General features: G+C 64.7%; 56 protein-coding genes and 1 pseudogene (2 of these 57 running past the window's edge). 32 read left to right on the forward strand and 25 right to left on the reverse strand.

Going from position 1 to position 55,287, the window contains the following annotated elements:
- From uvrB to PD284_RS09855, 3 genes are all read left to right on the forward strand, one after another.
- A protein-coding gene (gene uvrB / locus PD284_RS09845; RefSeq protein ID WP_274628023.1) for an excinuclease ABC subunit UvrB crosses the window boundary here: on the forward strand, positions 1 to 3,155 show its 3' portion. Its footprint begins 19 nt before the window's first position; the window shows 3,155 of its 3,174 coding nt (coding positions 20-3,174); its start codon lies off the left edge, out of view; it ends in the stop codon at positions 3,153 to 3,155.
- Between the two features lie 82 nt (positions 3,156 to 3,237).
- The gene (locus PD284_RS09850; RefSeq protein ID WP_274628024.1) at positions 3,238 to 3,846 is read left to right on the forward strand and encodes a DUF922 domain-containing Zn-dependent protease; all 609 of its coding nucleotides are present in this window, start codon (positions 3,238 to 3,240) and stop codon (positions 3,844 to 3,846) included.
- A 166-nt stretch (positions 3,847 to 4,012) separates the two neighbouring features.
- Positions 4,013 to 4,639: a class I SAM-dependent methyltransferase gene (locus PD284_RS09855; protein WP_274628025.1), complete on the forward strand. Its 627-nt coding sequence runs from the start codon at positions 4,013 to 4,015 to the stop codon at positions 4,637 to 4,639.
- A 66-nt stretch (positions 4,640 to 4,705) separates the two neighbouring features.
- On the opposite strand, the gene clpS is transcribed toward PD284_RS09855, so the two are convergent.
- On the reverse strand, positions 4,706 to 5,011 hold the full coding sequence (gene clpS, locus PD284_RS09860) for an ATP-dependent Clp protease adapter ClpS (RefSeq protein WP_274628026.1): 306 nt from the start codon (positions 5,009 to 5,011) through the stop codon (positions 4,706 to 4,708).
- 141 nt (positions 5,012 to 5,152) lie between these two features.
- Here clpS and PD284_RS09865 point away from each other — a divergent pair, with 141 nt between their 5' ends.
- From PD284_RS09865 to PD284_RS09875, 3 genes are all read left to right on the forward strand, one after another.
- The gene (locus PD284_RS09865; RefSeq protein WP_274628027.1) at positions 5,153 to 6,130 is read left to right on the forward strand and encodes a hypothetical protein; all 978 of its coding nucleotides are present in this window, start codon (positions 5,153 to 5,155) and stop codon (positions 6,128 to 6,130) included.
- Positions 6,131 to 6,511: 381 nt separating this feature from the next.
- A complete protein-coding gene (locus PD284_RS09870; RefSeq protein ID WP_274628028.1) occupies positions 6,512 to 6,754 on the forward strand; it encodes a DUF1344 domain-containing protein in 243 nt (80 codons plus the stop codon).
- A gap of 133 nt (positions 6,755 to 6,887) precedes the next feature.
- Positions 6,888 to 8,108 carry an NAD-dependent epimerase/dehydratase family protein gene (locus tag PD284_RS09875; RefSeq protein ID WP_274628029.1) on the forward strand — a complete coding sequence of 407 codons (1,221 nt, stop codon included), beginning with the start codon at positions 6,888 to 6,890 and terminating at the stop codon, positions 8,106 to 8,108.
- A gap of 34 nt (positions 8,109 to 8,142) precedes the next feature.
- Here PD284_RS09875 and PD284_RS09880 read toward each other — a convergent pair whose 3' ends face one another.
- Positions 8,143 to 8,340, reverse strand: a complete 198-nt coding sequence (locus tag PD284_RS09880; RefSeq protein WP_274628030.1) for a type II toxin-antitoxin system HicA family toxin — start codon at positions 8,338 to 8,340, stop codon at positions 8,143 to 8,145.
- Positions 8,341 to 8,577, reverse strand: a complete 237-nt coding sequence (locus PD284_RS09885; RefSeq protein WP_274628031.1) for a DUF1902 domain-containing protein — start codon at positions 8,575 to 8,577, stop codon at positions 8,341 to 8,343.
- 110 nt (positions 8,578 to 8,687) lie between these two features.
- Here PD284_RS09885 and PD284_RS09890 point away from each other — a divergent pair, with 110 nt between their 5' ends.
- The 4 genes from PD284_RS09890 (at position 8,688) to PD284_RS09905 (ending at position 12,042) form a co-directional block, all read left to right on the forward strand.
- Positions 8,688 to 9,497, forward strand: coding sequence for a glycosyltransferase (locus tag PD284_RS09890; RefSeq protein WP_274628032.1), 810 nt, complete (start codon positions 8,688 to 8,690; stop codon positions 9,495 to 9,497).
- Positions 9,494 to 10,408, forward strand: coding sequence for an NAD-dependent epimerase/dehydratase family protein (locus PD284_RS09895; RefSeq protein ID WP_274628033.1), 915 nt, complete (start codon positions 9,494 to 9,496; stop codon positions 10,406 to 10,408). The genes PD284_RS09890 and PD284_RS09895 overlap by 4 nt, the downstream gene beginning before the upstream one ends.
- 87 nt (positions 10,409 to 10,495) lie before the next feature.
- The gene (locus tag PD284_RS09900; RefSeq protein WP_274628034.1) at positions 10,496 to 11,434 is read left to right on the forward strand and encodes a diacylglycerol/lipid kinase family protein; all 939 of its coding nucleotides are present in this window, start codon (positions 10,496 to 10,498) and stop codon (positions 11,432 to 11,434) included.
- A gap of 101 nt (positions 11,435 to 11,535) precedes the next feature.
- Entirely contained in the window at positions 11,536 to 12,042 is a 507-nt protein-coding gene (locus PD284_RS09905) for a GNAT family N-acetyltransferase (RefSeq protein ID WP_274628035.1), read from the forward strand.
- A gap of 9 nt (positions 12,043 to 12,051) precedes the next feature.
- Here PD284_RS09905 and PD284_RS09910 read toward each other — a convergent pair whose 3' ends face one another.
- A complete protein-coding gene (locus PD284_RS09910; protein ID WP_274628036.1) occupies positions 12,052 to 13,263 on the reverse strand; it encodes a mandelate racemase/muconate lactonizing enzyme family protein in 1,212 nt (403 codons plus the stop codon).
- A gap of 54 nt (positions 13,264 to 13,317) precedes the next feature.
- Positions 13,318 to 14,934, reverse strand: a complete 1,617-nt coding sequence (locus PD284_RS09915; RefSeq protein ID WP_274628037.1) for a GMC family oxidoreductase — start codon at positions 14,932 to 14,934, stop codon at positions 13,318 to 13,320.
- A gap of 186 nt (positions 14,935 to 15,120) precedes the next feature.
- Here PD284_RS09915 and PD284_RS09920 point away from each other — a divergent pair, with 186 nt between their 5' ends.
- Positions 15,121 to 15,519: an acyl-CoA thioesterase gene (locus PD284_RS09920; protein ID WP_274628038.1), complete on the forward strand. Its 399-nt coding sequence runs from the start codon at positions 15,121 to 15,123 to the stop codon at positions 15,517 to 15,519.
- A gap of 124 nt (positions 15,520 to 15,643) precedes the next feature.
- Positions 15,644 to 16,396: a YbaY family lipoprotein gene (locus PD284_RS09925; protein WP_274630595.1), complete on the forward strand. Its 753-nt coding sequence runs from the start codon at positions 15,644 to 15,646 to the stop codon at positions 16,394 to 16,396.
- 7 nt (positions 16,397 to 16,403) lie between these two features.
- Here PD284_RS09925 and PD284_RS09930 read toward each other — a convergent pair whose 3' ends face one another.
- Entirely contained in the window at positions 16,404 to 16,808 is a 405-nt protein-coding gene (locus PD284_RS09930) for a winged helix-turn-helix transcriptional regulator (RefSeq protein ID WP_274628039.1), read from the reverse strand.
- Positions 16,809 to 16,898: 90 nt separating this feature from the next.
- On the opposite strand from PD284_RS09930, the gene PD284_RS09935 reads away from it, so the two are divergent.
- Positions 16,899 to 17,498, forward strand: a complete 600-nt coding sequence (locus tag PD284_RS09935) for an NADPH-dependent FMN reductase (protein ID WP_274628040.1) — start codon at positions 16,899 to 16,901, stop codon at positions 17,496 to 17,498.
- 54 nt (positions 17,499 to 17,552) lie between these two features.
- On the opposite strand, the gene PD284_RS09940 is transcribed toward PD284_RS09935, so the two are convergent.
- The 5 genes from PD284_RS09940 to PD284_RS09960 all read right to left on the reverse strand — a co-directional run bounded on the left by PD284_RS09940 (position 17,553) and on the right by PD284_RS09960 (position 22,055).
- Positions 17,553 to 18,863: a hemolysin family protein gene (locus PD284_RS09940; RefSeq protein ID WP_274628041.1), complete on the reverse strand. Its 1,311-nt coding sequence runs from the start codon at positions 18,861 to 18,863 to the stop codon at positions 17,553 to 17,555.
- Positions 18,864 to 18,940: 77 nt separating this feature from the next.
- The gene (locus tag PD284_RS09945; protein ID WP_411956191.1) at positions 18,941 to 19,666 is read right to left on the reverse strand and encodes an LssY C-terminal domain-containing protein; all 726 of its coding nucleotides are present in this window, start codon (positions 19,664 to 19,666) and stop codon (positions 18,941 to 18,943) included.
- 14 nt (positions 19,667 to 19,680) lie between these two features.
- Entirely contained in the window at positions 19,681 to 20,574 is an 894-nt protein-coding gene (locus PD284_RS09950; protein ID WP_274628042.1) for an extensin-like domain-containing protein, read from the reverse strand.
- A 93-nt stretch (positions 20,575 to 20,667) separates the two neighbouring features.
- Positions 20,668 to 21,567, reverse strand: a complete 900-nt coding sequence (locus PD284_RS09955) for an extensin-like domain-containing protein (RefSeq protein WP_274628043.1) — start codon at positions 21,565 to 21,567, stop codon at positions 20,668 to 20,670.
- A gap of 62 nt (positions 21,568 to 21,629) precedes the next feature.
- Positions 21,630 to 22,055, reverse strand: a complete 426-nt coding sequence (locus PD284_RS09960; RefSeq protein ID WP_274630597.1) for a DUF3775 domain-containing protein — start codon at positions 22,053 to 22,055, stop codon at positions 21,630 to 21,632.
- 166 nt (positions 22,056 to 22,221) lie between these two features.
- On the opposite strand from PD284_RS09960, the gene PD284_RS09965 reads away from it, so the two are divergent.
- The 3 genes from PD284_RS09965 (at position 22,222) to PD284_RS09975 (ending at position 23,939) form a co-directional block, all read left to right on the forward strand.
- Positions 22,222 to 22,572, forward strand: a complete 351-nt coding sequence (locus tag PD284_RS09965; protein ID WP_274628044.1) for a DMT family protein — start codon at positions 22,222 to 22,224, stop codon at positions 22,570 to 22,572.
- Between the two features lie 106 nt (positions 22,573 to 22,678).
- Entirely contained in the window at positions 22,679 to 23,284 is a 606-nt protein-coding gene (locus PD284_RS09970) for a hypothetical protein (RefSeq protein ID WP_274628045.1), read from the forward strand.
- A 112-nt stretch (positions 23,285 to 23,396) separates the two neighbouring features.
- Positions 23,397 to 23,939: a tetratricopeptide repeat protein gene (locus tag PD284_RS09975; protein ID WP_274628046.1), complete on the forward strand. Its 543-nt coding sequence runs from the start codon at positions 23,397 to 23,399 to the stop codon at positions 23,937 to 23,939.
- 12 nt (positions 23,940 to 23,951) lie between these two features.
- Here the strand turns inward: PD284_RS09975 and PD284_RS09980 are convergent, their stop codons facing one another.
- Entirely contained in the window at positions 23,952 to 24,995 is a 1,044-nt protein-coding gene (locus tag PD284_RS09980; RefSeq protein WP_338036645.1) for a PQQ-dependent sugar dehydrogenase, read from the reverse strand.
- Positions 24,996 to 25,361: 366 nt separating this feature from the next.
- Here PD284_RS09980 and greA point away from each other — a divergent pair, with 366 nt between their 5' ends.
- Positions 25,362 to 25,835: a transcription elongation factor GreA gene (gene greA / locus PD284_RS09985; protein ID WP_274628048.1), complete on the forward strand. Its 474-nt coding sequence runs from the start codon at positions 25,362 to 25,364 to the stop codon at positions 25,833 to 25,835.
- A 68-nt stretch (positions 25,836 to 25,903) separates the two neighbouring features.
- Complete coding sequence (locus tag PD284_RS09990) at positions 25,904 to 26,944, forward strand: glycosyltransferase family 4 protein (RefSeq protein ID WP_411956262.1); 1,041 nt, start codon at positions 25,904 to 25,906, stop codon at positions 26,942 to 26,944.
- A gap of 34 nt (positions 26,945 to 26,978) precedes the next feature.
- Here the strand turns inward: PD284_RS09990 and PD284_RS09995 are convergent, their stop codons facing one another.
- On the reverse strand, positions 26,979 to 27,782 hold the full coding sequence (locus tag PD284_RS09995) for a glycosyltransferase family 2 protein (RefSeq protein WP_274628050.1): 804 nt from the start codon (positions 27,780 to 27,782) through the stop codon (positions 26,979 to 26,981).
- 110 nt (positions 27,783 to 27,892) lie between these two features.
- A complete protein-coding gene (locus PD284_RS10000) occupies positions 27,893 to 28,363 on the reverse strand; it encodes an Lrp/AsnC family transcriptional regulator (protein WP_274628051.1) in 471 nt (156 codons plus the stop codon).
- A 209-nt stretch (positions 28,364 to 28,572) separates the two neighbouring features.
- On the opposite strand from PD284_RS10000, the gene trxB reads away from it, so the two are divergent.
- Together trxB and PD284_RS10010 are read left to right on the forward strand one after the other, a co-directional pair.
- Positions 28,573 to 29,547 carry a thioredoxin-disulfide reductase gene (gene trxB, locus PD284_RS10005; protein WP_274628052.1) on the forward strand — a complete coding sequence of 325 codons (975 nt, stop codon included), beginning with the start codon at positions 28,573 to 28,575 and terminating at the stop codon, positions 29,545 to 29,547.
- 35 nt (positions 29,548 to 29,582) lie between these two features.
- The gene (locus PD284_RS10010) at positions 29,583 to 30,479 is read left to right on the forward strand and encodes a LysR family transcriptional regulator (protein WP_274628053.1); all 897 of its coding nucleotides are present in this window, start codon (positions 29,583 to 29,585) and stop codon (positions 30,477 to 30,479) included.
- Between the two features lie 319 nt (positions 30,480 to 30,798).
- Here the strand turns inward: PD284_RS10010 and msrP are convergent, their stop codons facing one another.
- The 3 genes from msrP to PD284_RS10025 all read right to left on the reverse strand — a co-directional run bounded on the left by msrP (position 30,799) and on the right by PD284_RS10025 (position 35,434).
- Entirely contained in the window at positions 30,799 to 31,764 is a 966-nt protein-coding gene (msrP, locus tag PD284_RS10015; protein ID WP_274628054.1) for a protein-methionine-sulfoxide reductase catalytic subunit MsrP, read from the reverse strand.
- Positions 31,765 to 31,983: 219 nt separating this feature from the next.
- Positions 31,984 to 34,032, reverse strand: coding sequence for an elongation factor G (locus PD284_RS10020; protein WP_274628055.1), 2,049 nt, complete (start codon positions 34,030 to 34,032; stop codon positions 31,984 to 31,986).
- 199 nt (positions 34,033 to 34,231) lie between these two features.
- Positions 34,232 to 35,434: a pyridoxal phosphate-dependent aminotransferase gene (locus PD284_RS10025; RefSeq protein ID WP_274628056.1), complete on the reverse strand. Its 1,203-nt coding sequence runs from the start codon at positions 35,432 to 35,434 to the stop codon at positions 34,232 to 34,234.
- A 202-nt stretch (positions 35,435 to 35,636) separates the two neighbouring features.
- Here PD284_RS10025 and PD284_RS10030 point away from each other — a divergent pair, with 202 nt between their 5' ends.
- Positions 35,637 to 36,533: an EAL domain-containing protein gene (locus tag PD284_RS10030; protein ID WP_274628057.1), complete on the forward strand. Its 897-nt coding sequence runs from the start codon at positions 35,637 to 35,639 to the stop codon at positions 36,531 to 36,533.
- A 38-nt stretch (positions 36,534 to 36,571) separates the two neighbouring features.
- On the forward strand, positions 36,572 to 37,411 hold the full coding sequence (locus PD284_RS10035) for an EAL domain-containing protein (RefSeq protein WP_274628058.1): 840 nt from the start codon (positions 36,572 to 36,574) through the stop codon (positions 37,409 to 37,411).
- A 152-nt stretch (positions 37,412 to 37,563) separates the two neighbouring features.
- Here the strand turns inward: PD284_RS10035 and PD284_RS10040 are convergent, their stop codons facing one another.
- Positions 37,564 to 38,580 (reverse strand): NAD(P)-dependent oxidoreductase, encoded by a 1,017-nt coding sequence (locus tag PD284_RS10040; protein WP_274628059.1) that lies wholly within the window; start codon positions 38,578 to 38,580, stop codon positions 37,564 to 37,566.
- Positions 38,581 to 38,699: 119 nt separating this feature from the next.
- Here PD284_RS10040 and PD284_RS10045 point away from each other — a divergent pair, with 119 nt between their 5' ends.
- Both PD284_RS10045 and PD284_RS10050 read left to right on the forward strand, forming a co-directional pair.
- Positions 38,700 to 39,008 carry a hypothetical protein gene (locus tag PD284_RS10045; protein ID WP_274628060.1) on the forward strand — a complete coding sequence of 103 codons (309 nt, stop codon included), beginning with the start codon at positions 38,700 to 38,702 and terminating at the stop codon, positions 39,006 to 39,008.
- Between the two features lie 141 nt (positions 39,009 to 39,149).
- Positions 39,150 to 39,476: a hypothetical protein gene (locus tag PD284_RS10050; protein ID WP_274628061.1), complete on the forward strand. Its 327-nt coding sequence runs from the start codon at positions 39,150 to 39,152 to the stop codon at positions 39,474 to 39,476.
- 27 nt (positions 39,477 to 39,503) lie between these two features.
- On the opposite strand, the gene PD284_RS10055 is transcribed toward PD284_RS10050, so the two are convergent.
- Positions 39,504 to 40,049, reverse strand: coding sequence for a methylated-DNA--[protein]-cysteine S-methyltransferase (locus PD284_RS10055; protein WP_274628062.1), 546 nt, complete (start codon positions 40,047 to 40,049; stop codon positions 39,504 to 39,506).
- 240 nt (positions 40,050 to 40,289) lie between these two features.
- Between PD284_RS10055 and PD284_RS10060 the strand changes: the two genes are divergently transcribed.
- Positions 40,290 to 41,204, forward strand: a complete 915-nt coding sequence (locus tag PD284_RS10060; protein ID WP_274628063.1) for a lytic transglycosylase domain-containing protein — start codon at positions 40,290 to 40,292, stop codon at positions 41,202 to 41,204.
- A 43-nt stretch (positions 41,205 to 41,247) separates the two neighbouring features.
- Here the strand turns inward: PD284_RS10060 and PD284_RS10065 are convergent, their stop codons facing one another.
- A complete protein-coding gene (locus PD284_RS10065) occupies positions 41,248 to 41,577 on the reverse strand; it encodes a hypothetical protein (protein ID WP_274628064.1) in 330 nt (109 codons plus the stop codon).
- 128 nt (positions 41,578 to 41,705) lie between these two features.
- On the opposite strand from PD284_RS10065, the gene PD284_RS10070 reads away from it, so the two are divergent.
- The 3 genes from PD284_RS10070 (at position 41,706) to PD284_RS10080 (ending at position 43,300) form a co-directional block, all read left to right on the forward strand.
- Positions 41,706 to 42,200 (forward strand): hypothetical protein, encoded by a 495-nt coding sequence (locus PD284_RS10070; RefSeq protein ID WP_274628065.1) that lies wholly within the window; start codon positions 41,706 to 41,708, stop codon positions 42,198 to 42,200.
- A gap of 108 nt (positions 42,201 to 42,308) precedes the next feature.
- A complete protein-coding gene (locus tag PD284_RS10075) occupies positions 42,309 to 42,746 on the forward strand; it encodes a PPC domain-containing DNA-binding protein (RefSeq protein WP_274628066.1) in 438 nt (145 codons plus the stop codon).
- 77 nt (positions 42,747 to 42,823) lie between these two features.
- A complete protein-coding gene (locus PD284_RS10080; RefSeq protein ID WP_274628067.1) occupies positions 42,824 to 43,300 on the forward strand; it encodes a GFA family protein in 477 nt (158 codons plus the stop codon).
- A gap of 128 nt (positions 43,301 to 43,428) precedes the next feature.
- Here PD284_RS10080 and PD284_RS10085 read toward each other — a convergent pair whose 3' ends face one another.
- A complete protein-coding gene (locus tag PD284_RS10085; protein ID WP_274628068.1) occupies positions 43,429 to 44,091 on the reverse strand; it encodes a hypothetical protein in 663 nt (220 codons plus the stop codon).
- A 516-nt stretch (positions 44,092 to 44,607) separates the two neighbouring features.
- Here PD284_RS10085 and PD284_RS10090 point away from each other — a divergent pair.
- Positions 44,608 to 45,753 (forward strand): annotated as a pseudogene (locus tag PD284_RS10090) (ABC transporter ATP-binding protein/permease); the annotation flags it as partial.
- Positions 45,754 to 45,950: 197 nt separating this feature from the next.
- Here the strand turns inward: PD284_RS10090 and PD284_RS10095 are convergent.
- A complete protein-coding gene (locus PD284_RS10095) occupies positions 45,951 to 47,078 on the reverse strand; it encodes a DUF262 domain-containing protein (RefSeq protein ID WP_274628069.1) in 1,128 nt (375 codons plus the stop codon).
- A complete protein-coding gene (locus PD284_RS26940) occupies positions 47,078 to 47,836 on the reverse strand; it encodes an FRG domain-containing protein (protein WP_411956263.1) in 759 nt (252 codons plus the stop codon). Before PD284_RS26940 ends, PD284_RS10095 begins: the two co-directional genes overlap by 1 nt.
- Before the next feature lie 358 nt (positions 47,837 to 48,194).
- Here PD284_RS26940 and PD284_RS10100 point away from each other — a divergent pair, with 358 nt between their 5' ends.
- The gene (locus PD284_RS10100; RefSeq protein WP_274628070.1) at positions 48,195 to 48,623 is read left to right on the forward strand and encodes a CAP domain-containing protein; all 429 of its coding nucleotides are present in this window, start codon (positions 48,195 to 48,197) and stop codon (positions 48,621 to 48,623) included.
- 292 nt (positions 48,624 to 48,915) lie between these two features.
- Here PD284_RS10100 and carB read toward each other — a convergent pair whose 3' ends face one another.
- A complete protein-coding gene (carB, locus tag PD284_RS10105) occupies positions 48,916 to 52,401 on the reverse strand; it encodes a carbamoyl-phosphate synthase large subunit (RefSeq protein WP_274628071.1) in 3,486 nt (1,161 codons plus the stop codon).
- Positions 52,402 to 52,696: 295 nt separating this feature from the next.
- Positions 52,697 to 53,875, reverse strand: coding sequence for an alginate O-acetyltransferase AlgX-related protein (locus PD284_RS10110; protein WP_274628072.1), 1,179 nt, complete (start codon positions 53,873 to 53,875; stop codon positions 52,697 to 52,699).
- A 414-nt stretch (positions 53,876 to 54,289) separates the two neighbouring features.
- On the opposite strand from PD284_RS10110, the gene PD284_RS10115 reads away from it, so the two are divergent.
- Together PD284_RS10115 and PD284_RS10120 are read left to right on the forward strand one after the other, a co-directional pair.
- Positions 54,290 to 55,204 (forward strand): ABC transporter substrate-binding protein, encoded by a 915-nt coding sequence (locus PD284_RS10115; RefSeq protein ID WP_274630598.1) that lies wholly within the window; start codon positions 54,290 to 54,292, stop codon positions 55,202 to 55,204.
- A 65-nt stretch (positions 55,205 to 55,269) separates the two neighbouring features.
- A protein-coding gene (locus PD284_RS10120; RefSeq protein WP_274630599.1) for a L,D-transpeptidase crosses the window boundary here: on the forward strand, positions 55,270 to 55,287 show its beginning. Its footprint extends 636 nt past the window's final position; only the first 18 of its 654 coding nucleotides appear in the window; the start codon lies at positions 55,270 to 55,272; its stop codon lies off the right edge, out of view.

The raw sequence follows: 55,287 nt of genomic DNA on the forward strand, positions 1-55,287 counted from the left end.
AACCTGCGCCGTCGAAGACGACGCGCGACGAACGCCCGCGGCGCAGCCGCGGCAGTCCTGTGACGGATTACCTCGATGCGTCCGAGCCGCTGCATCGGCCCGGCCTCGGCGAAGCGCCGCAGGCCGAACTCTCCGGTACGCCGCTGACCGGCTCGATCTCCGACTGGGCCGAGCAGATTTCGCGCGAGGCGGAGCGGGAAGGGCGCCAGGCAATCTCCCCCCTCGAGGGGGAGGTGTCGCCGAAGGCGACAGAGGGGGTAACCTCAGAAGATAACGGCAAGAAGCGCGCGGCCGCGGGGACCCCATCCAAGTCTTCGAAGCGCATCCCCGAGCGCTCATCCGCCCCGACCAAGACCGCTCGCGGCACCTCGATGGGCGGCGCAGCGACGGCGCGCGAACGCGCGGCGGCCGGCCTCAATCCGGTCGCCGGCCTCGACATCGACCTGGAAGACGCCGAGACGCTGACCAATTCCGGCGTGACGGCGACCGTTGCGGCGCTGTCGGCCCTGATCGAATCCGGCAATCCGCTGCACAAGAACGGCAAGCTGTGGACGCCGCACCGTCCGGAGCGCCCGGAGAAGTCGGAAGGCGGCATCGCCATCCAGATGGTGTCCGAATTCGAGCCGGCGGGCGACCAGCCGACGGCGATCAAGGACCTCGTGGAAGGCGTCAACAATGCCGACCGCACGCAGGTCCTGCTCGGCGTCACCGGCTCCGGCAAGACCTTCACCATGGCCAAGGTGATCGAGCAGACGCAGCGTCCGGCGTTGATCCTGGCGCCGAACAAGACGCTGGCCGCCCAGCTCTACGGGGAGTTCAAGAACTTCTTCCCGGACAACGCGGTCGAGTACTTCGTCAGCTACTACGACTATTATCAGCCCGAGGCGTACGTCCCGCGCACCGACACCTTCATCGAAAAGGAATCGTCGATCAACGAGCAGATCGACCGGATGCGCCACTCGGCGACGCGCTCGCTGCTCGAACGCGACGACGTCATCATCGTCGCCTCCGTCTCCTGCATCTACGGTATCGGGTCGGTCGAGACCTATACGGCGATGACGTTCCAGATGCAGATCGGCGACCGGCTGGACCAGCGCCAGCTGCTCGCCGACCTCGTCGCCCAGCAGTACAAGCGCCAGGACGCGAACTTCGTGCGCGGCTCGTTCCGCGTGCGCGGCGACACCATTGAGATCTTCCCGGCCCACCTGGAGGACCGCGCCTGGCGCATCACGCTGTTCGGCGACGAGATCGAGGCGATCACCGAGTTCGACCCGCTGACCGGGAGCAAGACCGGCGAGCTGAAGAGCGTCAAGATCTACGCGAACTCGCACTATGTCACGCCGCGCCCGACACTGACGCAGGCCGTCAAGTCGATCAAGGAAGAGCTCAAGGGCCGCCTCGCGGAACTGGAGAAGGCCGGCCGGCTGCTGGAGGCCCAGCGGCTTGAGCAGCGCACCCGTTTCGACATCGAGATGCTCGAGGCGACCGGCTCCTGCGCCGGCATCGAGAACTATTCGCGCTACCTGACCGGGCGTCAGCCGGGCGACCCGCCGCCGACCCTGTTCGAGTACATTCCCGACAACGCGCTAGTCTTCGTCGATGAAAGCCACGTCACCATTCCGCAGATCGGCGGCATGTACCGGGGCGACTTCAGGCGCAAGGCGACGCTGGCCGAGTATGGGTTCCGGCTGCCGTCCTGCATGGACAACCGGCCGCTGCGCTTCGAGGAGTGGGACGCCATGCGGCCGCTGTCTGTTGCGGTGTCGGCGACGCCGGGCGCCTGGGAGATGGAGCAGTCCGGGGGCGTGTTCGCCGAGCAGGTCATCCGCCCGACCGGGCTGATCGATCCCCCCGTCGAGGTGCGGCCGGCCAAGACCCAGGTCGACGACGTGGTCGGCGAGATCAACGAGACGACGCGCAAAGGCTATCGCACGCTCGTCACGGTGCTGACCAAGCGGATGGCCGAGGACCTGACCGAGTACCTGCACGAGCGGGGCGTACGCGTGCGCTACATGCACTCCGACATCGACACGCTGGAGCGCATCGAGATTCTTCGCGATCTGCGACTCGGCGCGTTCGACGTGCTGGTCGGCATCAACCTCCTGCGCGAGGGTCTCGACATTCCGGAGTGCGGCTTCGTCGCCATCCTCGACGCCGACAAGGAAGGTTTTTTGCGCTCCGAGACTTCGCTCATCCAGACCATCGGCCGCGCGGCGCGAAACGTCGACGGCAAGGTGGTGCTCTACGCCGACAACATCACCGGCTCGATGGAGCGGGCGATGGCGGAGACCAACCGCCGCCGTGAGAAGCAACTCGAATACAACGCCGCCCATGGCATCACGCCGGAAAGCGTGAAGAGCCGCATCGCCGACATCCTGGACTCGGTCTACGAGAAGGACCACGTGCGCGCCGACATCACCGGCTTCGCCGAGGATCAGGGCGCGATGATGGGCAACAATCTGAAAGCCCACCTCGAGGCCCTCACGAAGCAGATGCGCGATGCCGCCGCCGACCTCGACTTCGAGAAGGCGGCGCGGTTGCGCGACGAGATCAAGCGCCTGCGCGAGATGGAACTCGCCATCTCCGACGATCCGATGGCGCGGGAGGTGGAGGGGCAGAGCCCGGCCAGCGGTCGCGAAAAGGGCAAGCACAACAAGGGCGTCGCGAAGCATCGCACGGCCGAGGAGCAAGAGCGCTTCCGCAAGATGGACGAGGCGCGGACGGCCGAAGAGGCAGCCAAGGTGGCCCGGCCGAACATGTTCCGAAAGCCGGAACTGGACGAGATGGGCCGCGCCGGCGACTACGCTGCGCCTGCGGGTCGCGGCGGCAAATCGCTCTTCGAGAAACCGTCCCTGGACGACATGGGACCGGGCACCGACGCTGTGGCGCCGGCCGGCGCCGTCTCGCGCTCCCTCTTCAAGAAGCAGTCGGCCAAGGAGGCGCATGGCGCCGACTACGGCATGACGGGTTCATCGGACAAAACCCTGTTCCGCAAGAACTCGCTGGACGAGATGACGGTACGGCGCACCGAGCAGCCGGTCGAAGGCGTCAAGCCCATCAAGCGCGCGCAGATCGGCATTGGATCGTACGAGGATCCGGCTGACCAGAAACGCAAGGGGCGCACCAAGGGGAAGACCGGACGCCCGGGACATTGACCGTTGCAGGCAACGTCGGGTTGCTCCGCTGTCCGGCATTCGCTAGTGCTCGAACCGGACCATCCGCAATTCGAGGACAGGCGTGAGGAATCGTCAACGGCTCGGGCTCCTGAGTATCGCGCTTGGGTGCCTGTCTTCCCCGGCCGCTGCCGCCGAGTGGCAGGCAACCGAGGTCGTCAAGACCTACTCCATCGCGGGTGCGACGGGCCAAGAGCTCTATGCCTCGATCGGCGAGCGCGGGCCGACCGTCGGCAAGTCGGGTGGCCGGACGATCGCGCACACCACCTTCGATCTGAAATGGTCGCGCAAATATGTCCCGCAGGCCGACGGCAGTTGCCGGCTCGTCTCGGCAAAGCCGTGGATGACGATCACCTACACGCTGCCAAAGCCCTCGGCCAAGCTGCCCGCCGGGACGCGCGAGAGGTGGGCAACCTTCATCGACGGCCTGCAGCGGCACGAGAAGGTGCATGGCGACCATATGAAGGAAATGGTCGACCGGATCCTGGCGACGACGGTCGGCGTGACGGTGCCGAACGATCCGAAGTGCCAGAAGATCCGCCAGCAGCTCCAGCAGCCGCTGTCCGAGGCGTCCCTGGAGCAACGCCGCCGCAGCGCCGAGTTCGACCGCGTCGAGATGAGCGACGGCGGCAACGTGCACCGGCTGATCCTGGGGCTCATCAACGGCGATTGAGCCGCATCCGCAATGCGCCGCAGGCAGGGGCGGAGCACGAAAACGTGTGTTAGACCCGCCTCAGCAATGTCGCCAAAAATCTCGCAGACAATCGTAGAGGGTGGTAGCGTTGCGCTCGCTGGGCGGTGTCGCACACATACTGCCCCAATCAAGTTTAGGCGATTTCATGAATACCCCGGATGCTGGCGGCCGGCCCCATTGGGACGACGTCTATGCCCGCAAGGACGAGGCCGAGGTCAGCTGGTTCGAGGAGGTTCCCGAACTTTCGCTCGAACTCATCGCCGCGACTGGCGCACGGCCTGATGGGCGCATCGTCGACATTGGTGGCGGTGCGTCGCGGCTGGTGGATTGTCTCCTCGACCACGGCTTCACGGACCTGACGGTGCTGGACCTGTCTCCCAAGGCGCTCGCCCAGGCGCGCTCGCGTCTCGGCGGACGGGCGGACCGGGTGACATGGATCGCTGCCGACGTGACCTCCTGGACTCCTCCGATGCAGTACGAGGTCTGGCACGACCGGGCAGCCTTCCATTTCCTTACCGACGCCGACGACCGCTGCCGCTATGTGAAGACCCTCGAAGCGGCTCTGTCGCCCGGGGGCCACGCGATCATCGCGACCTTTGCGCTCGACGGTCCCGAAAAGTGCAGCGGACTGCCGGTCGCCCGCTACGATCCGGAAGGACTCGCGGAGGCGCTCGGTCCGGGCTTCCGCCTGGTCGAAGCCCGCCGCCACGTTCATGAAACGCCGTGGGGCTCCACCCAATCCTTCCAGTCCAGCCGTTTCGTCCGCAGCTGAACCGGCCCTTGGGCTGAGCTTTCATCGCGCCGCCGGTACGATGAATTCACGTCGCGAGCCCGTCACTCACTCTTCCGGTTCGGTCGTGAACAGCAGCGGATAGCCGGCTGCCTTGCCGGCGTCGGTGGCACGGGTCGCTTTGGTCTCCGCGACGTCCCTGGTGAAGACGGCGACGACGCAGACGCCGCGACGGTGCGCGGTGATCATGACCCGATAGGCCTGGTCCTCGCTCAAACGGAATTCCGCCTTGAGCACGCGGACGACGAACTCGCGCGGCGTAAAATCGTCGTTGACGAGGATCACCTTGTGCAGCTTCGGCCGCTGGGTCTTCGGCTTTGCCCGGGTCTGGGGTCTGAGCTCGATGCCGGCCATCAGACGTCACTCCGATGAGGACGGCATCGTCGCACGGAACGCCGTATTGGTCCATTGTCGCCCGGCAGTGGTCGCGCCGACCGAGGTGACGCCGCCCGAAAGTCGCGATATTCCTTTGCTGACCGCGCCGAGGAGGCAAGCATGGATACGCAGGATTTCATGCCGAACGAAACCGTGCTGGCCCGCATCCGCGCCGATATCGAAGCCTATGAAGCCGAGCGCCAGACGACGCGGCGCAACGCTGCGATACGCGTGCCGGCCTACCTGATTTCCATCATCGTCATCGTTGTCATTCTGGCGCTCGCCCTGAACAGCTTCGCGGACCCCAACGAGCAGTGGGTCTCGGCGCTGCACGTCTTTCTCTATGTCGGCGGGCTTGTGGCCCTGTTCGTCGCCTACAGGTCGGCAACGAGCCCCGTTCGCCGGCTGCAGACCTCCTTCCGTGCAAGACTGCTGCCCACCATCTTCAGCTTCGTCGACGATCTGAAGTATCAGAAGGGCGCGACGCCGGCATCGGCGGCTCGCCTGCCGAAGGACACGATCGGCGACTTCGACCGCATCACCTATGACGATGAGATATCCGGCGCCTGGCAGGGCTTCGGCTTCGAGATCTACGAGGCCGTGTTCTCGCAGCGCTCGGTCAAGGCGCCGTCAACGGTCTTCCGCGGCGTGGTGGTGGCGCTCGAAACCGAGCGCGCGTTTCCGGGCGTTCTCGTCGCGACGCGCAAGGCGAACCGGGTGAGTTCCTTCTTCCACGGCATATTCGGGAACGACCTCCAGGAAATCCGGAGCGGCGTGGACGTGCTCGACTCGGCCTATGATTTCAGGACGGACAATCCCACCGCGGCGCTGCCGCTGGTGACCGGGCGGATGGCGCAGGCGCTGCAATGGCTCGGCGAAGCCTGGCCGGAGGAGCCTGCGCGCATCGCGCTCAAGGATCGCGACGCGTTCCTGCTCTTGCCCCAGTCCAAGAACTTCTTCGAACTTCCGGATGTCTCGCTGCCGCTCGACTACAAGTCGCATGTCGTGCCGATGATCGCCGATCTTGCCTCGCTGCTGGCGACCGGTGCGCTGGTGCGCCGGATCGGCGATGCCGATGCACGCCCGGAGCGATCCTGACCCCTCTCGGTTGCCCCGGGCGGCGCGGAACCTCACGCCTGCAACATTTTCTGTTGCACTTCGTGATCGAGTTCTTCTCGAAACAAGGCGAGCGTGGGGCTCGCGACCCAGCGCGCCACATTCCCCGCAGAGGCAGGAAGGGACGGGCTTTCAAGCCGGCTTCGCGCCGATGCTTCGACGGCTGCAAATCAGCCGAAACAGCCCGGACCGTCCGAATGTGACGAAAATAAGCCTATGAAATCATTTATCAATTTCATCCTTCGTGATTTGAAGGCCCCCTCTTTCGTGGCCTATCTCCGGGTCGTTCGCCGGGCACTTCCGCAACTCCCCCGCAACGAGGCGCCCGGACGGACAAGCTTAAAGAAACGAGGAGTACTCTTCATGAAGAAGTTTCTAGCCACGACCGCCGCCACGCTCGCCCTGATCGGAGCCGCCTATGCCGGAACCGTCGAAGGCGTGGTCCAGTCGGTGGATCCGGCGACCCGGACGATTACCCTCGAAGACGGCAAGAGCTTCGTGGCGCCTGAAGGCACAGCCGTCGACGGCTTGGCCGCAGGCTCCAAGATCAAGGTGACGGTGGACGACAGCACCGGCAACGTCACCGCGGTCGAAACCGCCTCCTAAACGCAGCTTGCAGGTGCGAAGGGCCGGCCGTCGCGCCGGCCCTTTTCGTCGGGCATTGCGCGACAGCGCATGCAACTCCTGTCACAATTGCTCATTATGCCGGGTAAGGACCGACCGGAGAGGGGACGATTCGATGAAGATTGCTGTGCTTGGTGGCGACGGCTTCATTGGCTGGCCGACCTGCCTCAACCTGTCCGACAAGGGCCATGAGGTTCACATCCTCGACAACCTGTCGCGGCGCTGGATCGACACCGAGCTGGGCGTCCAGTCGCTCACCCCGATGGACTCGATCCAGGAGCGGACGCGCATCTGGTACCAGGAGACCGGCCGGCGCATCCATTTCCACCTCATCGACATCGCCCGCGACTACGAGGTGCTGAAGCAGTGGCTGGCCGAGTACCGCCCCGAGGCGATCGTCCATTTCGCCGAGCAGCGCGCCGCGCCGTATTCGATGAAGAGCGACCGCCACAAGAACTACACGGTCAACAACAACGTCAACGCCACCCACAATCTGCTCAACGCGCTGGTGGAACTGGGCCTCGACTCGCATCTCATCCATCTCGGCACGATGGGCGTCTACGGCTACTCGACGGTGGGCGCCGCCATCCCGGAGGGGTATCTCGAGGTCGGCATCGACACGATGGAGGGCGAAACGGCGAGGCAGGAGATCCTCTATCCGTCCAACCCCGGTTCGATCTACCATATGACGAAATGCCTGGATCAGCTGCTGTTCCAGTTCTACGCCAAGAACGACGGCCTGCGTATCACCGACCTGCACCAGGGCATCGTCTGGGGCACGCACACCGAGCAGACGCGCAGGCATCCGCAGCTGGTCAACCGCTTCGACTATGACGGCGACTATGGCACCGTGCTCAACCGCTTCCTCATCCAGGCCGCGATCGGCTATCCGCTGACGGTGCACGGCACCGGCGGCCAGACGCGCGCCTTCATCCACATCGAGGATTCCGTGCGCTGCATCGAGCTGGCCTTGCAGACTCCTCCCAAACGCGGCTCTCGCGTAAAAATCTTCAACCAGATGACGGAGACGCATCGCGTCCGCGATCTCGCCGAGCTGGTGGCGCGCCTCACCGGCAGCCAGGTGGCCTACCTGCCCAACCCGCGCAAGGAGGCGGCCGAGAACGATCTCGTGGTCCGCAACGACCAGTTCATAGAGCTCGGCCTCAATCCGATCACGCTGGAGGAGGGTCTGCTTTCCGAGGTGGTCGACGTCGCCAAGAAGTTCGCCTACCGCGTCGACCGCAGCCGCATTCCCGCCGTCTCGGCCTGGACCAAGGACATCGCGTCGGCGATCGATCGCGATCCGGAGGGAAAGAGGCTGAAGAGCGTCGGCTAGGTGCGCCCAGGCTGTCGAAGGATTTCTCGGGAGTTCAGAAAGCCTTTGGAAGGCCCGCCTGGCGCAGGATCGCGTTCGCAGTGTGCCGGCTGGGAATGCCAATAGGTACGGCGAAATTTCGCTTGGTGATCGGGCTGTGCCAGATTTCGTGGCTTCCCTTGCCCTGCCGGATCAGAGTGCAACCGGCGGCGCGCAGCAACTCTCTCAGCGGACGGTCGAATTGCGGCGCCATTCAGGCCGCCGCCGGCTCCGCTTCGCGCAATGCTGTGATCTGAAGATACACTGATCCGGGATCGACTCCAGGATGATTGTCCGGCAGCAAATCGAGGGCCATCGCCGACATTCGGGCCAGCAAACCATCTAGCGTCGCAGCGTCGGCAGCCGCGGGTATGTCGTCGCAACGCCCGCTCCAAACTGACGCTTCGTCATCCCAGACGGCTGAGATTGTGAAAATGAGGGGTTTCGACATGTTTGCTCCGTCGGCGTGATGGAATTTATAACACGCCCGACGGCGCGCAGCGAGACTTGGTGCCGTCGATCCCTTTATCGCTCGCAAAGCACGGGATAGAAGCGGCAACTATGCCCCGCCACGCCTACGTCACCCTCGTCACCAACGCCGATTTTTGCGAAGGCGCGATGGCGTTGGTCCGCTCGCTGGCGCTCACGGGCACCGCCGCCGACATCGTCGTGATGCACACCGGCGGGGTCGACGATGCGCGCCTTGCGCCGCTCGCCGCACTCGGCGCCATTCTCACGCCCGTCGACCTGCTGCCGACCTCCGACGCCTTCAACGAACGCCACGCCCGCTCCAACATCCACGGCAAAAACCCCTTCACCAAGGGACGAAAGCCCGCCTTCCACACGCCGCTCGACAATTTTGCCAAGCTCAGGCTGTGGGAGATGACCGGCTACGACCGGGTCGTCTTCCTCGACGCCGACACGCTGGTGCTGAAGAACATCGACCGGCTGTTCGGCTATCCCGAATTCTCCGCCGCACCCAATGTCTACGAGTCGCTTGCCGATTTCCGCCGGCTCAACTCGGGCGTCTTTGTCGCCAGGCCATCCGCGGCCACCTTCGCGGACATGCTGGAGCGTCTCGACCGGCCGGATGCCTTCTGGCCGCGCACCGACCAGACGTTCCTGCAGAGTTATTTTCCGGACTGGCACGGCCTGCCGGTCTTCTTCAACATGTTGCAATATGTTTGGTTCGCATTGCCCGAATTGTGGGATTGGAACTCGATCTCGGTGGTCCACTACCAGTACGAGAAACCCTGGGAGGCGGGCCACCCGAAGGCGGAGAGGCTCCAGCCACTGATCGACCTCTGGCATGCCTATCGTTCGGGCGAGGGAATCCCGGACCGGGCATCCCTGCGAAATCCTGGATCATGACGCGGAAGATCGTCGTTTCCGGCGGGACCGGCTTTGTCGGCCGCTTCATCGTCGAACGCCTGCTCGCGGATGGTCATGCGGTGCGCGTGCTCGGCCGCACCGCGCCCCCGGACGGCTTCTTCACCGGGCCGGTCGAATTCGTCGCTGCCTCGCTCGAGCCGACGGCGATCGGTCCAAACCTGTTTGCGGATGCGGGTGCCTTCGTTCACGCCGCCTTCGACCACATTCCCGGAAAATACCGCGGCGGGGAGGGGAGCGATCCGGCGGGTTTCCGGCGGCTCAACATCGAGGGATCGGCGGCGATGTTCGACGCGGCGCGGGTCGCCGGGGTGGAGCGCGTCGTCTTCCTGTCGAGCCGTGCCGTCTACGGAACCCAGGCTGCCGGCGCGGTCCTCATGGAGGCGACCGAGCCGCGGCCGGACACGCTCTATGGCGAAGTAAAACTAGAGGCGGAGCGGCGGCTCCTCGCCATGGCCGGCGCCGGTTTCGCGCCGACGGTCCTGCGCGTCACCGGCGTCTACGGACCCGCTGGACCGGGACGCGCCCACAAATGGCAGCAGCTCTTCGCCGATTTCCTCGACGGGCAGCCCATCGCGCCGCGTGTCGCAACCGAGGTCCACGGCCAAGACGTCGCTTCCGCCGCATCGCTGATGCTGGCGCAGGAACCGCCTGTCGTATCCCGCCAGGTCTACAACGCTTCCGACATAGTGGTTGATCTCCACGACCTGCTTGGCATCGTTGCCCGGGTCGCCGGCGCTTCGGCTCTGCCGCCGGAACGGGCCGATGCCGCCCAGCTCAATGTCATGTCGACGGCCAGGCTGAAGCGTCTCGGCTGGCGTCCCGGCGGGGTGGCGCTGCTCGAGCGGAGCGTCGCGGAACTGGTGCGCATGATGCCGGTCCGCCCTGCCTGATCGACGCTCCCGTTCCTGTGGGTCTGCCCCTTGCCTATCCGCGAGCGGCGTCGGATGGTGAGCCGTCAACCGTGCCGGGAGGAACGCGTGACGGTAGGCGTGATCATGAACCCGGTTGCCGGCGGCGGCAGGCTGAAGCAGGAGTGGCCCGGCATACGGGCCGAGCTGGAAGCCAGGATCGGGGTGTTCGAGCTGCGCGAAACGGGTGAGCCGGGTGACGCGGCGATCTTCGCACATGCCTTTGCTCTTTCCGGCTTCGAGAAGATCATCGCGGTGGGGGGCGACGGCACCGTCGGCGAGGTGGTCGACGGCCTGCTGATGGCGCGGGAGGAAGGTGCGGGCAAGGTCGAGCTCGGGGTGGTGCCGTGCGGCTCGGGTTCCGATTTTGCGCGGGGTCTCGGCCTGCCGCTCGAGCCCCTGGCCGCCGCGCGGCGCTTCGCCGACGGGGAGGCCCACGCCATCGACGTCGGCCGCGTGTGCTATGTCGGGGAGACCGGGCGGCTGGCGAGCCGGCACTTCGTCAACATCGCAAGCCTCGGCATATCGGGCCCGATCGCGCGCGCCGTGAATGACGACAGGCGCAAGGAGCGGGTGTCGGCCGAAGCGCTGTTCTACTGGCGCACCGTTTCCGAGCTAGTCCGCTACCGTTTTCGCCACGTCCGGATTACGATCGATGACCAGCCGCCCTTCGAGGCGCGGGTGGCCCTGGTCGCGGCCTCGAACGGAAAGTTTTTCGGCGGCGGCATGATGATCGCGCCGGACGCTGCGCCGGACGATGGCCTGCTCGACGTCGTCGTGCTCAGCAGCGCGAGCAAGCCTCGGCTGATCTGGGACCTTCGGCTCGTCTATGGGGGCCGTCATCGGCATCACCCCGCCATCACGATCCTGCGCGGCAGGCGCATCTCCGTCGAGCCGCTCGGCGACCCGCCGGACGACTGCGCGCTGGTCGAGGTCGACGGCGAGTGCCCCGGCCACATCCCGGCGACCTTCGAGATCCTGCCGAAAGCGCTTACGTTGAGATATTGAGTCAAGAGCCTCGCATTTTTGTTCACGGTGTTCGCGCGGTGAATCCGATCGACCAGGCAACCTATTGAACTATCAAGGAATCTGCTTCGGAGTGGGATGACATGGTGCAGATCGTCTCCGGTGTTACCGATCGCCAGCTCGACGATGCCCGCGCCCTGATGCGGGCGTTCGTCGCCTGGCATCGCGAACGTCACGTCGAAGACCGTGCTCTGATCGACGCCTATTTCGACGAAGACGAGTTCGCCGCGGAACTCGCTTCCTTACCCGGCAAGTACGGCCCTCCTGACGGGCGCCTCCTGCTCGCCTATGTCGATGGCGAGGCAGCGGGGTGCGTTGCCCTGCGCGACCTTGGTGGCGGCATCTGCGAAATGAAACGGATGTTCGTGCCGGATAGGTTCCGCGGGAAGGGGATAGGGTGGGCGCTTGCGGAGCGTGTCATCGAGGAGGCTCGCACGGCCGGCTACAGCCGCATGCGCCTCGACACCAGCAAAAGGCAGAACGAGGCCATGCGGCTCTACGAGCAGATTGGCTTCCACCGCACCGAGCCCTATTACGAGCTGCCTCCTGACCTCAGGGACTGGCTGGTGTTCTTCGAACGCGAGTTGTGACGCCGCCGCTCAGGGGAACAGCGGGTCCTGCGCCATCTCGAGATGCAGCGCCGTGCCCATGTAGGGATGCGCCTCGCACACGCCCTCGTCGAGTTCCACGCCGAGGCCGGGTTCCTTCGACGGGATGACGTGGCCGTCCTGCCATTCGATCTTCCTCTTCAGCAACTGTTCGTGGAAGCCATCCCACTGCTTCAGCGACTCCAGGATCAGGAAGTTCGGCAGCGTGACCGCCAGCTGGATGTTGGCGGCCCCGACGATCGGCCCGCAATAGCAGTGCGGTGCGACCTGGATGTGGAAGGCTTCCGCCATGGCGGCGATCTTCTTGGTCTCGAGGATGCCGCCGGAGCGGCCAAGGTCCGGCTGCAGGATCGCCGCGGCGCGGTTCTCGATGACGCGCGCGAACTCCCACTTGGTCGTCAGCCGCTCGCCGGTGGCGATCGGGATTTTTGTCCCGCGCGCCACTTCGGCCATCACCTCCGGCATATCAGGCGGCACCGGCTCCTCGAACCAAAGCGGGTCGTAGGGCTCCAGCGCGCGCGCCATGCGCAGCGCGCCCGAGGCGGTGAACTGGCCGTGCGTGCCGAACAGGATGTCCGCGCCGTTGCCGACGGCCTCGCGGATGGCCTTCACCATACGGGCCGAGAGGTCGATGTCGACCAGCCGCGGCTGGTGACCGTCGAAGGCGGTGTAGGGGCCGGCGGGGTCGAGTTTTACCGCATCAAATCCCTGCGCCACGTAGAGCGACGCGCATTCGGCCGCCATGTCGGGATCGTTGTAGACGTTCTTCGGCCCGACATCCTCCGTGTGCACGCTGCCCGTGTGCGGGTAGAGGTAGGTATAGGAGCGGAGGGTCTCGTGCACCTGTCCGCCGAGCAGCTTGTAGACCGGCTTGCCGGCTTCCTTCCCGATGATGTCCCAGCAAGCCATCTCGAGCGCGGACACGCAGCCCTGCATGGAAACGTCGGGACGCTGGGTGAAGCCGGACGAATAGGCGCGGCGGAAGAAGGTCTCGATGTCGTGCGGGTCGCGTCCGATCAGATAGCGCGCCGCGCAGTCCTCGATCATCCGGGCGGTGACATGCGGCCCGAAGGTCGCGTTATAAGCCTCGCCATAGCCAACGACATTGGAGTCGGTGGTGAGACGCACGAAGATGAAATACTTGCCGCCGATGCCCGGCGGCGGATTGCCCACGACCCAGGTTTTTACGTCGGTGATCTTCATGTCTGACCCTCGAAGGTTGGCGATTCCTCTCCCAAGGATGGGGGAGAGGAAGCCCTACTCGCTATCCTCCAACACCACCTCCGCGCCCTTCCATCCGGTCATGATCGACGGGGCGTTGGTGTTGCCGGAAATGTTCTCGGGGAAGATGGACGCATCGATGACGCGAAGTCCACCCAGCCCATGAACCCTGAGTCGCGCATCCACGACCGATTTCGCTGGATCGGGCCCCATGCGGCAGGTCGAGACCGGATGATAGACGGTCCCCGACCGCTTCCTGAAATCCTGAATCAGGTCGTCGTCCGATGTCACTGAAGGACCTGGCAAAATCTCCTCCTCGATGAACTCCGCCAGGGCCGGCTGGGCGGCGATCCTGCGGACGAACTTTACCGCCGCCAGCATCTCCGCGACATCGTGGTCCGTCGCGTAGGCATTTGCGACGATCTGCGGATACTGCCGGGAATCCCTGGAACGGATCATGATCTCGCCACGGCTTGTCGGCCGGCAATTCGACAGGCCGATGGAGAAGCCAGGCCACGGGTCGGGCGTCAGGATCGGCCGCTCTCCACTCTTCGGGATGACGGTCGAGAAGGCCTGGAAGTAGAGCTGCATGTTGGGCCGCGCCTCGCCGGCATCGGTGCGGAAGAAGCCGCCCGCATTGTTCATCGACAGCGACAGCGGCCCCTTGCGCAGCAGCAGGTACTGCATGCCGACGAGCGCCTTGCCCCACCATGGCCGCAGCAGCTGGTTGAGCGTCGCCGTGCGGGCCCTGAACGTGTAGTTGATGCCGAGGTGGTCCTGCAGGTTGCGCCCGACATTCTCGTTTGCATGGAGCACGTCTATCCCGAGCCCCCCGAGATGGTTGCCCGGACCTACGCCCGAAAGCTGGAGCAGTTGCGGCGAGTTCACCGAACCCGCGGACACGATCACCTCGCGGCCAGCCCGGACAGTTTGCGTGCGGCCGCCCTGCTCGTACTCCACGCCGACCGCGCGCTTTCCTTCGAACAGGATCCTGGTCGCCAGCGCGTTCATCTCGACGCGCACGTTCGTACGCTTCATCGCCGGCCGCAGGAAGGCGCGCGCCGCCGACATGCGGCGGCCGTCCTTTGTCGAGATCTGGTAGATGCCGACGCCTTCCTGCGTGGCGCCGTTGAAATCGGGGTTGAAGGGGAGGCCGGCCTGCTCGGCGGCCTTCAGGTAGCGCCGGGTCAGCGGGTGGACGTCGGCCGAGCAGTCGGTCACGTGGACGGGGCCGCGCACACCGCGCCAGTCATCCGCGCCGGCCTGGTTGTCCTCGATCGCCTTGAAGGCGGGCAGCAGGTCGGCATAGCTCCAGCCGGAATTGCCCGCGGCCGCCCAGGAATCGTAGTCGGCGGGATGCCCCCTGATCCACACCATGGCGTTGATCGAACTCGAGCCGCCGAGCAATTTTCCCCGCGGCCAGTGGTCGGCATTGCCGGCGAGGCCGGGGTCCGGTTCGGTCCTGTAGTTCCAGTTGACCGCCGGGTCGAAGAACGTCTTGCCGTAGCCGAGCGGCATCTGCACGTAGAAGCGCCGGTCGCTTCCGCCCGCCTCAAGCACCAGGACGGAATGGCGTCCGCTGGCCGACAGTCTTTCTGCGACCACCGATCCGGCAGACCCGGAACCGACGATGACGAAGTCGTAAGTCTGCATTCGCTGCTTTGGTCCGGCTGTCGCTGAAGCCGAGACTAGCGGGCTCCGCGCAGGCGGTCATCGCGCCATCCGGCATTGCCTGTGACAAAAACGACGGCGTCGCGAGCCGCTTTGGCGGGCTCGACGTCGCGTTGACCAGAACACTGCCGCCCGCTAGGCATTTTTCTGCAGAAACAGGAGTGGCTCGTGGTTCACTACGCCGACGGACAGACCCCCACCGGAGAGCTTACGCTCCGAACGCTGGCGATGCCATCGGACGCCAATGCGGCGATGGACATCTTTGGCGGCTGGGTGATGGCGCAGATGGACCTTGCCTGCGGCATCCGCGCCGCCGAGCGCGCCAAGGGCAGGGTGGTCACGGCCGCGGTGAAGGAGATGTCGTTCGCCAAGCCGATGAAGATCGGCGACACGCTCTGCATCTACACCCACATCACCCGGATCGGGCGGACCTCTATGACCCTCAAGGTGGAGGCGTGGGCGCAGCGCTATCTGAGCGACCTCATGGAAAAGGTGACGGACGCCGATTTCGTCATGGTGGCGCTCGACAACGATCGCAAGCCGAAACCGGTGCCGCCGGAAAGCTAGGACGTCTCGGGCGCGGTCAACCGCGCGCTGCGGAGGGATCTTGCTTTGCCGTCGCGGCCGATGCGGCCTATATCGCCGCTGGGAGGATCGCGAAGCCAGCAGGAGAGATGAGCAATTGAGCAACATGACCCGCCGACAGGTCGCCACCGGCCTGGGATTGCTTGGGATGATGCTTTCGTCGGGCATCGCAAGCGCGAAGCCCCGCACGATCGAGGGGACAGTGATGTATCGCGAGCGGATGGCCTTGCCGCCGAACGCCGTGGTCGAGGTCCGGCTGCTTGACGTCTCGCTGGCGGATGCGCCCTCGCGGACGATCGCAACGACCACGGTGCGGCCGAGGGGCCAGGTGCCGATCCGCTACCGGCTCCGCTTCGACGATTCCACGATCAAGCCGCGCCGGCGCTACGCGCTGCAGGCGCAGATCACGGTCGACGACCGGCTCTGGTTCACGTCGACCACCCACCATCCCGTCTTCACGGGAGGGCGGGATCAGACCGATATCATGGTCCAGCGCGTCGCAGAAGAACCGGGCAAGGATGCCGCGCGAAGCCCGGCCGGCCGCTGGCTGGCCGAGGACATCCGCGGGCGCGGGGTCATCGACAACCTGCAGACCGTGCTCGTGATCGCCAGAGACGGCAGGGTGTCGGGAACCGGCGGCTGCAACCGCCTGACGGGATCCGCAAAAATTTCCGGAAACCGCATTTCCTTCGGCCAGGTCGCCAGCACCCAGATGGCCTGCGTGCCGGCCGCGATGGACCAGGAGGGCAAGTTCTTCGCCGCGTTGAGGGACGTCCGCTCCTGGCGCACCGACGCCCGCGGCAAGCTGCAACTGCTCGACGCGCGCCGCAGGCCGATCATCGTCCTGGCGCGCATGTAGCCCGCTTTCAGCTGGCGGCGGCCAGCCCCAGGGGTTTGTCGGGCTGCGAGGACGCAGCCCGCTCGAACCGGCGCTTGGCCTCGTCCATGCGCTCACGGTTGGCCTTCGCCCATTCGATGAGGCCATGGACGGGCTCCAGCAGGTCGCGGCCGAGATCGGTCAGCGCATATTCGACGCGCGGCGGCACGGTCGGATAGACGGTGCGGGTCACGAAGCCGTCCTGCTCCAGATCGCGCAGCGTCGTCGTCAGCATCTTCTGCGAGATGTTGCCGATGGTGCGGCGCAGTTCGTTGAAGCGCATGGCGCCCTCGCCGAGCTGGCTGACGACGAGCACGGTCCACTTGTCGCCGAGGCGCTGCAGCACGTCGCTGATGGCGCGGCAGTCGGGATGGTCACGGTGCCTAGGTTTCAAGAAAGTGCCTCCTTGCGGCTTCTGCAGTCACTCTCCTATGTAGTGCAGGTATCCAACGGATACCACCTTTGTCCCAAGAGAGGTTATACCATGCCCAAGCCCAAGATCGGGATCGTGGTCGGTTCGGTCCGCCCGAATCGCTTCGCCGATCATCCCACCAAGTGGATCGCCGAGATCGCCAGGAGCCATCCGGAACTCGAGTTCGAAATCGTCGACCTCAAGGATTATCCGCTGCCGCTCTTCAACGAAGTCGCGTCGTCCCTCTATGTCCCCTCGACGAGTGAAGTCGCCCAGAAGTGGCAGCGCAAGATCGACAGCCTCGATGGCTTCATCTTCACGGCGGCCGAGTACAGCCGCGGCCCGACCGCAGCGCTGAAGAACGCGCTCGACTACGCCTATACCGAGTGGAACCGCAAGCCGGCCGCTTTCGTCGGCTACGGCGGCGTCGGCGGCGCCCGCGCCATCGAGCAACTGCGGCTTCACGCCATCGAGCTCCAGATGGTTCCGATCCGCAATGCGGTGCACATCGTCTGGGCAGATATGTTCCAGGTCATGCAGGGCGAGAAGAAGCTCGAGGAGTTCGAGCACCTCAACGCCGCGGCGCAGACCATGCTCAACGAATTCTCGTGGTGGGCCAAGCTGCTCAAGAAGGCCCGCGAAGATGACGCGCGGACCGCTCAGGCGGCCTGATGCCTGTCTACTGACGATTGATGTTCGAGGGCGGCCTTGCCGCCCTCATTTGTTTCAGGCCCGCGCCCGCTCGCGCCGGCCCGCAGACAGGCGCGAGGCCAGGACCTTGTCGATGCGCCGACCGTCGAGGTCGACCACCTCGAAGCGCCAGCCCTGCGCGTCGACCGTCTCTCCCGTGGTCGGGAGGTGGTGGAGGTGGGACAGTACGAACCCCGCCAGCGTCTCGTAATCACGATTCTCGGGCAGATCGATGTCGAGCTGGTCCGCCATCTCGTCGGCCGGCATATAGCCGGCGAGCAGCCACGAGCCATCGTCGCGCTGCACGGCGGTTTCCTCGCCTTCCTCGATATCGGCGCGAAACACGCCGGTGATCGCCTCGAGGATGTCGGCCGGCGTCACCAACCCCTCGAAATGTCCGTACTCGTCGTGGACGAGCGCCACCGGGGTATCGGATTCACGCAGCGTCGCGAGCACGTCAAGCGCATCGGCCTGATCGTGGACGATCGGCGCGCTGCGCAGGTGCTTGCGCACGTCGAGCGGCTTGCCGGCGAGCAGCGCGGCCAGCACGTCGCGCGAGGCGACGACGCCGACCATGGCGTCGACCGTGCCTTCACCGGCGGGCAGGCGCGAGTGCGCCGTCTCGATGAGCGTCTTGCGGATCGCGGCCTCATCGGCGTTGAGGTTGAGCCAGTCGACCTCGGTGCGCGGCGTCATGACGGCGCGCACGGCGCGGTCGCCCAGCCGCATCACGCCGGCGATCATGCGGCGCTCGTCGGATTCGATGGTGCCGTGATGCTCGGCCTCGGCGACCAGCATCTTGATCTCCTCGTCGGTGACCTTCTCCTCGGACTCGCCCTTCTGGCCGAGAAGCCAGAGCACGGCGCGGCCGGAGAAATCGAGCAGGTAGACGAGCGGCGCCGCCACCTTGGCGAGAATCGCCATCGCGGGAGCGACCTTCACCGCGATGCCTTCGGCGTTGCGAAGCGCGAGCTGCTTTGGAACCAGTTCGCCCACGATCAGGGACGCATAGGTGATCAGCGCCACCACGAGGCCGACGCCAAGGGTGCTGGAGACGCCAGGCGATATGCCGCTCTCGATGAGGACCCGGCTCAGGCGGTCGCCGAGCGTGGCTCCGGAGAAGGCGCCGGACAGGACGCCGACGAGCGTGATGCCGATCTGCACGGTGGAGAGAAACCGGCCGGGATTTGCAGCCAGTTCCAATGCCTTGGAGGCACCCTTGACCTTCCGTTCAACCATCGCCTTGAGGCGCGCCGGTCGGGAGGAGACGACAGCCAGTTCCGACATTGCCAGCAGGCCGTTCACGAATATGAGGACGACCACAATGCCGATTTCGACGTATACCATGATGCGTTTCAACTACACGAAGTGTGTGAAAGCTAAAATAGGCAAAGCCAAAAATCGGCAAGTGACCTTGCGCGCGCTCACGATGATGGCGTCAGCACCGTGCGCAAAATCATGCCGTCCGTGAAGTAGCGGTCCCCGCCGCCATTGACGCCGTTCTCGACCGGCCCGATTCCGTCGATCGTTTCAGTCGAGACGACATGCCCGGCCTTCGCCAGATCGGAGATGACGAAGTCTCGCTCTGCATCCAGGTCTGGGTCGATGTGGTGCGTTATTTGACCCGTGAAGTGGCTGACGCCGACGCCCCGGTCGTAGCTCGCCGCGCCGAACCAGGTCGGTCGTTCGTTCGCGCCGGCGTTGGCGTCCAACCACAGGCGGACGTGATGGCGCTTGTCCGGGCTCGTCCCCGACGGCTTCTCGAAGGCGAGGTCCTGTCGGCGGCCGTCGAACAGGAGCGTGCTGACCGGCGCGTCGAGATAGCGCCGGTCGAGCACGACGTCGAGGCCGATTTCCACGCTGGAACTGAGCGTAATCGGATCGGCGGCGTTCCACCTGGCGGCGGCGAAGGCGCGTATGACGTCCTCCTCGGAGCCGATCAGCGAAATATTGATCGGATCGCCCGGAATGCCGTCAGTGGTCGTGGTGAGAAAGTCTGCAGGCGCGCGATCGCGATCGTGCAGCAGCCAGAAAGCAGGCAAGGTGAAGTAAGCAACGAGAAGATAGGCGGCCGCGGCCCACATCGCCAGTTTCGCGGCGCGGGCCGATCGCCGTCGTCGTTGCTGCGGGGCGGCAGGCGTGTCAGCCATGCCGTCCACCGGCGTCAGCGGCAGGCGCGATAGCCGTTGCGGCGCGACTTGATGTCGAAATGGAAGTGGTCGGCATGGTCCGCATTATAGCCCGGCCCCAGCACCGTCGTAAAATATTCGCAGCCGTCCGCCCGCACTGTATTCAGCAGCCCACGCTTGCGGAAAGCGAACAGGCCGGGCTTGCGCACGTCGATCTTCTTGCCGCTGTTCAGCTCGATCTTCATGATGTCGATCGCATTGCCGGCGGAATGCTCCGAAGGCGTTCCGCGTGTGCCGGCAATGTTTCGGCAGGAATAGCTGGATCCCTGATGGATCGCCTTGACCCCGGAGAAGAAGCGCCATCGAGAGGCCGGAACGAGTTCATTCCGGGTCCAGGCGGCAAAAGCCTCCGCCATCTCGCAGTTCAGCGTTGCGGCCGGCCTGATGTGAACGCTTCCGATCCGCGACACCTTCACGGGATGCTCGACGTGACATGCACCGCCGTCGTTGATCGGATCGAGTTCGCGAAAGACGACGCCGAGCTTCTTCAACTGCTTGCGGCAGTTGAGGTCGTCGGCCGACATCGGCGCGATGATGTCGGCCGGCGCATCCATGCGGGGATAGCCGGCCATCACTGGTTCGCTCAGTTGCGGCGGCTCGCCCGCTTGCAGCGGTTCAATCAATTGCGGCGGTTCGATCGGCTGCGACGACGCGATCTGCCGCGGCGGTGCGATCAGTGACGATTGTACGGTCTGGGACTGGAACGTTGCGGACGTCTGGCTTTCCACGTCGACCTGCGGGCGCAGTTCCATGACGTCGCCCGATGTGCATGCGGAAATCGCCAGGAGAGCGAGCGCGGCAAGGGGAAGGCGGATGCGCGCCGTGCCTTGCCGCGCCTGGCGCCGCGCACCGCGGAAGTTGCCTGCCATCGTCCCTCTCCATGCCCGTTCCCCGAAGGCTGAAGCAAAACCGTAAAGGAAGGCTCTCGCGCGCCGGTCACCCCTGCGGCGAAACTGTGGCGTTCACTGACAGAAGGCGGAGCCGTTTCGGCGTGTCGCGAGATCGAAATGAAAGTGGTTGGCGTGATCGGCGTCGCTGCCGGGGCCGAGCACCGTCTTGAAAGGCCCGCAGGCGGCCTTGCGTAATTCGGCCAGGAACGGTCCGGCCTTGGGACCGGTGGTGGCTGCAACGTCGATGCCCGTTCCGTCCGCGAGCACGAAGCGGGCCATGTCCACTGCGTTGCCGAAAGCGTGCTCCGAGAGTTTCGAGCTTCCGTTGCGCGGACGGCAGACATAGGCCGAGGCGTTGGCGATCGATTTCAGTTCCGCGCCGTAGGCTGATTTGGCGGCCGGTGCGACGACGCTTTGCGCGAACTTGGCCGCGGCCTCGGCCATGGGGCAGTTCATCACGCCGGCCGGTTCGAGCGCGATGCCGGGGCCCAAGGTCGAAACCAGAAGCGGAAAGGGCATGCTGCACCCTTGCGCGTCATAGACTGACGATTGGAGCTCGAAGGCGACGCTCATCCGTTTCAGCCGCTCGCGGCATGCCTCATCGGTCCGTCGCAGGCCTTCGCTTACCTTCCGCGTGAAGTTCGTCGCATTGGGACGGCCGACACTGCGGGCCGGCGGCCGGGAGGTCTCTGCGTCGACGGGGGCGCCGGCGGGCGGCTTGACGTCCCGGGCGGCAGGCGGACGGGGTTCTGGGAGCGGGATGTCCTGGACAGGCGTCAGTCGCGGCTCGGTCTGGCCGTCTTGCCCACCTGCAGGCGCGTCTGGTGGCGTGTGCGGCGGTCTCGAGCTTGGGATGGGCGGCGACGAAGGCGGGTTGGGAAGGTTGGATTGATGAGATGATGCGCCCGCCGGGAATGGCGCGAGGGCGAGAGTTCCAATGAGGATCAAAAGCCAGCCATGGGGTGTCTCCATGCAGACCAATTGGAGCCGGAAGCACGCTGCGGCAAGCTCGCCACCGATCACGAAACGTTACGTCAGGCGCCGATCGCCTCGAGGCCTTCTTCCAACCAGTCGCCCAGCATGGGCATGCCGAGCAGATATTGGGCTGTCTTCCTGTTGCTGCGCTGGCGCGCTTCGGCAAGCGCTTCGGGCCACTCGGTTGCCTCGAAATCCCCGCGGCCGATCCACACCAGGGCGACGAGTTCCGCAGCCTCGTCGACGTTGAGATCGTTGATCAGCTCCCGCAGTTCCCTTTCGGTGAGATCCTGCTCCTCCTCCTCCGCCAATCCGTCGTGAAGGTGGCTGTCGCGCGAGCGGTCGTCGATCTCGATCTCGTGCTCGCTGCCGTCGTCATAGTCGGAATTCATGGCTGCGCTGATGGCCTTCGCCTTGAGCACAAAGAGCCGGACTGTGTCCGGGCCGATGGTGAGTTCCCACTCCTTTTCCGGGCGCTGAAGCACCATGTCGCCTCCTGCGTGCGGGGGACATGATAGACGATTTGGCCGTTTCGTCATGTCATCGTTTGTTGAGGACGGCAAAACGCGGCTGTCGGCGGCGCCGTCATTGACAGTTCCGGCGCGGCGCGGCAGCGATGCAGCAGTCCCCTCCGGCCGTGATTCTCCCCGCATGACGACCCTTCTGTCGCCCAAGGTGCTGCCGATCCTGCTGCTTATCGCGTCGAACGTTTTCATGACGTTCGCATGGTACGGCCACCTCAAGTTCAAGTCCGCGCCGCTCTACGCGGTGGTGCTGGTGAGCTGGGGCATCGCCTTCTTCGAGTACTGGCTGGCGGTCCCCGCCAACAGGATCGGTTCAGCCGCCTACTCCGCGGCAGAGCTGAAGACCATCCAGGAGGTGGTGACCCTCACCGTGTTCGCGGTCTTTTCGGTTCTCTACCTGAAAGAGACATTCACCTGGAACCATGTGGCCGGCTTCGCCCTGATCGCAGGCGGCGCCGCCCTGATCTTCCGGGCCTGAGGGGTACAATCAGAGCTGGCAGGGGGCTCTGGCCCGCTGGACATGATTTGCGCTTTGGAGGAAGCTGCGCGGCGCAACCTGCTTCATCATCCTCGGGAGGGGATGTATGTCGAGCCCGGACGATATCTTCGCTCAGATGACGGCGCAGAGCGTCGCGGGGCCACCGCCTGCGCCCCAGCGCCGCTTCGTGGGCGGCTTTCCTCCCCTCACCACGAGGGTGGCCGACCTGCCGTCGATCGAGCAGATCGACCTGCGGATGATGATCGAGTGGGTCATCGAAACGCACAAGATTTCCCCGTTTCCGGTGATCGAGATCAATTGCGTCGGCCATGCCGACCGGGACTTTCAGCGCGGCAAGGCTTTTGAGCAGGGCATCAGCGAAACCCGGGCGCTCTCCATCATGACGTTTCTGAGAAACGAGATCGCCCGGCTCGGCATGGACATCTTCGCGTCGATCACGCAGCCCACCTTCATCCCGATCTTCGCCAGGATCACCTTCAGCTTCGACGGCGTCGGCTCGGCGAAGCACATACCGGCGGTCAACGAAGAAGGCCGCCGACGCAACCGTCGCGTCACGATCGAATTCGTGCGGGGCAAGTCGCCGCAACCTTCGCGATTTCTGGGAGGAGCAGCAGCGTGGACGCGACAACCGGCACAAGGATGCGCCGGGCGACCCCGAGCCAGGCGATCAGGTGCGGCCGGAGCCGAATGAATAGACGGCCGTCGGGAATAAGATGATGGAAATGGGCGTTGTGGGTTGCGACGATCCTGTTTGACAGCAGCAAGACCTGTCGCTCTGGCCTATCAGTTGGAGGAGAACGTCGATGAAGACGCGGTTTTCGGCAGTCGTTGCGGCTGCGCTCGTTGCGGGCCTCACCCTTGCGGTGCCGGCCTATTCCGCAGGGGGCGGAGGCAGCAACGACACGGTCACCAAGTGCAAAAAGGGCATGATCTGGGACAAGGTCCAGAAAAGGTGCGTTCCGCCCAAGCAGGGTGCGGTGGACGACGAGAGCATCTACGAAGCGGGACAGGCGCTGGCTCGAGCCGAACGCTATGACGAGGCCATCGCGGTCCTGTCGCTGGCTGCAAACAAGTCCGACCCGCGCATCCTGAACTTCCTCGGCTTCTCGCATCGCAAGCAGGGCCGGCTCCTGGTCGGCTTCGGCTACTACGAGGAGGCGTTGCGCATCGATCCGGACTATACGCTGGCGCGCGAGTATCTGGGCGAGGCGCATCTGCAGCGCGGCGATCTCGCTGCCGCCAAGGAACAGCTGGCCGAGATCAAGAAGCGCTGCGGCACCACATGCGAGGAGTATGTGGATCTCTCAGGCGACATCCAGGCGTTCGAGAAGCAGAAGAAGGGCTGACGGCCGGAATCCCTAGTCGGCGCGCGAGAGGCGGACGATCTTGCCGTTCGCCTCGTCGGTCAGCAGCCAGATCGATCCGTCGGGAGCAACGTTCACATCGCGGATCCTGCCGAATGCGCCCTCCAGCATGCGTTCCTCGCCGGTGATCTTGCCGCTTGCGTCGCGGTCGAGGCGCGAGACGAGTTCGAACTTCAGCGATCCCACCAGGAGATCGCCGCGCCATTCCGGGAACATGTCGCCCTCGTAGACCGCCAGGCCGGAAGGCGCGATCGAGGGGTCCCAGTAGAACAGCGGCTGCTGCATGCCGGGCGCCTCCGTGCCCTTGCCGATCTTCGTGCCGGAATAGTTGACGCCATAGGAGATGGCCGGCCAGCCGTAGTTCTTCCCCGCCTCGGGCCGGTTCACCTCGTCGCCGCCCTTAGCGCCGTGCTCCACGGTGATCAGCCCATTCGTGGTCGGGTCGAAGGCCGCGCCCTGCACGTTGCGATGTCCCTTCGACCAGAGCTGCGGCAGTCCCACGGCCCCATCGGCGTACGGGTTGTCCGCGGGTATGCCGCCGTCCGGCTTGATGCGCAGCACGGCGCCGGCGCTGTCCTGCATGTCCTGGGCGCGCCTGCCGTCGCCGCGGTCGCCGGTCGTGATGAAGAGCGTGCCGTCGGGATGGAAGACCAGACGGGAGCCGAAATGCTGGCCTTTCCCGGTCTTCTTCTCCATCGAGAACACGGTCCTGACATCCTCCAGCCGGGCCGCGCCGCCATCGCGGACCAGTTTTGCCCGGGCGACAGCCGTGCCTGCGCCGCCATCCCCCGGCTCGGAGAAGGAGAGGAAGATCAGCCCGGAGGTCGCAAAATCCGGCGAGGCTTTCACGTCGAGCAGGCCGCCCTGGCCCTGCGCCCTGACCTCGGGCACGCCGCGAAGCGGCTCCGAGAGCTTGCCCTTCGACAGGATGCGCAACTGTCCCGTGCGCTCGGTCACCACCGCATCGCCGCCGGGGAGGAAATCGAGACCCCAGGGGTGATCGAGGCCATCGGCGACGACGTCAGCCTGGATGGACATGCTGTCGACCTCGAAGACCAGGTGGTCGGCCGCTGCGGCAGGGCGCCAGGCCGTCCCGAGAGCAAACACGACGGCGAGGAGGGGGGAAGCGGAATGTCTCATAGGGGCGACATAAGCGCCCGGCACAGGTGTGCAACCCGTTCGCCGGCCGCCGCGTCTTCACAAGATTGCGAGTTATGCCCAGCTGTGCAACCGACGGCACTTGCACGTCTCGAATTTTGAGCGTGAATATCCGGGCTGGATCGCTATATAATGGCGTAGAACATCAAAGCGGTTCCGCCAGTCGAGGCTGTCGGACCGTTTTCTTTTTGTATCTCGACGCTGCCGGACGTCCGGCAGCCGTGGATTTGGAAAGGCGAGAATGACATGAACAAGGTCCCGATGACCGCTCGGGGATTCGAGACGCTGAAGGAAGAACTGCGCTGGCGCCAACAGGAGGAGCGTCCTCGCATCATCGAGGCCATCGCCGAGGCACGCTCGCATGGCGACCTTTCCGAAAACGCGGAATATCACGCCGCCAAGGAACAGCAGAGCCTCAACGAGGGCCGCGTCAACGAACTCGAGGATTTCATTGCCCGCGCCGAGGTCATCGACGTCGGCAAGCTCAGCGGCGACCGCATCAAGTTCGGCGCGACGGTCGAGCTGGTTGATGAGGACACCGAGGAGACCAAGACCTACCAGATCGTGGGCGACCAGGAAGCCGACGTGAAGGCCGGTCGCATCTCCATCTCGTCTCCGATCGCCCGCGCCCTGATCGGCAAGGAGGTCGGCGAGTCGATCGAGGTCAACGCGCCGGGCGGCGCCCGCGGCTACGAGATCGTCAAAGTCCAGTTCGTGTGAAGAGCCCGGTCATGGCCGCGGAGTCTGGCGGCGGTCGCATCGAGTCAGCCGCCGGCGACCGCGTCGACATGGACGACATCGAGGTGGTCGCCCCGAACCTGAAGCGCCGGCTTTCCGGCGTCACCAGCACGATCATCCAGCTTGTGCCCGTCCAGGCAAGGTCGCTCGGCGTCGCGACGCTTGGCCCCGGCCTGCCTGGCGGTCTTCCCCATATGCGCTGGTGGCAGCTGCCGTCCCTGTTCAGGCGGCCCCACTCCAGGCGGCCGCGGATCTGGCACGCGCGCCGCAACGTGGAAATGATCGCCGGCCTGGTTCTGCGGCGCGTTCTGCGCGCGCCGCTCCGCTTGGTCTTCACCTCCGCGGCCCAGCGCCATCACAGGCCTTTCACCAAATGGCTGATCCGCCGCATGGACGCGGTGATCGCAACCAGCGCACGCTCCGGCAGCTTTCTCGAGGTTCCGCACACCGTCGTCATGCACGGCGTCGATCTTGTGAAGTTCCACCCCGCCACGGCCAGGGACGATACGTTCGCTGCCGCGGGCCTTCCCGGAAAATTCGCGATCGGGTGCTTCGGCCGCATCAGGCATCAGAAGGGCACGGATCTCTTTGTCGACGCCATGCTGGCGCTGCTGCCTCGCTATCCCGACTGGACCGCGGTGATCACGGGACGCGTCACCGTCGAGAACCAGGCGTTTCAGCGCGAACTGCAGCAGCGCATCGATGCGGCGGGCCTCACCGACCGGATCCGCTTCCTGGGCGAAGTGCCGGACGTTGCCGTGTGGTATCGGCGCGTGACGCTCTATGTCGCTCCCTCGCGGAACGAGGGCTTCGGCCTGACGCCGCTCGAAGCCATGGCTTCGGGCACGGCGGTGGTGGCCAGCGATGCGGGCGCCTTCGCGGAACTGGTCCAGCCCGGGCACACCGGTGCGGTGGCGCCGGCCGGCGATGGAGCGGCGCTCACGAACGCGATCGAGGCATATGTCGCCAACCCCGATCTCGCGCAGGCGCATGGCCGCAACGGCCTGGAAGTGGTGCGCGAGACGTTTCCCCTCGAACGCGAGGCGCGCGGCGTCTCAGAGGTCTACGATCAGGTTTGGGCGAGAGGCTGAAGGCGCGCGCAGCCTAAAGGACGGCGCCTGCCGCTTATTCCGGGGGAGCGTCCTTGCCGAGCGACAGCCGATGGAGCTTCGCTTCCGTCAGCAGCGCATATTCGGCGCGAAGCATCGAATGGATGATTCCTGCCCTCCCGCAGACGAAGTAGCGCTGGCCGACATAGGATTTTCCGAACTCCCATACCGCCAGGAATATCATGCGGAACGACCCGGTGCGCACGCCCCGCGCGTGCTTGTCGCGGGCCTTCAGCGTCGAGTACTTGTTCAGCACGGCGGACTCCGCCGCCACCGACATGTTCCGCTCGTGCATCAGCACGCCACGCTTCAGGCGCTGGGTGGGCCCGTCGCTCGACAGCGATTCGTGGACGGAGTGGCTCAGGTCGAAACGCGCCTTGCCCTTGCGCACCAGCCGCAGGAAAAAGCGGGCATGGACGATCGCCGGCGGGTAGCCATAGCCCGGCAGACGGTCGCGACGCCGCATCCAGTAGCCACACGTGGACGTGTCGCCGAGCGGCAAAGCGAGGATCTCCTGTAGCAGATCGTCGTCGACATACTCGTCGGCATCGAGGGAGAGGCACCAAGGGCCTTCGGTCTCGTCCATGGCGAACTGCTTCTGTCTGGCGTAACCCATCCATTCCTGCTCGATCAGCCGGATCGGCTGACCTTCCGCGATCATGGAACGGATGATCTCGAGCGTGCCGTCGGTGGAGCCGGAATCGACCACGACGATCTCGCGACAGAAGTTGAGACTTTCGAGGCAACGTCGAATCGTCGCGCTCTCGTCCTTGCAGATGACGAAGGCGGAGATCTCCGTCGTGGACTTCCGAACCTGCATTGGCCCCGTCAAGACTTTCGAATGAGTTGAGCCCCCAGGCCGCGTCCCCGATCGCTTTTCGCCGCATGCCACCGGCTTGCAGCCGAATTTGGGCAGGGGCGTGCCGGCGGTCAGATCGGCACGAGGCCTTCGTCCTTGACCGGCCGGATCGTCAGGGCGGTCCGAACCGTGTCGACGTTCGGCGCCGAGGTGAGCTCCTCGATGACGAAGGTCTGGAAGGCGGTCAAGTCCCTTGCAACGCAATGCAGCATGAAGTCGGATTCGCCCGATACCATCCACGCCTGGCGGACGATCGTCCAAGTGCGCGCCAGGTCCGCAAATGCCTTCAGTTCCGCCTCTGACTGATGGTGCAGGCCGACCAGGCAGAACGCCACCACGTCCAGGCCGAGCGCCGGCGCATTGAGGAGCGCCCGGTAGCCACGGATGATGCCCGTCTCCTCGAGCCACTTGACCCGGCGAAGGCACGGCGGGGCTGATATCCCGACGCGGCGCGATAATTCGACGTTCGACACGCGCCCCTCCTTCTGAAGTTCGCGCAGTATTTTCCAGTCGATGTCATCGAGATCGGCGGTGAATGGCATGAAGACCCTTGAAACACGGGAGAAGTGCGTTTCGCACATTCTCTAGTGCATGCGTCATTCGACCTCAACCAGTCACGTTCGACCTGTCCGCATCGGCAAGCCGTGGTTGGGGAGGACACAACTCGCCGCCTTGCAGGGGTGGGGGGCAGCACATAGATTGTACGGGATTTACGAACGCCGCGTTCGCCGCACCCTCAGAAAGTTTCGCAATGATCGCCAGACACGTTCCCGTCGTCGTTATAGGCTCAGGCCCCGCAGGCTACACGGCGGCGATCTATGCGGCGCGCGCCATGCTGAAGCCCGTGCTGATCGCCGGCCTCCAGCAGGGCGGACAGCTGACGATCACCACCGATGTCGAGAACTATCCGGGATTCGCCGATCCGATCCAGGGGCCCTGGCTCATGGAGCAGATGCTCAAGCAGGCGGAACATGTCGGCACCGAAGTGGTCAACGATCTCGTCACCGAGGTCAACCTCAACGTCAGGCCATTTCGGATCAAGTGCGATTCGGGTCAGGAGTTTTCGGCAGATGCGCTGATCGTGGCGACTGGCGCCCAGGCGAAATGGCTGGGCATTCCCAGCGAGCAGACTTTCATGGGCTTCGGCGTTTCGGCCTGCGCAACCTGTGACGGCTTCTTCTATCGCGGCAAGGATGTCGTGGTCGTCGGCGGCGGAAACACGGCGGTTGAAGAGGCCCTCTATCTCTCCAATCTCGCCAGGAGCGTGACGGTCATCCATCGTCGCGACGAATTCCGGGCCGAGCGGATCCTGCAGGAGCGACTGGCCAAGAAGGAGAACATCAAGGTGATGTGGGATACGGTGGTCGACGAGATCGTCGGCGAGCCGGCCAAGCACCCGATGCCGCCTTCGGTCAGCGGGTTGAAGCTCCGGAACATCAAGACGGGCGAGGTCACCGAGTTCAAGACGGACGGTCTTTTCGTGGCCATCGGCCATGCGCCGGCGGTCGATCTCTTCGTCGGCAAGCTCAAGCAGAAGCCCAACGGGTATCTGTGGACCGCCCCCGATTCGACCAGAACCGACGTTCCGGGCGTCTTCGCGGCGGGCGATGTGACCGACGACGTTTACAGGCAGGCCGTCACGGCGGCAGGCCTCGGGTGCATGGCGGCGCTCGAAGCGGAGAAGTACCTGGCGGAAATGGAGATGCACCGCGAAGCTGCGGAATAAGACCGGCGCCAAACCGAAAAAGACGAGGGGAACTGATGGCACTGGACTGGGATAAGTTGCGCGTGTTTCACGCGGCGGCGGAGGCTGGCTCCTTCACCCATGCGGCCGAAAAGCTGAGATTGTCGCAGTCGGCCATCTCACGGCAGGTCAGCGCCCTGGAGCAGGACGTCGGCGTGCCGCTCTTCCACCGGCACGCCCGCGGCCTGGTCCTGACGGAACAGGGGGAGATACTATTCCGGACCGCCCACGACGTGCTGATGAAGCTCGAGAACGTCAAGTCCTTGCTCTCCGAGACCAAGGACCGTCCGTCCGGCGTGCTCAAGGTCACGACGACCGTGGGACTGGGCGCAGGCTGGCTGACCGAGCGGATCCCGGAGTTTCTGGAGCTTTATCCCGACATCCAGTTGCAGCTGATCCTCGCCAACGAGGAACTGGATCTGGTCATGCGGCAGGCCGATTGCGCGATCCGGCTGAGGCAGCCGCAGCAGCCGGATCTGATCCAGCGCCGCCTTTTCACCGTGCACTTCCATCTTTACGCCGCGCCTTCCTACATCGCAAAATACGGCAAGCCCGACGCCATCGGCGAGTTGAAGCATCATCGGATCGTGACATTCGGCGAACCGGTGCCGGCGCATCTTTCCGAGCTCAACTGGCTTGAATCGGTCGGCGACTTCGAAGGCGGAAAGCGAATCGCCACGCTGCAGATCAACGACATCCTGTCGATCAAGCGCGCTGTTCAGCGCGGAGCGGGCGTCGCCATGCTGCCGGATTATATCGTCGAGAAAGATTCGGGGCTGGTGCAACTGCTGCCGGAAACCGAGGTGCCCTCGTTCGACACCTATTTTGCATACCCGGATGCGATGAAGAATCAGGCCAAGCTGCATGCCTTCCGTGACTTCGTTCTCGCGAAGGCGCGGAATTGGGCATATTAATCAGAGCCTTGGCTATTTTCGCTGCATCGCAGCAAGCGCAGTACTTTTTGCATGGGTGGAATGCAAACAAGCTGCTTGTTTCTTGGGCAAGGGTCGCCCATATAACAATCATCTCCTGGGCGCGTTCCTCCTCCCATTGGCGCCCGGTGAGTGTTCCCCTCTGGAGGTTTCGCCTTTACAGGCACTTCCATAACTAGCCGGATCATTTGATCCGGCTTTTTTTTCGCCTGGATTCCTGCGGCCGTCGCCGGGAGAGTCGTTTCAGCGGCCCTCGGGCGGCCCGGCGAACGCTTCTGCTCCCTCTCGGCGGGCGACATCCTCACATGTAGAGCGGTTCGCTCTCCAGCCCGGCATAAAGGCCGGCCACTTCCGCGCCGTAGCCGTTGAAGATGTGCGTGGGGATCATCTCGCCGGTGTCGATCACGCGCTCGTGCGCCTGGCTCCAGCGCGGATGCGACACGTCGGGGTTCACGTTGGCCCAGAAGCCGTACTCGCTGGACTGCAGGGCTTCCCACAGGCCCACCGGACGCTCCTCGACGAAGGAAATCTTCCTGATCGACTTGATCGACTTGAAGCCATACTTCCATGGCAGGTGCAGCCTGATCGGCGCGCCGAACTGCTTACCCAGGGGCTTGTCGTAGGCGCCGGTCACCATGAAGGCGAGGTCGTGGCCGGCCTCCTGGATGGTGACGCCCTCCACATAGGGCCAAGGATAGAGGAAATTGTCCTGGCCCGGCGCCATCTCCGGATCGAGGAAGGTCTCGAAGCGGACGTATTTTGCGGACCCGAGGGGCTTCGCCAGCGCCACCAGCGACTTCAGCGGAAAGCCTACCCACGGCACGGTCATGGACCAAGCCTCCACGCAGCGGTGGCGATAGAGCCGTGTCTCCAGGGGTATCTTGCGGACGAGGTCGTCGAAGGCGATGGTGAACGGCGCCTCCACCTGTCCATCGATGGCGATCTCCCAAGGTCTCGTCTTCAGCTGCTGCGCCGCTTCCGCGATCTCCTTGAAGGTGCCGTACTCATAAAAGTTGTTGTAGTTGCCGCTGATCGTTTCGGGCGTCAGCGCCCGGTCGATCGTGTAGGCCTCGTTGCGCTTCGCGGGATAGAGGTCTGCCGTGGGATCGGCGTCCTGCGCCAGGGCAGGGGCGGGGAGCAATCCGCTCAGTCCCGCCAGGCCCATGCCGAAGCCTTGTAGTATCCGGCGACGGTCGAGGAAGACTGCCTCGGGTGTCGCCCGCGACTCGAGTATCGCCCATGACGGTCGGCGATGGATCGCAACCATGTTCACTCTCCCAATGTCGGCGCTTCGCCGGCTTGCCCGGTGCGAAGCGCCAAAGCCGCCGGCCTTCGCCGCGATGTCGCTCCGCACCAGAACAAACGTTATCGCAGCCCGCAAGTTTCCCGCCTGCTCACAGACCGGCAAACTTGCGGCAGAGCGCGCGCTTCTGACGTCGAGCGTCGGTCCGGGGGCAAAATCTGAGCGCCCCCCTGCGCCGCTCTCCTAGGCTGCCTTGGTGTTCGCGTTCATCACCTCGTCGGCCAGTCGCCCGGTCAGTTCCGCCATATGGTCGAAGCTCGACTCAAAGGTGGCGACGCCGGCCGTCGCCGAGCGCAGCTCCACGATGAGGTTGCCGATCTCCGACTGCGGCATGGTCGCCTCGACCACATCCCAGCCCGGCCAGCCGGGACGCGCGTCATAGCCCAGGATCTGGCCGCGCCGCTGCGGCACGATGCCGGTGATCTTGGCCGTGGCGTCCGACGGGGTGAAGATGCGGACCTTCATGATCGGCTCGAGCAGCACCGGCGAACAGGCGGCCATGCCCTCCTTCATGCCCACCTTGGCGGCCATCTGGAACGCCATGTCGGACGAGTCGACCGTATGATAGGAGCCGTCCGACAGGTTCACCGCGATGTCGACGACCGGAAATCCGAGCGGTCCGGTCTTCAGGAAGTCGCGCACCCCGGCCTCGACCGAGGGAATGTACTGCTTCGGCACGACGCCGCCGGTGATGGTGTCGGTGAACTGGAAGCCCGAGCCGCGCGGCAGCGGCTTGATTTCGATGACCACGTCGCCGAACTGGCCGTGGCCGCCCGACTGCTTCTTGTGGCGGCCCCGCTGCTGCGTGCCCTTGCGGATCGTCTCGCGATAGGGAACGCCGGGCGACCGCGAGACGATGGGGATCTGGTATTTGCCCTCGAGACGCTCGGCGGTGACCCTCAGGTGCATCTCGCCATGGCCGGAGATCACCGTGTCGCCGCTGTCCTGGTGGTGCACCGCCAGCGACGGATCCTCGTCCGCGATGCGCTGCATGGCGGAGGAGAGCTTGACGTCGTCCTTGCGCTCCTTGGGACGGAGTGCGACCGAGAACACCGGCTGCGGCGTCTTGAGCTCGAACAGCGGCTTGACGTCGCCCTTGGCCGACGTCAGCGTGGCGCCGGTCCTCGCATCGTCCAGCTTCCCCAGCGCGACCGTGTCGCCGGCGCTGGCGGAGGCGACCTTCTGCTGCTCCTTGCCGAGCATCCTGTAGATGCCGGACACCTTCACCATGCCGCCGCCGGCGATGTTCAGCTCCGCCGCCTCGGCCACGCTGCCGGAAAGCACGCGCGAGATGGACAGCTTGCCGCCGTGCGGCGTGTGGATCGTCTTCATGACCTGGACGACGGTCGAGGCGCCGCTGGGGACGCCCAGCCGCGTGCGGGTCGCCTCGACGTCCGGCGCATCGTGGCGGATCGTCTTGAGCAGCCGCAGCACGCCGTTGCCCTTCTCGGCCGTCCCGATCAGCACCGGCACGACCAGGCCCTCGCGAAGGTCGGCCGAGAGGTCATCGAACACCTCGTCGCGCGGCGGCTCCTTTTCTTCGAGGAGCTGTTCCATGAGGAGGTCGTCATGGTCAGCCAGCGTCTCCAGCATCGAGAAGCGGGCCTCCACCTCGCGCGCCTTCTCGTCGTCCGGGATCTCCGTCACTTCGCTTTCGGCGAACTCGCGCCAGACATAGGCGCGCTCCAGCGCGAGGTCGATCGAGCCAACGACCGCCTCGCCCTTCCGCAGGGGGATCTGGCGCAGCAGCAGGGGCGCTGCGCTGGTCGGCTGCAGCATCTTCAGCGTGTCGCGCACGCCGGCGTCCGACTTGTCGATCTTGTTCAGGAAAAGGATGCGGGGAATGCCGATGTCGTCCAGCTTGCGCATGATCAGCTGCAGCGCGGGCACCTTCTTGGGATCGGCCTCGGCGACGACGACGGCAATGTCCGACGCCACCAGGATGGCGTCCGCCTCGGTGGCGAATTCGATCGAGCCCGGGCAGTCGACGAACGTCATGCTTTCGCCCATGAAATCGACGGTCGCCGCGGTCGCCTCGACGCTCATGGCGTGGGCGCGCGCCTCGGCCGAATGGTCGCCGACCGAACTGCCTGAAGAAACTGCGTTTTGACGGGGGATGGCGCCGACACGCGCCAGAATGGCTTCAAGAAGGGTGGTTTTTCCGCTCGCGAAGGGACCGACAATGGCGACGCATTTCGGTCCCGTACGCCTTCCTCCGGCGCGACTTCCCATGACTGACCTCCACTCTGGCGTTCGCATAGAGCGGCGGCCGGCCTCCTCCGGCCGTCGCGGGTGCAGCCGGTGGCCGCTCCCGAGGAGCATGGAAACATGGGCAGGGGAGGAGGGCAAGGCCGAATTGCCGGGTGAGCGCGGTCAAAAAAGAAGCCCGGCGCGATGGCCGGGCTTGAAGGGCGAATGATCTGCGAGCGCTTCAGGTGAGCGAGGCCGTGAACCGCTGGATGCGGATGCAGGCCTCCTCCAGGAGAGCCTCGGAGGTCGCGTAGGAAATACGGAAGTTCGGGCCGAGGCCGAAGGCGGATCCGTGCACCACGGCGACGCCTTCCGCTTCCAGCAGTTCGCTGACGAAATCCTCGTCGGTCTCGATCACCTTGCCTGCCTGGGTCTCCCGACCGATGACGCCGGCGCAGGACGGGTACACGTAGAACGCCCCCTCCGGCGTCGGGCAGGAGATGCCCTTGGCCTGGTTCAGCATGGACACCACGAGATCGCGGCGCGCCTGGAAGATCGCCTTGTTCCTGGTGATGAAGTCCTGCGGACCGTTGAGCGCCTCGACGGAAGCCCATTGCGCGATCGTGCATGCGCCCGAGGTCTGCTGGCCCTGGATCATGTCCATCGCCTTGATCAGCGGCAGCGGGCCGGCGGCATAGCCGATGCGCCATCCGGTCATCGCATAGGCCTTCGAAACGCCGTTCATGGTCAGCGTGCGGTCATAGAGTGCCGGCTCTACTTCGGCCAGCGTCTTGAAGACGAAGTCGCCATAGGTCAGGTGCTCGTACATGTCGTCGGTCAGCGTCCAGACATGCGGATGCCTGAGCAGCACGTCTGCGATGGCGCGCAGCTCGGCTTGCGTGTAGGCAGCGCCCGACGGGTTCGACGGCGAGTTCATCACCAGCCACTTGGTCTTCGGCGTGATCGCCTTCTCGAGCGCCTCAGCGGTCAGCTTGAAACCGTTGGCGATCGATGTCTCCGCATAGACCGGGGTGCCGCCGCAGATCGCCACCATCTCCGGATAGCTGACCCAGTACGGACGCGGGATGATGACCTCGTCGCCCGGGTTCATGGTGGCCATGAAGGCGTTGAACAGGATCTGCTTGCCGCCGGTCGCGACGATCGTCTGCTCCGGCTTGTAGTCGAGGTTGTTCTCGCGCTTGAATTTCTGCGCGATCGCCTCGCGCAGCGGGGCGATGCCCGACACCGGCGGATACTTCGTCTCGCCGCGACGGATAGCCTCGATCGCCGCATTCTTGATGTTGTCGGGCGTGTCGAAATCCGGCTCGCCAGCTCCCAGCCCGATCACATCGCGGCCTTTCGCTTTCAGCTCGCGTGCTTTCTGCGTGACCGCGATAGTCGCGGAAGGCTTTACGCGCGAAAGGACGTCGGCAAGAAAGGCCATCGTTTTTGAAGCTCCGGTTAGGCCGCCCCAGCGGCGGCGCGTCTTAATGTCCGATCGCTCGCAGAATCGCAAGCACCGCGTCTTGACGCACACTGCAAAGCATCGCCGGATGGCGCAAACGATCCCCAATTAACGAAGAGTAAATGTCTGGATGTGACAGTGGCTTCATTTTGCCGGGGGGCCCGGCCAGAAGGATTTTTTGATGACGCGAAGCGTCGCTCTTGCGCATCTCGTTCGTCAGGACGACGGCCTCGCGGAAGGAGTGTGGGCAGGCCACCGGCTTTGCAGCGCCTTTCAGCCCATCTACAGCTTCCGTGGTGAAAAGCTCGAGATAACGGCCTATGAGGGATTGCTGCGCGCATATCGCGGCGACGAACCCATTCCGCCGATGGCGTTTTTCGCAAGCATTCCGGATCTCGACCGTTTGCATGTCGAGACGCTGACGCGCACGCTCCACCTGCTCAACGCTGCGGTGTGCCTTGAGGAAACCGCCTCGGTCTTCGTCAACTTCAACCCCGCCGTCTTCACGGATCGCTCCGTTGCCGACATCGCATTGCGCGACATGCGCCTCGTCCTCCATGAGGCGGGCATCGATCCGACCCGGGTCGTTTGCGAGGTGACCGAACAGAAGCTAGCCTCCGCTGACGCGCTCCTGAAGTTCATCGAGGCGCTGCGCCTCGGCGGCTTTCGAATCGCCGTCGACGACTACGGCGCCGACGATTCCGACATCGCGCGCGTCACCGAACTGAAACCGGATATTGTTAAGTTCGATGCGAGATGGATCTCGCGCCTGATGGAGTCCAGTCCGGGCTATTCGCTGCTGTCGACCATGGTGGCCTCGTTCGAGAGCCGTGGCATCTGCACCGTTTTCGAAGGCATCGAGGAGGCCTGGCAGATCGACCTCGCCGCCCGGGCGGGGGCTTCGATGCTGCAGGGCTTTGCGCTTGCGCGTCCGGCGCTGGCCGCCGTGCGCGGCGAGCGGGCCTCCCATAGCCTGCAATATGGGCAGCCCGGGGCCGTCGAGCCGGAGGTGCCTGTATCGCATGCTGCCCGTGTGGACAGGCAGGCAGAACGCATATTTGGAAAACGAAACCTGTAGTACTTGTAGTAACCTGTAGTAAGACGAGTCCCCTAGTTATGAGTTTGTCCTCCCTGCTTGATGCCGTCCTCGCCGACGAGGTTGGCATAGAAACCGGCATTTACGACGGTCATCGACTGAAAAGCGCGTACCAGCCGGTTTATGCGCCGTTCGGCGACCACTTGCGGATCGTTGCGGTCGACGCAGCGACGATTGCACAACGCGAGGGCATTGCCGTCGACCTGCAGGCGCTGCTGGCTTCGGGCGATCCGATTGATCCGGGGTTCCTGGCCGGGCTCGCGCAACTGCTGCATGTCGACAATTATCGCCATGTGTCGGTGCCGGACTGCGACCTCGTCCTTGAGCACGACGTGTCGCAGAACCGCCGCCTGTTCGAGGCGCTGGATGAGGCAGGTCGTCAGGCCGAGGCGATGGACGAACCCGTTCTCGAAGCCAGCCGTGTGATCTGCCGCGTCGGCAATCCTGCCGCCCTCGGCGATGATTGCGTGCGCTTGCTGGAGGAGTTGCGTGCAGCCGGTTTCCGGCTTTCGGTCGACCTTTTCGATGGCGTGCTGGAGGATCCGAAGCAACGGCCGCGCTTCACGCCCGACATTGCAGAGATCGACGGCGCCTGGCTGGCGAAGATCGCGCACGAGTCTGCCGCCGCAAGATTGCTGAAACCGCTTGCCGCAGCCTACAAGCGCGAAGGCATGGGCGTGTTCATTCGTGGAATTTCCAGCGTCGAACAGCTTCGGTTGGCCGTCGACGCCGGAGCCGACTACCTGGCAGGCGATTTCCTCAGCCCTCCGGCGCTGGTCGGAACCGTCATCGACGAACAGCCGAAGCCGATGGATGGCGTGTGGGGGCGACCGGACGACATAGTGCAGTTTCGCGCTTAGAGCGCAGCGCTTCCGATTGGACGCGCGGAGTGCCTTCTATCTCCTGAGGGACGCACCATGCTTTCCGAAAATCGATTGCGATTTTCGGGCCGATGCTCTCGGCGCGGCCACGCCCGTCGAACAACGGACGGGCGCGGCGTCCAAATCCTGGCTCAGTGCTTTTCGCCGGTCAGCGAAACGCCGTTGGCAGCCGCGACGAAGTCGGAGAGCGTCGGCACGAAATCTTCGCCCTTGCCGGCGTTTACCGCCATGGCGAAGGAGTTGCGCACGGCCGCGCCCATCGGATTGGCAGCGCCCGACGCGTTGGCGAATGCGGACAGATAGGTCATGTCCTTCAGGGCGTTGCGCAAGGTGAAGCGGTGCGCGTTGGGGTCGCGATCCAGAACCCACTGGAAGAACGTGCGGTAGAACGGGCTGTCCATGCGGCCATCGCGGATCACCGCGTCGAAGGTCTTCGGGGTCAACCCCGCCTTGCTGCCGAGGGTCAGCGCCTCGGAATAGAGCGCGGCGTATCCCATCGCGAGGAAATTGTTCAGCAGCTTCATCGTGTGGCCGCTGCCGACCGGGCCGGTGTGCACGATGCGGGCGGCGAAGGTCTCCAGGATCGGCTTCACCCGCTGGAAGTCTTCATCGCTGCCGCCGCACATCACGTCGAGCGTACCGGCCTCGGCGTCCTTCGGCGTGCGCGATAGCGGGGCGTCGAGCAGGGTGATGCCCCCTTGCGACAGCTCCGACGCCAGCGCGATCGTGGAGGACGGGTCGGAGGTCGAGCAGTCTATGATGGTGATCGGCTTGCCGGCGGTCGCCAGCCCGTCAGCTCCGCCGACGAGCGCTTCGACCTGTGGACTGCCTGTCACGCAAATGACCACGACATCGCAGCGCTCCGCAAGATCCCGCGCCGAGGCCGCCTCGTCGGCCCCGAGCTCCACGAGGCTGTCGACGGGAGCCCGGTTGCGGTGGCCGAGGACCGTGAGCGGGAAGCCCTTGGCAATCACGTTCCGGGCCATGCCATGACCCATCAGGCCGAGGCCGATGAAACCTACCTTCGCTTTCGTCATGTCTGCTCCCTTCGCTTGCGCCGGGCGACACCATAACAGGCCGGTCGGAATCGTCACCCGGCCGTTTGCGGGCAAGGCCTGGCGGCGCGTGCACGAGCGATCCGCACGCATACGATGCAACAGTTCCGGGAAGCATCCGCAGCCGTGTATCGTTCATCTGGAACGGGAGCGTGCGCGCCGGACGGACCCGCCTTGTGATGAAGCCGGCTCAACTGACGGGAACCATCGTCATGAAGGCGATTTACGTTTCGCTAGGCCTGATCCTGATTTCATCCAGCGCCCAAGCAATAGAGCGCTATACATCTACAAGCATGACCTGCGCCCGTGTGAAGGCAGCCATCAATGCGGACGGTGCGGCGATCATGCGCTATACTTCGACGCGTGTTGCAGGCCTGCCGCTCTATGGCAAATATGTGCGCAACGGCAACTTCTGCGATCGGGGGGAGGCGACCGAGCGCGCCTACATCCCCGCGTCCGATACGAGGTCCTGTCCTGTCTGGGAATGCAAGCGCATCGAGAACATCCCGAAAGACAGGTAGCCGCCTGCCACGAAACCTTGAAAGCCGCCCGAAACCCGGAACGCATGGTGTTCGTTCATGTATAGTGTTCGCTAATATGATGGAGGATCGCAGTTACGGTTCCTCCTGCACGGACCTGGAAAGACAACAGGAACGACTGCCATGAAGACGGTTCTTGCAGCATTGTGCCTGATGCTCGTTGCCTCGGAGGCGTCGGCGATCGAGCGCTACAACTCCAGCCGGATGAACTGCTCCCGAGTCCAAGCGACGATAAACGCCGACGGCGCCGCCATCATGCGCTACCCGTCGAAGTTCACACCCGGCTTGCAGCTCTACGGGCGCTATGTGCGCCACGGCGGCTTCTGCACGGCTGGCGAGTACGCCGAGCGCGTCTTCATCACCGCATCGGACACGCGGTCGTGCCCCGTGCGGGAATGCAAGCGCATCGAGGTTGACGACGACTTCCCGTTCATCCTGAGGCATGACTGAGCGGCGCACCAGCCGCTTCGGTCCGCCTCAGAATGCGAACGAGGCCTGTGCCTTCGGGGGCGGCCCGACGGCGACGCCCTCCATTGCCAGCAGCTTCTCCTTGGTGGTCGATCCGCCCGGCGCGGAGAAGCCACCGATCTTGTTGCCGGCGGCAAGGATGCGGTGGCAGGGTACGATGATCGGCACGGGATTGCGGCCGAGCGCGGCCCCGGCTTCGCGGGCCAGCCCAGCATGGCCGGCGGCCGTGGCAAGCCCGCCATAGGTGGTGGTCACGCCGAAGCTGAGCTTGCGCGCCGCCTCGTAGATCGCGAGCTGGAAATCGTCCGCGCCGGCGAGGTCCACCGCGACGTCGCCGAACTCCATCGCCTCGCCGGCGGCATAGCGCTTTACCTTGTCAATGACCGCAAGGATCTCTGCCGGCGGCGGTGAGGGCAGGGCGCCCGTCGCGGCGAGCTTGCGTTCCATCGCGTCGCGGTCGCGCTGGGGCAGCAGCAGGCGCGCGATCCCGCGCTCGCTCCATGCGACGCCGATCCAGCCGATCGCCGTTTCGAAGAGATGATAGGAGAGGGACATATCGCTTTCCTCCTGGGGCCGGCAGTTTACCGCAGCAAGAGTACAGATCAAGAACATCGATGCATCGGGACGTCATCATCCTGCCAAATGATAGGCGGTTGCTGGCGCGTTTCGACACCCGAAACCCATCTTCTGCGCAGGGCAGTTAGACCGGAGCCATTCATTGCTTAACGCAAGGTTGCCCAAATCAGCATGCTGGGCTAATGAGACTCCTCCTGTCGCAACGGAGAGTGCGAAGCATTGGCGGCTTCCAAGCCATTCATTCTTGCGGGCGTTCTGCTCGCAGGCGCCGCCCTGTCGGCCTGCACGTCGACGGCCGAGAACAGCGCGGCCAGCCTTTCGATGACGTCGGTCGCGGCCTATCCGATGCTTCCCGAAGCCATCAACATCGTGCCTGCCGTCACTGACGGCGACGACATGCCGGCAGGCAGCATCGCGGAAGCGACCGTGCTGGTGCCGGCGATTGCCGTGGCGGCGGTGGAAACCGACGCCGGCGACGTCTCTGCAGCGGGCGACGTCACCGAGGCAGGCGTCGCGGCAGCGGCGGTCGCCGCCGCCCCTGAAACGCCCGAACTGCCGGCCACCGTCCAGCTCGCCAGCGCGACGCCGCAGGACGCGGCGCTGCCGGGCGTCGTGCCCGCCTCCTATTCCGGGCCGACCCCGAATTCGCCGCTGGCCGCGAGCGTTTTCGACGACAGCCCGCCCGCCGCCGCACAGCGCCCCACGGTCCATGCGCCGGAGGGTCGCATGGGTCCCGACACCGTGGGCGCGCGCAGCCCCGAACTCGACCAGCTGATGGCGCAGTATGCGCAGCACTACGACGTGCCGGAGGAACTGGTGCGCAACGTTGCCAGGCGCGAGAGCACGTTCAACCCCAAGGCCCGCAACGGCCCGTACTGGGGCCTGATGCAGATCCGCCACGACACCGCGAGGGGCATGGGCTACCGCGGCGACGCAACGGGCCTGCTCGACGCCGAGACAAACCTGAAATACGCCGTGCGCTATCTGCGCGGGGCCTGGCTGGTCGCCAAGGGCAATATCGGGCTCGCCGACAGGCTTTACCAGCGCGGCTACTACTACGACGCCAAGCGCGCCGGGCTGCTGGACGAGACCGGGCTCGGCAAGGACCGCCGGCGGCGGATGCCGCAGTCTTGATTTGACTGGACTGACCTGCCTCGCCTGACATCCGCCCCAGCGCTCAGATGTCCGGCGCATTCCCGATCCGCTCCTTCAGATCCTTCGCCCAGGCGCGACCCTCGTCGCCGCCCCACAGCAGCCAGGCGACATAGCCGGCCGACGGGTTCTCCTCGTTGCCGAAATTTCTGGCGCGCTTGTCGACCTCGTGTCGGGCGAAGAAGCTGACCATGCGCTTTATCGTGTGCGGCGAGAGCGCGGCGCGGCTCACCAACTCCTCCGCCCGCGCCACGCCGACCTCGGTGCCGCCGCGCCTGAATTTTGCGCGCAGCGCCAGTCCCTTGGCGGCGTTCCTGGCGACGATCTCGGGCGGGCGGAAATCGATCTCGTCCATCAAGCACGTCTCCAATCGCGAAAAGTGAAGCGGTCCGCTTTGCATGGCGTTTACCTTTCGAGCAAGGCCGGCCGGAAAAGAAGTGCGCGATTACCGGTGCTTAACCAGCGGCGGCGTTGTTGCGAGCGATGACCAAGAAGCCTGCCAAGACCGTGCCTGCCGCATCCTCCAAGACGCCTCCCGGGACAAAGAAATCCAAACTGAAGCTCATCCTGCTCGCCGGCGCGCCGCTGGCGCTGGCAGCCGGCGGCTATGGCGGCTGGACTTTTTATGGCGGCGCGTGGGCCGGCGGCGGCGAGGCGGCCACGGACGCTGCCAGCGTCGCCGCAATCCCTCCGGAAGTAGCGGCCGAAACGTCCTTCACATACTCCTTCGCGCTGTCGGAGTTCTTGAAACGCGAATGCGGCGCAGTGCGCGTGGCGGCCCTGGAAGCGGCGAGCGCCGAGGAGGCCAGGGCGGACGGTACGCTCGTCAACCTTGCGTGGATGGCGGCCAACCGGCGGATGGATACGATCACCGAAATATCCTGCTCCCGCATGCTGATCGAGGTCCGCGAGGCGAACGCGCAGGCCGCGGCGCAGGCCGCGGAAGCGGGCAAGGACAAGGCGAAGGCGACGCACTAGGAGCGCGCCCAGAACCGTCGCGCGTGGCGCTGCGACCTGCCGTCCCATCATCCTCCGGAACCCGCCTGCGCCGGGCGGGTTCTGTCTCCTTGAAGCAAGGAGACTGACATGAAATCGAAGCTGTTGGCTGAAGGCGACCACGGGCGCACCTTCGTCGTGGTGCTGGACCCCGGCGAGGAAGCGTTCGGCGCGATCCGCGCCTTCGCGACGCAGGAGGGCATCGACGGCGCGCAGGTGACGGCGATCGGCGCCTTCTCCAGCGCTGTGGTCGGCTTCTTCGAGCCGGCGCGGAAGGAGTACCGCCGCATCCCGGTCGACCAGCAGGCGGAAGTGCTGTCGGCGCTGGGCGACATCGCTGCCGGCGACGACGGCGCGCCCAGCCTCCACCTCCACGTCGTGCTCGGGCTCTCCGACGGCTCCTGCCGGGGCGGGCACCTGCTCGAAGCCCGCGTCAGCCCGACGCTGGAACTGATCGTGACCGAGACGCCGAAGGGTTTTCGTCGCCGACGGCGCGAGGAGATGGGGGTGGCGCTGGTGGATGTGTGACCGCGCAGGGGCTTTTTCTCTCGCGGGAGGCGAGATAGCTTGCGCTGCTGCAACCGCGCCACCGACGAGGATTGTCCATGCCGCAGACCATTCCGCTTCCCCTCGACGGGTCGTGCCGCTGCGGCCGGGTCAAGATCCGCCTGACGCAACCCCCGATCTGCACCGCCGCCTGCCATTGCCGCGGCTGCCAGAAGATGGCGTCTTCGGCCTATTCGCTGACCGCCATGGTTCCGGCCGACGGTTTTGAGGTGACCAGCGGCGAGACCGTGATCGGCGGCCTGCACGGCGATGCCCTCCACCACCATTTTTGCGGGCACTGCATGACGTGGATGTTCACGCGGCCGGTCGGCATGGGTTTTGTCAATGTGCGGCCGACCATGTTCGACGAAACGGCCTGGTTCCGGCCCTACATGGAGACATTTGCCAGCACAAAGCTGCCCTTTGCCGAGACCGGGGCGGTGCGGAGTTTTGGCGAATTCCCGGCGATGGCGGAGATCGAGGGGCTGCTGGCGGGGTATGCGGCGTGGGTCGAGGCCGAGCGCCCTCCCGCCTGACCGGGGCGCAGCCGCCGGCGCGGGCGACCGCCGCCGGCCGCCCGTCCAATAACCTTCTTCGATAGCATCGCGCCGTCATGACGTGTCGCGGCGCTCCAGCGCCGTCAGGGCCAGCCAGTGCGTGTCGTTCAGCACCTCGTGGACAGCATGGACGGGGCTTTTTCCGCGCCAGCCGGGCGGGCGGCCGGGGCGCAGCGGCCAGGGGCGTCGCAGGCGGTGACGTCGATCGTCCGGCTGGCCTTCTGCGCCCGCCCCCTTGCCTGCCAGCGCGCAAAGCGCCGGGCGGCGCGCGGCAGGTCGTCAAGCGCCGCTGCCACGGCCCGGAGCCTGAGACGCAGGCGCGCGGCATCGATCGGGTCGTTCGGCGACAGCGGGCGGCGCGGTGTCACGGCAAAGGGTTTTGTCGCGCCGCCGGGCACGGAGATGCGCGGCACGCCGGCTGCGGCCGGACGCCGGGGCTGACGTCTGAAAAGCGGTCGGCGTAATCGGTCGAACAGCGCCAGCGACAGTCTTTCTCGAGTGCGGGCGGGGGCATTGGACGGGGAAGCCGGCGGCGTCGGGAGGCCGGCCGGAGGCCAGGGGCGCGCTTTGCGCGCTGGCGGCGCAGGCAAGGTGTGCGCCAGCGCGATGACCAGCCGCCGCGCGGCCGCTTCGGCTGGCCTGAGCAGCCTGAGCACGGCGCGATGCAGACAGCGCGGCAGCGTATCCGCGTCGGCCGCCATGGCGACGAGCCCGGCAAGGATAACCTTTAGCGCCTCGCGCTGGCGCGCAATCGCCCCGTTCCAGTCCACCGCCGCCTCCTTCGCTCGATCAAACGGCGGCGGGAGTGTCGCATGGGTGGGAGCTGATAGGAATAATGTCCTTTGAAGACTGCTGACACAGGGTGACAAAGGGGGAGGCGGGAAATCGCCTGGAAGGTTTCCCCGACGGACCCCCACCCCTTACCCCTCCCCACAAGGGGGAGGGGGACGTGCCTGCCGCCGCGCCCGGCCAACATCATCACGTTTCGCGCCGAATGAAGCGGCGGAGGGTTTCCACTCCCGCTTTGGGCCGAGGGGTTTGGGCGCGGAGGTCCGTCCGGGCTCGGCGGCGTCCCCCTCCCCGTTGTGGGGAGGGGTTCGGGGTGGGGGTACCCTTTTCAAGCGCTTGCGCTCAGCGGGACGGTCGCTGGCAACGCTGCAGTCGGGGCGATCCGCACGGCTCGGGGGCAAAGCGGGGGTTTCATCCCGCCGCCGCCGTCCCATATTGCCATCGTCGCCCTCGCTTGGCGGCAGGGGTGGCCGCGCGGACAGCAGGGAGCCTGGCTGATGGCGGACGAGACGAAAGGCGAGGCCGTCGGCGCGGAAGCCGGGGGCAACTGGACCGGGCAAGCGGCGACCAAGGCTCCGGGAGGGGCCGGCGGCCGGCCGGACGACGACAGCCTTCGCGCCCAGTCGGCGATGATGTGGCACGCCTTCCTCGGCTCGCCGGTGCGCAACGTGCTGATCCTGATCTCCTTCGGCATCTTTGCCCTGATCGTCGCCACCGCCTTCGGGCAGGTGCTGCTCAACCGCTGGAACCAGCCATTTTACGACGCCATCGAGAAGCGCAACCTGCCGGGCTTCCTGCACCAGCTCGTCGTCTTCGCGGAGCTCGCGGCCGGCCTGCTCGTGCTCAACGTGGCGCAGGGCTGGCTGAACCGCCTCCTGCACATCAAGCTGCGCGAGGGGCTGGTGCGCGACCTGTTCGACGAATGGCTGCACCCGCGCCGCGCGCTGCGCCTGAAGAAGTTGGGCGAGATCAGCATCAACCCGGACCAGCGCCTGCACGAGGACGCCTGGCATCTCGCCGACCTCACGGCCGATCTCGGCATCGGGCTGGTGCAGTCGACGGTGCTGCTGTTGAGCTTCGTCGGCGTGCTGTGGGCGCTCTCGGAGGGCTTTGTCTTCCACTATGGCGGCTACAGCTTCGCCATCCCCGGCTACATGGTGTGGGCGGCGATGGTCTACGCCGGCGCCGCCTCGTGGCTCTCATGGCTGATCGGCAGGCCGCTGGTCCGGCTCAACGCCGACCACTATGCCCGCGAGGCGGAGATGCGCGTGGCGCTGGTGCACGCCAACCAGAACATCGAGGAGATCACGCGAACCGGCGGCGAGGCCGCGGAAAAACGCCGGCTGCTGCACAACCTCGAGGCGGCCCTGCTCGCGACCCGGCGCATCATGACCGCGGCCGTGCGCCTGCAGTGGTTCACGGCGGGCTATGGCTGGCTGACGGTGGTGGCGCCGATCGTGATCGCCGCCCCGGTCTATTTCGCCGGCGACATCACTTTCGGCGGCCTGATGATGGCCGCCGCCGCCTTCACCCAGGTGCACTCCGCGCTGCGCTGGTTCGTCGACAATATCGGCGCAATCGCCGACTGGCGCGCCACGCTGCTGCGCGTGGCGTCGTTCAGGCTGGCGCTGGTGCGGATGGATGGGTGAGGGGGGTGTGCCTTGTGTAAGTCTATGTTCCCCTGCAAGGGACGGCTGGATGACGGTGAGGCTAGGCCCGACGACCGGCATGGCTCAAAGGCGAGCCGGGAACCGGTGAAGCGTGGCGCAGATCTCTTAAGTGACTACCCGAAATGTGGATCGTCAATCAACGGCCCGGGATGCACGGAGACAGCGAATTGTCACGGGAGGATCCCCCCGATCAAGGTTCTGCCAAGAGGAATAAACTCAACCAGTCGCGATTCAGTAGACCGGCCCGTAGAATAGCCTGATTGCATTCGGGGCATGTTCCAGAGTTCACGAGCGACGTTGGTCAGGTCGGTCCTGTACGAGAGATTATTTGCTTGGTGATAGCCAATTCCAAGAGCAATAATCTCAAACGCAGATGTCAAGAACGGACCACGGAATTCTCCTTTGGCTTGGTCCCATCGACGAAACACATTCTCTCCACCATTTCTTTCTATTTCTATAAATGTTCTGACAAAACTTCTCTCCAAGACATTGAATCCGTCTGGATACTGTGTTGCGAGTGCAATCGAGTGATCATCAAGTATTTGTGGAAGGTCTCTTAAAGCAGTCAAAGTTAGTTTGTTCTGTGGCCAGTTGTGTAGAATAAAAAATCTGGTTACTAGTTCAAGGTCGTATCGTTCTTCGATTTGTTTTTCTGTCAGTTGAACTGTAGAGCGAAACTCTTCCAAAGACGCGAGGCGCTCCAAATGAGCGAAAAAGCTTGGCGATGCCGCCACCAAAAGAGCAGATCGCATCTCTTGAGCATTTAGCTGCGATCCATAGCTGTTGAGTCTCTGGAAAAGATCAAATTTAGTTTGAGGAGAAGACTCTCTCTTGATGATCTTGATGTCGATTTTTGATCGCTTGATGTCGAGCCGCTGCGCTTCCGACAAGCTCTTCGTGGGATTAAGATCGTGCCACCGTCTACCTTCTAAGCTGGGCAAGTATTTGGTTGCGCGAAGCTCTAGCATCGATTGCTGAGCACCGTTCCCATCACGAAGCTCGCCCTGAAGCTCGAAAATGGTGGAAAGCCTCTGGAGGCCGTCAACGACTTCCCACACACCACTTTCCGTTTGCGCGACAAAGATGGACGGAAGCGGAATGCCCAAGAGTAGACTCTCTACTAGACGTGATTTTTGGATCTCGGTCCAGCGGAAGAAACGCTGAAATTCTGGGCGTATTACGAGTTCTTTCTCGCGGTATAAGTTGGTAAGCTCTCCAATGCTCATAGGGTATCCATCGGAGGCTATCGCCTGCCGTGCCCGCTTTATCTCGGTTTCCAAGCTCTGATCAGGCGTCATCAAGTTCTCCAACCTTCAACCCGAGATAGCTCTGTTGCGAGTGACACCAGCTCTGGATAGACCATCGTCTCTACGAAGCCGATCGTGTTGAGCTGTTTACGGAGTTCACTTCGATCGCCCTTTATGGCGACGCGCCAGAGAGCGGAAGAGCCTTCTGAAGCAAAGTCCTCAAGGCAGCGAGGATCATCCCCCCAGACCATGAAAGTGCCTCGTTGGGCAACGATGCGACTTGAGTTATGAGTCCCAAAAATTGCAACGGGAGACCGGAGACGGCGTCTGGTTGTTTCCGGTCGATATGGCTCACTCTCATCGTCAGATGTCGTTAGGACGTGTATCTGGTTCCCATACTCCGACAAAACTGGGGTCGATCTGTTCCAAGATATTGGGTCTATGCACCAAACAACTGGTAGATTCTCCTCGCGAGCGTCGTCGGCGATTGCAAAGTGCGCCGCGATGAACATGTTTTCAGACCAGTCAAGGAGCCGTGTGGGCACCCCGTGATGCTGCATAGCAAAAAGGTGCTCCCAGTCATTTTGGGGATAGCCGGCGGGCCAGTACGGTAGGCTTCGTTGGCGGAAGCGCGTTAGTAGACGCTTCTCTCGATCAAATACGTCCGTGGACGGCCTTCCTTCTCGAAGCAAACCGGGGAGCAAAGAGTAGCCAGAACTAGCGTGCCCCCGGTACCATAGGAACCCTCCCTCCGGAAGGTCCCTGGCGATGCGCAATACGGTCTGAAGTAAGCCTTCAAGACCGTCCACTTCCAGCTGTTCAACCGGCAACGCTTTGCCTCCCCAATCCGTCCGATTGAATACCGGTTCCCCGCCACCACTACAATCAATGATTGTAGCAGCGCGATACTATCTTGTTGAAGTCTGCTAGATTCGGCTTGGTGCCTCCTCTAAGAAGTTGGTGAGAACGGATGGCGTGCTGGAAGAAATGAGGCGTTGCGCTCCGGCCAACATCCCTCATCCGAGCTCGCTTCGTTCGGCCACCTTCTCCCACAAAGGGAGAAGGGACGACGCGGAACGATTTTCCTTTCCGGGCGTATCGGAATTGCGCGCTGACTCCGTGGTGGTTGCCAGCCTGGCCTTGGGCGGCGCCACAAGGGAGAGGGACATGAAGATGAAGAGGTGCCTTGCCGCGATTGCGGTCGCAGTTTTTGTTTCGGGCTGCGTCAGCGAGACGGCCGGCTCCGCCGGCTCGGGTAACGCGATGCAGCAGATCAATGCCTATCGCGCGAGCCGCGGGCTTCAGCCCCTGTCCCCGCATCCCGTCGTCCGGAGGCTGGCGGAGCAGCACAGCCGGGACCAGGCAAGGGCGGGAAGGATGGGCCATTTCGGCTGGATGCAGCGCGTCGCGCAGGCGCGGGCCGCCGGCCTGCACTATTGCACCGAGAACGTCGGCTACAATCACCGGAGCGACAGCCATCTTGTCACCCGCTGGTCGCGGTCGTCCGGTCACAGGGCACATCTCTTGCGGCCGAATCTCCGCTACGGCGCCGTTTCCCGCGTCGGCGCCTATTCGACGTTCATCGCATGCGAATGAGATGCCCTTCTCCCCTTGTGGGAGAAGGGAAGGGCGGTGCCGCCCGGCCCTTCGCTAGGGCTCAGGGCGTTCGACACCTATGAAAGGTCCACTGGACCTTTCATTTCGCCTTCGGCGAAGCGGTGTCTCCAGCCGGGTCCCCGTTGCTTCGCAACGTCCCGGCGTTCGCTGGCCTTTCATCGTGCCACTGGCACGATGAATTCGCCTCCGGCGAACCGGCTGCTCACCCCCCTCTCCGTCGCGCTTCGTGCGACACCTCTCCCCCACTGTGGGGGAGAGGAAGGGAACCATTTCAGGCGAAATAGCTCTGCAGCGGGCGCACTTCGAGGCTGCCGGCCTTCAGGGCGGCGATGGCTTCGGCGACGGCGGCCATGCCGGCCAGCGTCGTGTAGTAGGGCACCTTCTGCATCAGCGTGGCGCGGCGGAGCGATTTTGAGTCCGACACCGCCTTCTGGCCGTCCGTCGTGTTGAAGACGATCTGCACCTGGCGGTTGCGGATGGCGTCCTCGATGTGCGGGCGGCCTTCCAGCACCTTGTTGATTTTCTGGGCCTCGACGCCGTTTTCGGCCAGGTAGCGGGCCGTGCCGCTGGTGGCCTGGACCTTGAAGCCGAGATCGGCCAGGCGCTTGACCGCCGGCAGGACGCCGGCCTTGTCCTCGTCGCGGACCGAGACGAACAGGGTGCCCGAGCGCGGCAGGTCGATGTTGGCGCCGAGCTGCGACTTGGCGAAGGCCATGGCGAAATCGCGGTCGAGACCCATGACCTCGCCGGTCGACTTCATCTCCGGGCCGAGCAGGATGTCGACGCCGGGGAAGCGGGCGAACGGGAACACGGCTTCCTTCACCGCGATGTGGCCGATGTCGTTGATATCAGGCTTCGGGCCGTAATGGGCGAACGCCGCGTCGAGGCTTTCGCCGGCCATGATGCGGGCGGCGATCTTGGCGATGGGACGCCCGATGGTTTTTGCCACGAACGGCACCGTGCGCGAGGCGCGCGGGTTGACCTCGAGCACGTAGATGACGCCGTCCTTGACGGCGTACTGCACGTTCATCAGGCCGCCGACTTTCAGCGCACGCGCAAGGGCCGCGGTCTGGCTCTCCAGTGCTGCGACGGTTTCTGGCGAGAGCGTCTTGACCGGCAGCGAGCAGGCGCTGTCGCCCGAGTGGATGCCGGCCTCCTCGATGTGCTCCATGATGCCCGAGACATAGGTGGACGCGCCGTCGCAGAGGCAGTCGACGTCGACCTCGGTGGCGGCCGACAGGTAGGTGTCGAACAGCAGCGGGTTCTTGCCGAGCAGCGTGTTGATCTGGCCGGTCTTGTCGTTGGGGTATTTCTGCTTGATGTCCTCCGGCACGAGGCCGGGCACGGTGTCGAGCAGGTAGGTCTGCAGCATGCCCTCGTCGTGGATGATCTGCATGGCGCGGCCGCCGAGCACGTAGGACGGGCGCACGACCAGCGGGAAGCCGAGGTCGGACGCCACCAGGCGGGCCTGCTCGACGGAATAGGCGATGCCGTTCTTCGGCTGGGTCAGCCCGAGCTTCTGCAGCAGCTTCTGGAAGCGGTCGCGGTCCTCGGCGAGGTCGATGGCGTCGGGCGAGGTGCCGAGGATCGGAATGCCGGCCTTCTCCAGTGCGTCGGCCAGCTTCAGCGGCGTCTGGCCGCCGAACTGGACGATGACGCCGTGCAGCGTGCCGGCGGCCTGCTCGGCGCGAAGAATCTCAAGCACGTCCTCCGGGGTAAGCGGCTCGAAATAGAGCCGGTCGGAGGTGTCGTAGTCGGTGGAGACGGTTTCCGGGTTGCAGTTGACCATGATGGATTCGTAGCCGGCCTCGGCCAGCGCATAGGCCGCATGGACGCAGCAATAGTCGAACTCGATGCCCTGGCCGATACGGTTGGGGCCGCCGCCGAGGATGACGACCTTCTTCTTGTCGGAGACCTTGGCCTCGTCGGCGAGATCACCGGCGAAGGGCGTCTCGTAGGTCGAGTACATGTAGGCCGTCGGCGAGGCGAACTCGGCCGCGCAGGTGTCGATGCGCTTGTAGACGGGGTGCACGCCGAGCTTTTCGCGAGTCTTTTGCACAGCTTCGGCGTCGGTCTTCGTCAGCGACGCGAGGCGGGCGTCGGAGAAGCCCATGGCCTTCAGCATGCGCAGGTTCTGCGCGTCCTCGGGCAGGCCGTGCTCGCGGATGCGCTCCTCGGTCTGCAGGATGCCGGCGATCTGCTCGAGGAACCAGGGGTCGATCCTGCACATGGCGTGCACGTCTTCGAGCGAGGTGCCCATGCGGATCGCCTGGGCGACCATGCGCAGGCGGTCGGGCGTCGGCGTGCCGAGCGCGGCGCGGATGGCGTTCTTGGCCTCCGGGCCGTCGGCGCCCGGGATCTCGATCTCGTCGAGGCCGGTCAGCCCGGTCTCAAGGCCGCGCAGCGCCTTCTGCAGCGATTCCTGGAAGGTGCGGCCGATCGCCATGACCTCGCCGACCGACTTCATGGCGGTGGTCAGCACCGGCTCGGCGCCCGGGAACTTTTCGAAGGCGAAGCGCGGGATCTTGGTCACGACGTAGTCGATCGACGGCTCGAACGAGGCCGGCGTCGCGCCGCCGGTGATGTCGTTCTCCAGTTCGTCCAGCGTGTAGCCGACGGCGAGCTTTGCGGCGATCTTGGCGATCGGGAAGCCGGTGGCCTTGGAGGCGAGCGCGGAGGAGCGCGAGACGCGCGGGTTCATCTCGATGACGACGAGGCGGCCGTCGGCGGGATTGACCGCGAACTGCACGTTGGAGCCGCCGGTCTCCACCCCGATCTCGCGCAGCACCGCGATCGAGGCGTTGCGCATGATCTGGTATTCCTTGTCGGTCAAGGTCAGCGCCGGGGCCACCGTGATGGAATCGCCGGTGTGGACGCCCATCGGGTCGACGTTCTCGATCGAGCAGATGATGATGCAGTTGTCCGCCTTGTCGCGGACGACCTCCATCTCATACTCCTTCCAGCCGAGCACTGATTCCTCGACCAACACCTCGGTGGTGGGGGAGGCGTCGAGGCCGGCCGAGACGATGTCGAAGAACTCGGCGCGGTTGTAGGCGATGCCGCCGCCGGTGCCGCCCAGCGTGAAGGAGGGGCGGATGATGGCGGGCAGGCCGACATGGTCGAGCGCCTGCGCGGCCACCGCCATGGCGTGGCTCATGTAGCGCTGCTTGCGGTCACCCTCGCCGAGGTTCCACTGGTTCTCCAGGTCGTCCAGCGCCTTGTCGAGATCAGCGCCGGCGAGCTTGGCCTTGAGCTCCGCGCGCTCGGCATCGTGCGTCTTGCGGTCGGCGGTCTTCACGTCGGTGGCGTTGGCAAGCATCGACTTGGGCGTCTCCAGCCCGATCTTGGCCATGGCCTCGCGGAACAGCGCGCGGTCCTCGGCCTTGTCGATGGCGTGGGCGTCGGCGCCGATCATCTCGACATTGTAGCGGTCGAGCACGCCCATGCGGCGCAGCGACAGCGCCGTGTTGAGCGCGGTCTGGCCGCCCATGGTCGGCAGCAGCGCGTCGGGCCGTTCCTTGGCGATGATCTTCGCCACCACTTCGGGGGTGATCGGCTCGACGTAGGTGGCGTCGGCAAGCTCCGGATCGGTCATGATGGTGGCCGGGTTGGAGTTGACCAGGATGACCCGGAAACCTTCCTCCTTGAGCGCCTTGCACGCCTGTGTGCCCGAATAGTCGAACTCGCACGCCTGGCCGATGACGATGGGGCCGGCCCCGATGATGAGGATCGACTTGATGTCGGTTCTTTTTGGCATGCGAGGTCCGTCTCTTCGGTCTTGTTCTTGGGCGCTTGCGCGAAAAACCGGCACGGGGATGCCCGGCCGGGGTGCGTCGCTGGAATCTGTCAGGCTAGGCGCGCCTTATAGGGGAGAGAGGCGGCGGATGGAACCCCGGAAATGCCGCTGCGAAGCAGGCGGGAAGCAGGGAATGCAGCAAAGGCTCCGCAGGCGGCCACAGTTCCCTCCATCAAGCGTACGTCGTTGCGGATCCGGCTGAGTCCGCCCGATCTTCCGAGGTGTGTCTCGACATGGCCAGGTTCCGGATGAAAGTTCAGTTGGCGCGGGGGGCGGCGACATTGGCGATCGTCCTCCCGGCGCCATACGCCGACAGGCCGGCCTGAAGGTGGGCAACAATCTCGTGGGCTGCCAGAGCATTCCCGGCGATGCTCAGATGCATGTCGTCATACCAGTACAGAGGCTCTGTCGCTCCCTTGTACTCGGCAAACGGTCCGCTGAGGTCGACATAATCGATGCCTTCTCCCTCGAGCATATTCTTGAGGCTCTCGAAGTAGGCGACATTCCCAATATTGGACAGCGGCGGAACCAGTACAAAAACAAGGTCGGATCCGATCGAGTCGGCGTAGGCCTTGAAGGCGTACAGGCCTTCACGATTTCTCTCGTAGAGCGGTCCTTGATAGCTGGGCGGCGTCGACCCATCGCACACGCCCGACGGGTATATGCCTTGGGTACGGTTGGCGGGCCTGCCCCATAATGCCGACCGCAAGCGGTAGTAGGCGCGTATGACGACGTTCGCGGTCAAGGAGTACTTGCGCAGTTGGAAGCGAACATTGTCGGCGGTCGTGGCTCGTGCCGGTCCACTCCATTGCCCGATCGTCCGGATCTGGATGGACCACGTGTCTCCAGCCTGGACGACGCTCTTGTTCTCGAAGAGCCACCCGTCGACCACGGTGGAGTGCGGAAAGGCAAAGTCGTTGCAAACATCGTTCGGAAAATACTGCACGATGATCGCCTTTGGTGACCTTCCGATCCTGGAAATCACCTTTCGCGCCTTCATCAACTGATGCAGTTGCCCGGTGTGGGGAACGCCACACTTCAAGACGCGCATGTCGGTGCGCTTCTCCACGATCGTTCCGTACTTGGACTGAAACGGAGCAAATCCCCAGGAAAAGCTGTCTCCAGCCAAGTAGTAATATTCAGAGTCCGGCCCCTCCCCAATATCAAAGCAGGAAAGCTCGTTGGCCCAGACTCCGTAATAGAAGCCCTCGACCCAATGGTTCTCCTCACGGGTCGAGGGACTGATGTCGAAGCCCATCGCGCTATCGCTGGTGAAGTATCCCTGTGGAAACAAACGAGAGCCGGCATAGGGTGGAGGTTGGCAGTTCGCGCAACCATACGGCCAGATCCATCGGCCAATCTTCTCAGGAAGCAAGAAGAACGCTGCCGCATCCAGCAATAGCAGCAGTGCGGCAGCCAACGCGACGTTAGCCAATAATGTTCGAAGTGTCCCCTCTAGGCGTGTCACGATCGTTGCACGGTCGACCAGAGTTTATTCTTGTGTCCGTCCATAGAATGCCGGAGCGGTTTGCCAAAACACTTCGATCGCGCCGCGGTTTCTGTCATGTCAGGAAAAGCGCCTTCAAGGTTCGCTCTTTGCGCGTGCGCATGCATCGGGGCTCGAATGCTCTGGCGGGTCCTGCCGTTCCACAGCGTGCCGCTGCGGCCCGGCATGCCCGGCATCCCCTTACCGGCAGATCGCGCTCCGCATTTTTTGGTCGCGCGAAACGCTGGAGTATGATGTTATCCACGGCGCGCAACGGGACGGGTGCGTGCGGAGGAGAGTCATCACATGATGAGTCCGTGGCCTTCCATTGTCCGGCGAGCGTCGGCAGTCTTGTCGATGCTCATGCTCGCGAGCGCCAGCGGGTACGCCGCCGAGCTGACCATCGCGATGCCCAACTGGCCGTCCGGCCAAGCGACCGCCAACATCCTGAAGGTGAGCCTGAAGAAGGAGTTCGGCATCGATGCGGATGCCGTCGAGATGGGCACGCTGATCGCCTTCAATGGCCTCAATTCCGGCGAGGTGGATATCCATCCGGAAGTCTGGCTGCCAAATCTCGACAACCTCGTGAAGAAGTATGTGGATCAGGCGGGCACCGCAGCGGTCAGCCCGATCGGCGGGAAGGCCTGGCAGGGCATTTGCGCCACGCGGGCGGCGGCCGACAAGGTCGGCGTGAAGGATATCGCCGACCTCAGCGATCCGGAGAAGACAGCCGCCTTCGACACCGACGGGGACGGCATGGGAGAACTGTGGATCGGCGCGCCGACGTGGTCGTCGACGACGATCGAGCGCATCCGCGCCAACAGCTACGGCTACGCCAAGACGATGGCGCTGCTGACGATGCCGGAGGACGTCGGGATGGCGGCAGTGGACGCCGCGGTAGCGACGGACCGGCCGATGGTGTTCGCCTGCTACGCGCCGCATGTCGTCTTCAAGCTGCACGACATCGTCCGGCTTACCGAACCTCCCTACGACGCAGCAAAATGGAAAGTCGTGCTGCCGACGGAGGATCCGGGCTGGCTGGCGAAGTCGAGCGCGCCGGTGGCGTGGGACGCGGCGCATTTCCACATCGCCTACGCGACCAAGCTGCGCAAGGACCATCCCGACGTGGTGAAGTTCCTCGAGCGTGTCGACTTCAGCACCGATGAAGTCACCGAGATGAGCTACGCGCTGCAGGTGGAGCGGCGGGACCCCTACGAGTTCGCTGAGAAATGGGTCGCGGACCATCAGGCGCGCATCGACGGGTGGGCCAAGCCATGACCGGCACCAGAACGAACAAGGCAAGGATCGCAGCCGCCGCGCGCCTCTGGAACATCGGGCGCAGGATGCCGGCGGCAGCCGCG

The organism is Mesorhizobium shangrilense (assembly GCF_028826155.1).
GTDB lineage: Bacteria > Pseudomonadota > Alphaproteobacteria > Rhizobiales > Rhizobiaceae > Arvimicrobium > Arvimicrobium flavum.

Bases quoted from the DNA above. Each gene is read 5' to 3' on its own strand.
- msrP (WP_274628054.1), bottom strand. From the start codon at position 31,764: ATGGTTGCGATCCATCGCCGACCGTCATGGGCGATACTCGAGTCGCGG.
- PD284_RS10055 (WP_274628062.1), bottom strand. From the start codon at position 40,049: ATGTCCCTCTCCTATCATCTCTTCGAAACGGCGATCGGCTGGATCGGC.
- PD284_RS09965 (WP_274628044.1), top strand. From the start codon at position 22,222: ATGACGACCCTTCTGTCGCCCAAGGTGCTGCCGATCCTGCTGCTTATC.
- PD284_RS09880 (WP_274628030.1), bottom strand. From the start codon at position 8,340: ATGGCGCCGCAATTCGACCGTCCGCTGAGAGAGTTGCTGCGCGCCGCC.
- PD284_RS09945 (WP_411956191.1), bottom strand. From the start codon at position 19,666: ATGGCTGACACGCCTGCCGCCCCGCAGCAACGACGACGGCGATCGGCC.
- PD284_RS09990 (WP_411956262.1), top strand. From the start codon at position 25,904: ATGGACGACATCGAGGTGGTCGCCCCGAACCTGAAGCGCCGGCTTTCC.
- PD284_RS10080 (WP_274628067.1), top strand. From the start codon at position 42,824: ATGCCGCAGACCATTCCGCTTCCCCTCGACGGGTCGTGCCGCTGCGGC.
- PD284_RS09870 (WP_274628028.1), top strand. From the start codon at position 6,512: ATGAAGAAGTTTCTAGCCACGACCGCCGCCACGCTCGCCCTGATCGGA.
- PD284_RS09910 (WP_274628036.1), bottom strand. From the start codon at position 13,263: ATGAAGATCACCGACGTAAAAACCTGGGTCGTGGGCAATCCGCCGCCG.
- PD284_RS09915 (WP_274628037.1), bottom strand. From the start codon at position 14,934: ATGCAGACTTACGACTTCGTCATCGTCGGTTCCGGGTCTGCCGGATCG.
- PD284_RS10050 (WP_274628061.1), top strand. From the start codon at position 39,150: ATGAAGACGGTTCTTGCAGCATTGTGCCTGATGCTCGTTGCCTCGGAG.
- PD284_RS10025 (WP_274628056.1), bottom strand. From the start codon at position 35,434: ATGGCCTTTCTTGCCGACGTCCTTTCGCGCGTAAAGCCTTCCGCGACT.
- carB (WP_274628071.1), bottom strand. From the start codon at position 52,401: ATGCCAAAAAGAACCGACATCAAGTCGATCCTCATCATCGGGGCCGGC.
- PD284_RS09975 (WP_274628046.1), top strand. From the start codon at position 23,397: ATGAAGACGCGGTTTTCGGCAGTCGTTGCGGCTGCGCTCGTTGCGGGC.
- PD284_RS10045 (WP_274628060.1), top strand. From the start codon at position 38,700: ATGAAGGCGATTTACGTTTCGCTAGGCCTGATCCTGATTTCATCCAGC.
- PD284_RS09925 (WP_274630595.1), top strand. From the start codon at position 15,644: ATGACCCGCCGACAGGTCGCCACCGGCCTGGGATTGCTTGGGATGATG.
- PD284_RS09955 (WP_274628043.1), bottom strand. From the start codon at position 21,567: ATGGAGACACCCCATGGCTGGCTTTTGATCCTCATTGGAACTCTCGCC.
- PD284_RS10020 (WP_274628055.1), bottom strand. From the start codon at position 34,032: ATGGGAAGTCGCGCCGGAGGAAGGCGTACGGGACCGAAATGCGTCGCC.
- PD284_RS10035 (WP_274628058.1), top strand. From the start codon at position 36,572: ATGAGTTTGTCCTCCCTGCTTGATGCCGTCCTCGCCGACGAGGTTGGC.
- PD284_RS09970 (WP_274628045.1), top strand. From the start codon at position 22,679: ATGTCGAGCCCGGACGATATCTTCGCTCAGATGACGGCGCAGAGCGTC.
- PD284_RS09875 (WP_274628029.1), top strand. From the start codon at position 6,888: ATGAAGATTGCTGTGCTTGGTGGCGACGGCTTCATTGGCTGGCCGACC.
- PD284_RS10100 (WP_274628070.1), top strand. From the start codon at position 48,195: ATGAAGATGAAGAGGTGCCTTGCCGCGATTGCGGTCGCAGTTTTTGTT.
- greA (WP_274628048.1), top strand. From the start codon at position 25,362: ATGAACAAGGTCCCGATGACCGCTCGGGGATTCGAGACGCTGAAGGAA.
- PD284_RS09995 (WP_274628050.1), bottom strand. From the start codon at position 27,782: ATGCAGGTTCGGAAGTCCACGACGGAGATCTCCGCCTTCGTCATCTGC.
- PD284_RS10070 (WP_274628065.1), top strand. From the start codon at position 41,706: ATGACCAAGAAGCCTGCCAAGACCGTGCCTGCCGCATCCTCCAAGACG.
- PD284_RS09885 (WP_274628031.1), bottom strand. From the start codon at position 8,577: ATGTCGAAACCCCTCATTTTCACAATCTCAGCCGTCTGGGATGACGAA.
- PD284_RS09935 (WP_274628040.1), top strand. From the start codon at position 16,899: ATGCCCAAGCCCAAGATCGGGATCGTGGTCGGTTCGGTCCGCCCGAAT.
- trxB (WP_274628052.1), top strand. From the start codon at position 28,573: ATGATCGCCAGACACGTTCCCGTCGTCGTTATAGGCTCAGGCCCCGCA.
- PD284_RS09855 (WP_274628025.1), top strand. From the start codon at position 4,013: ATGAATACCCCGGATGCTGGCGGCCGGCCCCATTGGGACGACGTCTAT.
- PD284_RS10000 (WP_274628051.1), bottom strand. From the start codon at position 28,363: ATGCCATTCACCGCCGATCTCGATGACATCGACTGGAAAATACTGCGC.
- PD284_RS10095 (WP_274628069.1), bottom strand. From the start codon at position 47,078: ATGACGCCTGATCAGAGCTTGGAAACCGAGATAAAGCGGGCACGGCAG.
- PD284_RS10040 (WP_274628059.1), bottom strand. From the start codon at position 38,580: ATGCGTGCGGATCGCTCGTGCACGCGCCGCCAGGCCTTGCCCGCAAAC.
- PD284_RS10030 (WP_274628057.1), top strand. From the start codon at position 35,637: ATGACGCGAAGCGTCGCTCTTGCGCATCTCGTTCGTCAGGACGACGGC.
- PD284_RS10065 (WP_274628064.1), bottom strand. From the start codon at position 41,577: ATGGACGAGATCGATTTCCGCCCGCCCGAGATCGTCGCCAGGAACGCC.
- PD284_RS09865 (WP_274628027.1), top strand. From the start codon at position 5,153: ATGGATACGCAGGATTTCATGCCGAACGAAACCGTGCTGGCCCGCATC.
- PD284_RS09940 (WP_274628041.1), bottom strand. From the start codon at position 18,863: ATGGTATACGTCGAAATCGGCATTGTGGTCGTCCTCATATTCGTGAAC.
- PD284_RS09890 (WP_274628032.1), top strand. From the start codon at position 8,688: ATGCCCCGCCACGCCTACGTCACCCTCGTCACCAACGCCGATTTTTGC.
- clpS (WP_274628026.1), bottom strand. From the start codon at position 5,011: ATGGCCGGCATCGAGCTCAGACCCCAGACCCGGGCAAAGCCGAAGACC.
- PD284_RS10075 (WP_274628066.1), top strand. From the start codon at position 42,309: ATGAAATCGAAGCTGTTGGCTGAAGGCGACCACGGGCGCACCTTCGTC.
- PD284_RS09905 (WP_274628035.1), top strand. From the start codon at position 11,536: ATGGTGCAGATCGTCTCCGGTGTTACCGATCGCCAGCTCGACGATGCC.
- PD284_RS09895 (WP_274628033.1), top strand. From the start codon at position 9,494: ATGACGCGGAAGATCGTCGTTTCCGGCGGGACCGGCTTTGTCGGCCGC.
- PD284_RS10010 (WP_274628053.1), top strand. From the start codon at position 29,583: ATGGCACTGGACTGGGATAAGTTGCGCGTGTTTCACGCGGCGGCGGAG.
- PD284_RS09980 (WP_338036645.1), bottom strand. From the start codon at position 24,995: ATGTCCATCCAGGCTGACGTCGTCGCCGATGGCCTCGATCACCCCTGG.
- PD284_RS10115 (WP_274630598.1), top strand. From the start codon at position 54,290: ATGCTCGCGAGCGCCAGCGGGTACGCCGCCGAGCTGACCATCGCGATG.
- PD284_RS09950 (WP_274628042.1), bottom strand. From the start codon at position 20,574: ATGGCAGGCAACTTCCGCGGTGCGCGGCGCCAGGCGCGGCAAGGCACG.